Origin of the sequence: Kribbella sp. NBC_00889, from assembly GCF_045207705.1 — a bacterium.
Taxonomy (GTDB): domain Bacteria; phylum Actinomycetota; class Actinomycetes; order Propionibacteriales; family Kribbellaceae; genus Kribbella.
In genome coordinates this window covers 2557895-2615565 of sequence record NZ_CP108783.1, presented here as the reverse complement: position 1 = coordinate 2615565, position 57671 = coordinate 2557895, and the positions used below count along the sequence as shown (strand labels likewise).

The window sequence follows — 57671 nt, the reverse complement described above, 5'->3', positions numbered from 1 at the left end:
GAACCGCCCGGACCTCATCTTGACCGTCGTACCCGATGTGACTGCGTCCGCGCGGTGCGACCGGGCATCGGCGTCCGCCTCGGCGTCGATCTGCACCCGCATGCCGTCCGCGCCGGCACCAGCTATCTCGCGGAGCCGGGCGCGGACGTCCACCGGAACGACGTCGGCCGGCCATGCGGCCGTCTGCGGGCCGACGCCCGCAGCAACCGCGTCCGCTCGAGCGGCTGCCGAAGCTGCGGTGGTTCCGGCGGCTGTTGCGGTTCTGCCGGCCGTCGCCCTCTCGCTGTCCTCCCGTGCCGTCGGCCGCTCGCTCGGGAAGCGTCCGCCGGGCTCGGTCCACTCCCCCGCGCCGTCCCATCGCTCGAACCGCTGCGCCCACGACTGGTCGAGCGCATCCAACCTCTGCAGCACCTGAGCGAAACCGGGTTCCCACGAGAAGGTGGCGACATGGCGAAGGCGCAACTGCTCGGCGAACAGCGCCAGCCGTTCCCCGAGCGTCTGCGGACGCCCTGCCGGATCGGTCATCCGTCCCCTCCTAACACCCGTCGCTCAGCTCAGCTCGAGTTGAGCGGACACCTCGCGGACCCACTGGCGGCGCTGGGCATGGTCCAGGGTCAACACCTCCGTCAGGGTCCAGTGCGTGTGCCGACCGAGAAAGGCTGCCTCCTGGTGGACCCGGTCCAAGGGGTAGCCCGTTATCCCCCCAGCAGTGGCACCTCCACCTCGTGGCCCCCACCGCAGTGCGGACAGACGACGGCGACCACGTGCGGCGTCAGGCCGTTGATCCGGTTGTACAGGTCCTGCAGATGCGCCAGGTCCTCGGAGAACAGGCCTTCGACCACACCCGGGTTCACGTCCGGCAGGCTGCCGAGCTTCGTGACCACCCTGGCCAGCAGCACCACGATCAGGTACGCCGGCCAGCCCTGCACGCGCGGATCACGCAACGGGTAGATCTCGTCAGCGGCCGTCGCCAGCCGCATCCTCCCGGACCGGTGCAACGTCCCCTCGGCGTCGACGTACCCCTTCGGGAGCTCGAAGGACACCTCGGTGACCAGCTGGCCAGTCATACCCGAGCCAGACCCTCGTGCGCGAGGACCAAGGTCTCGACGAGAATTTCGCTGCCCTTCGCGTTGAACGCCGATCCCTCCCACTTGGTCGGCCAGGCGCGGTCGAAGTTCCACCGCACGACCTCGGTGCGGTTGGCCAAGTCGAAGACGACGATCGAGCCGTTCTTGCGGACGACCAGCCCCTGCACGATCTGCAGCCGCCACTCCCACAGTTCGATCGAGGTGGTCGCACCCCACTTCAGCGTGATGTCGGTGTACGTCGTCTTGCCTGGCAACTTGCGAACGGTCGTGTTGTCGCCGCCTTCGCGGTTCTCGATCACCTCCGTGGTGGAGCCGAGCCCACTGCACTCCGTGAAGCTGGCCTGCGCGATCCCGTCCAGCTCCACCAGGAAGTTGAAGCTTCGGTACGGGTCGACGCGTTGTCCTGTCTGGGGCATCCCCTTGCCTCCCAACCCCGAGTTGCCACTCCACCGGGCCGTTGGCCCGGTGCCGTCGTGGGATCAGCCCTCGCTGACCTTGGCGCCGCCGTCCCACAGGCCGATGCGCAGGATGATGTGCTCGGCGGGCCGCGTCACGGCCAGGCCGATCTCGACGATGACCTCGCCGCGCTCCCGCACCGGCGCGGGGTTCAGGGACTCGTCGATCGTCACGTAGAAGGCTTCCTTGGCGGTCCGGCCGAACAGCCCGCCCGCCTCCCACACCCGGGTGAGGAACTCGGTGATCGAGCGCTCCAGCCCTTTCCAGAGCGCCGTGGTGTTCGGCTCGAACACCGCCCAGCGCAACCCGGTCACGAGCGAGTCCTCGACGTACGACACCAGCCGCCGGACATTGACGAACTGCCACGGTACGTCGGCGGACAGCGTGCGCGCGCCCCACACCAGCGGCGGCCCACCCGGGAAGGTGCGGAGCGCGTTGATGTTCTGCTTGTTCAGCTGGCCCTGCTCGGTGTCGTTCAGCGTGAAGTCGAGGCTGACGGCGCCGCGGATCTGCTCGTTCGCAGGAGCCTTGTGTACGCCGACCGTGCTGTCGCAGCGCGCCATGATGCCGGCGATGTGCCCGGACGGCGGCACCGGGATCGTCTGCCCGGTCGTGCTGCCCGGGTCACGGATCACGATCCACGGCCAGTAGAGCGCGCCGAACCCGTTGACCGACAACAAACCGGCCCGTTGGGTGAGCAGGGGGTTCCCGGGTTTGAGCGGGTCCTTGTCCTGGACGCCGTCCAGGATCGCGAACCGGTCGCCCAGGGCCTCACAGTGCTCGATCACCTTGTCCTTCTGCAGTGCCGGGTCCACCAGCCCCGGCACACACACCAGACCGACATCGGGCAGCCGGCTGAGCTGTGCCAGCGCGCCGTCCAGACCGTCCATGTTCTTGATCGGCACCACATAGGCGAACGTGCCGCCGTTGTCGAAGAACCCGCGGACCGCATACGGGAGGTTCAGCCCGCTCTTGTACTCACCGAGTTTGTCCTTGTACGCGTTCCAGCTGGAGACTGGCACCGGCTTCCCCAGGTCGTCGCCGGTGGGGAGCGTCGCCGTGACGCCGATCAGCGCCGCAACGCTCGTCCCCGCGCCGGCGATGGGCCCCGCGGGGGTGATTTCCTCCAGGTGGATCCCGGGAGCTGCTGTCGCGTAGTCGACCATCGCTGCTCTTCCGCCTTTCCCGTTTTGCTCGCCGGTGGGTCGCGTCGTCCGGGGCCTACGGCCCCGAGAGGACCACCGTCTGCGTCTGATGGTCGGCCGCATACGTCACGGCGACTTGTTCGTCGGGCCGCCCGGCCGCCCGCACCTTCAACGTGTACGTCCCGAACTCGAGCCCAGGTACGGCGAACTTCCCGTCCGGACCGGAGGTCGCCTGGGCGCCGGTCTCGGTGACGGAGACTGTGGCGGCCGGGACCGGCACGAGCGACTGGTCGGTCACCACGCCGCGGAACAACGGGTGCTCGACCGAAGTGCTGCGCACGTCGATCTTCTGGACCGGCGGGAACTCCTCAACCTCGTCGTACGGCTCGACCGTGATCGTCACCGTGATCGGGAACGCCGGCCGCGGCGCGATCCCGAGCGCGGTCCAGAACTCACCGCTCGACCGGTTCTCCTGCACCTGCGCGACCATGGTCGGCAATGGATAGGCCTGCGGTGGGGTCGCCAGGGTGCCTCTGAGGAAGCGCTCGTCGACGACCGGGAAGCGGCTGAGCCACAGCAGAGTGAGCCCCAGCAGCCTGTGTTCCTCCGCCGCCTTGAGCCCGCCGGCCTGAGCTGACCACGCCGTGGCGAGGTAGCTGCAGTCGACGCGCAACGACGGCAGCCGAGAGGCGTAGCCGTCGTTCGTCCTGGTGAGGACCCGCGCTTCGTCACGGAGGCTGCGGTTCTCCGAGACGTCGTGCAGGAACAGGTTCACCGTCGCCTCGGCCGGTTTGTAGTTCTTGTCCGGCGTATCGAAGCTGACATCGGCCGCACGCAGGTCGGCCGGCGCCGAGGCGTCGTCCAGGATCGCCTTCAGGGTCTCGTCGAGGTCTTGGAACACGGCAGCTCACCACACCTGCTCCGCGGTGGCACCGGGTGGCACCCGGCCCATCTTCTGGAACTCACGCCAGATCGCCTGCCGGACGTGCGCAGTACCGATCGACTCGCTCCGCGCCGCAGCCAGGAACGCGGAGTGCAGCGCGGCATTCCTGATGTTGGCACCGGAGAGCCGGAAGTCGTGGGCCAGGCCAACGACGTCCAGCGTCTCCGCCAGTGGTGCGCCGGGCGGGAAGGCGATCCGCCAGATCCCCTCGCGTAGCTCGTCGTCGGGGAAGGGGAACTCGACGATGAACTGCAGCCGACGAGTGAACGCCTCGTCCAGGTTCTGCCGCAGGTTGGTGGCCAGGACGGCGATGCCGTCGTACTGCTCCATCCGCTGCAGCAGGTACGACGTCTCGATGTTGGCGTACCGGTCGTGGGCGTCGTGCACCTCGGAGCGCTTACCGAACAGCGCATCGGCCTCGTCGAACAACAAGATGGCGTCTGCGTCGGCGGCCGCCGCAAAGATCGTCTCGAGGTTCTTCTCGGTCTCGCCGATGTACTTGCTGACCACCGCGGACAGGTCGATCGCGAACAGATCCAAGCCGAGCTCACCGGCCACGACCTCCGCAGCGGTCGTCTTGCCGGTCCCCGGCGGTCCAGTGAACAGGGCAGTGGTTCCTCGGCCACGCGCCAGCTTCTGTTCGAAGCCCCACTCGGTCAGAACCGTCGAGCGCAAGCCGACCCGGGCGCACAGCTCCTTCAGCTGCGCGGTGGTATCGGGAGGCAGCACGATGTCGGCCCAGGTGCAGGTCGGCTCGATGCGGCGCGCCAAGACCGCCAACCGTTGACTTGTCTGCCGCCGGGCTCCCGCGAACACCTCTTTCGCGGTCGGTCCCCGGTCCGCGCCGGCAGCGGTGGCCGCGCTCGCGACCGCCTCGGCAATCTGCGCCGGTCCGAATGAGAACCGACCTGCGAGCGTATCCACAAGGTCGGTCGACGCTGTCGTCCCGGCCTCGTCGAGCTCGCGCGCCCACGCGGCGCGGCGGGTGGCCAGATCCGCTCGCCCTACAGCGATATTGAGAACACCGAGCGGCGGCCCACCTTCCGCCGTCCAGGGCTGCGTGCCGGCCAACACCGTGATGCCACCGTGCTCAGCCAGGCCGTCGACCAAGGCCGACCGCGCGCGCGAGCCGACTGGCAGGAAACTCTCGCCGTCGACAAACAGCACTGCCCCTTTGAGCAGTGCCTCGCGGAACGAGCGGGCCACGACGAGCGCGGCCTTCTCGTCTGCGGTCGGCAGATCGGCCGCTCGGAGCGTGAGGATGGGGGCGCGCAACTCCCCCGCCAATGCCACCGCCGCAGCCGCGCGGTCGGACCCGACTGGCCCGTGCAGGTGGATTCGCAACGGGTAGCGGCCCTGCGCGGCCCCCGCCGCACCCAGAACAGTTCGCCGCGCTGCCGGCGAGAGCGCCGTCTCTGCCCAACGCGCCGGGGGCGGGCAGGCGAGCTGGCAGTACCCGGCCAGCTGTGAGTCGAGACCGTCCACGGCCAGCAGGACGCCTGTGATCTGCTCGTCGAGGACGACCGCCTGCGCCAGTAGTGGAGGATGCGCTCGCTCCTCGCTGACAAGTTGGAGGATGTTGTTTCGCAGCAGAGGGGCGTCAGCGGCGAACAAGGTCCGCCGTACCAGCTTTTCGTCGGGTGATGTGCTGATCAGGTCAAGGATGAGATTCACCGTTGCGCGACACCGGCTGACGTCATCCTGAAGGTAGCCGTACAGCCGCTCGTAACGCAGGTCCACCTCTGGTGCCAGCGCGATGAGCACAACGTCGAGTTCGTTCTCGGTCAGGCCGTATGTACGCCGCAGCCAGGCCCACCCGTCGTCCGACGACGCCAGCTCGGCCCAGGCCGGCGGGAGCGTACTCTCCCTGCACGTGCGCAGCGGTTCGCCCAGCGGACCGCTCAGAGCGGCAGCCGCAAGCTCCTCGGTGATGTAAAGCCCCCGGAACGAGTCGCGCCCCGCCTCGGCACCGAACCGTACTCGAGCCTCGGCCACAGCCGCGGCCAGTAGGCTGTCCAGGCGCTGGAATGGGCGCCGCCAGTTCGCGGCGCAGTCGGCTGACTCGGCCGGGGCGAGCAAGGAGGACGCCGCGTCAGACATGCATCCCCCCTCAGGCGCGAAGTGTCGATCACCCAACGAGGTGAACCGGCCTGATAAAACCCCCAGCTAACGACGCTACGGAGGGTCATAGGTGATGTCAAGGCATCACGGATCTCCAACGCGACCGAGTGTGGCCAATCACGATTATTGCCTACAGCAACAACCTTACAAGCGACTGAATGCCACATCATCCACGAATACAGCGGTCGGGGAAGATCACGACGACATCGGCGCGGAGCCCGGCCAGTTCCGCGCCCGCCTAGGTGACTGCCTCGAACGTTGGCCGGACGATCACAGCCTGCTCGTCCGTGCTCAGGTCCTAGCCGGCCGCCACCTAGCGACCCGTACTTGAGATACGCCCTGACTCGTCGGACGAGACCGCGACGCAGGCCCATCTCTACCTCAGACTCAGCTAGGTAGTCGAGGATGCGATCGGACGAGCGCCGCAACAACGGCAGACGGTCGAGCTGTGCCAACTCACCCGGGGTGACATGCTTCTCGAAGGGCTGAAGCTCCAAGACATGCGCGTCGATCTCCTTGCCGCAGTCCGGCGCGATTACGCTCAGCCGCCTGAAGCCGGCGAACGCGTCTGTCGACCTCGGCCAGTCTCTCGGCCGGAGGGTCGGGCGGCGTCTCGTTCACGAACCTCCTCAGCTCCGTGTTCCGGCGGTTCTGCCGGTTGGAGAACTCCTCCGCCATCTCCTTGTTGCCGAGCCGAGCAACGACGTGTCCGACTCCGAGGATCTCGAGCTTCTCCCGGACATTGTCGACAGCCGAGTTGCCGAACGAGACCACGCCGATGGTCGCCGAGCCTTCCGCGATGACGTTGGCGATGAGGTTCAAGATCGTGTCGGTCTTGCCGGTGCCGGGTGGACCCTCGATCACGGAGATGGAGTGGCTGAGTGCTTTCTCGACCGCTTGCCGCTGGCTCAGATTGCAGCGAAAGGGATAGATCGGTGGCGTCCTCAGTTCCGTGGACTCGATCGGTGCGCCGGCCACGAATCGTCCCAGAGCGCTTTCGGGGTGAACGAAGTTCAGCGAGTCGTACACCGGCCGGAGCGGGTCGTCAGACGGTAGGCCGGACACAACGGTGCGCCAGTAGCTCAGAATGCAGGCGCCCCTCGGACTGTCGGCCGCACTTGAAACAATTCGTACCTGCCATGCCGGTCGAATGCGATTGGCCCCGCCCTGTCCATTCTGCGATCTTCGCCGAAGAGTGGGCGCATACAGTGCTCGACCACGCCGCGATGGCGCTCCGGGGCCGGACAGATGAGGACCGCCAGGATCTGCGCATGCCGGATCAGCAGCTGAGGGTTCGCCTGGTACATCGCTTCCACCGGTACCCACGCAGTCCGGACCGCGGCCGCGATCACTCGCTCGACGATGACTTCGTCCAATCTGATGCGCTTCGTCGGACGCGGCGCACCACGCTTCCGCCGTACGAGGTTGTTGTCCACACTGCGGGAACGGATGACCACGCCGGAGGTGATCAGGTACCTGATCCAGCTCAGCTTGCACACCCCGCGCGACCTGGGCGATCGCCGCGAACAGATCGCACCAGAAGTGATCCGCCGCTAATCCCATGCGCAGCGGGTTCGCCTGTCCGTCCGTCCCCGGCGGCCCGACGATCGCGTCCACTTCGATTCGGACCGCATCGGACACGAGGCCTACCAGACCCGCTCTGAGGCGCGCGACAGCGCTACGGTCCTCATCGCCTGCCCCGACAGCCGCGCGATAGTGACTGCGCATACCTACCCCCGGACATAGCCGCTGCTCGCGCATTCCCGACTACTCACTGTAGTGAGAGACTTGCTGTCGCAGAGGCCAGCGCGTGTCGCGCCCCACGTGGACGTATCGTGCGCCGAACTGGCCCTCGTCAGCGGCACGAGGTTCGAGCTCAAAGCGCCGCTCACACACCGAGATTGAGGTGTGTGGTTAAGGTGCGTGTTCCTCCTCGGAGACTGAAACGGTTGTATCAATCATGCAGGCGGCACGGGCTGTGCCGCCTGTTCTGGAGAGACCGCAGAGCGGCCGGTTGCCTTGAGCAACGGCGGCGGGTTCACATCACCTACGGTCCGGCCTCCGTGCTGGCCGCGACATCGGCCGTTGCGGGACTGGGGTTGTCCCCGATGTGTCAGCCGGTCCTGCGGCGGACGCTGACAGGTACCAGCACTAGAGCGGCGATCCCACCGCAACGGGAGGAAATCATGAACAACAGATACGCAGCCCTCGCAGCCTCTGCGCTGACGATGGGCGCTGTCACCTTCGTGGCGCTTGAAGCGTCGGCCGATGCGAAGGAGCCGACCCGCGAATACGCGGCCACTCCGATGCAGACCACCCCGCCGCCTTGGCCGGACGAGGGATCCGGCTATCCGCAGCCCGAGCCGAAGTCCCCGGAGCCCGTCGCGGCGACCAGCACAACGGAGGTGCCGGTGGACCACAACATGGACGAGGCTGTGCAGGCCGCTGCGTCCGCACTAGGTGGTGCGGGTCTCGCCCTAGGCGGGATGTGGCTATATCGGCGTCACCAGGCGCCGGCTCGCTAGGCGCGAACAGCCGTACATGCTCGCCTGCGCTGCCGATGTCCGAGGCGGTCATCACCAACCCTGTCCCCAGAACAGTCGCCGACTCTCGTCGAGAACGATTCATTCGTCCGCGCTCGGCGCAGAGCGCAGGTAGGCGAGGGTGGCCAGTACTCGGCGGTGCGACTGGGCGTCCTCGGTGATGCCGAGCTTGCTGAGGGTTTGGGTGACGTGAGCCTCGACAGTGCGGGTAGTGATGTGCAGCCGAGCCGCGATGGCGGCGTTGGACAGACCTTCGGCCACCAGCCCCAGGACCTCACGTTCCCGATCAGTGAGCCGATCGAGCGGGTTCTTGGGTCGGCGGCGTCCGATCAGCCGAGCGACGATAGTCGGATCGATCACCGTCTCCCCATCCGCGATCCGGCGTAGTGCGTCGACAAGGATCGCCCCATCGAAGAGCCGTTCCTTGAGCAGGTAGCCGACCCGCTCCGGGTGGTCGGAGATCAGGCGCAGCGCATAGCTCGGCTCGATGTACTGAGACAACACCAAGACGCCGATGTCTGGGGACTCGACCTGGATACGCCGCGCCGCGGCAAGTCCCTCATCAGTATGGGTGGGTGGCATCCGGATGTCGGCGATCACCGCGTCCGGTCTGTGCCGGCGAACGAGCGTGAGCAGATGGTCAGCGTCCGCGGCCTCACCGACTACGTCCAGGCCGGCCTGGCTGAGCAGGTGGACAATTCCCTGCCGAGTCAGCAGGTTGTCATCAGCCACGACGATTCGCATGAGCCCTCCCGTCGACCGGATCCTGTTGCCCGCAAGGGATCTCGGCCCGCAGACCGCCGGCCTGCCTGCCGAGAGTGCCGGACAGGGCGCTCAGCCGGTCGGCCAGGTCTTCAGGCAACGCACCGAAGGTCCCACCTACCTCTACGACGAGGCGGTCACCGAGACGGGTCATTGCAATCGAGAGGCTGCTGGTTGCCGCCTGGACCGTGCCGGCAACGACGAGGTACGCCGCGCGTTCCACGGCAGCAGGCAGACGTCCGGGGGGAACGGCGGTGATCTCCAGCGGGTACGTCGCCTCTTCAGCCAACGACCACAGGGCGGCGTCGAGCCCTGCCTCGTCGAGGATCGCCGGAAAGATTCCGTTGGCGAGCTCCCGCAGTTCGGCCAGCGCTGTCTGTGCCTCGGCGAGAACGGTGTTGAGCGTTGCGGCGAGCTCGGGATCTGTCGTCGCGGCGCGGGCGAGTCGGAGCTGGTAGGTGAAGGCGAGCAGGCGCTGCTGGGCTCCGTCGTGAAGGTCGCGTTCCAATTGTCGCCGGGCCAGGTCAGCCGCCTCGACAATGCGCATACGGGACGAGCGCAGATCCTCCATTCGAGCCTGTACTTCGGCCGCCAGTCGCTCGTTGTCGATCGCCAGCCGGGCTGCCGAGCCGATCTGATCCTCGAGCTCGGCAGCGTCGTACAAGCCGGCATCGTGTTCGACGAGCGCGACCGGCTGACCATGACGAACGACGGAGGTCGCCGCCCGCCCGGGGCTGGACTGCAGCGTGATCGGCCGTCCGGCCGCGTCGACATACCGCTGCGAACCCGGCAGCCAGTAGGACACTCGGAGACTCTCGTCCCCGAGAGTGCGGGCAAGCGCCGACTGCAGCGAACCGGGCGGCGGCGCGACACCGAGGTCGTCCGCGAGGCGCGCCACTGCGGAGCGCCGGCGGCGTGCGCGAACCACCGCCCAGGCCAATCCGATCGCCAGGCCGGACAGCGCGATGGCTTGCGCGATATGGATCGAACGGAAGACGACCCTGGTCGGGTCCTCCGCAGGATCACGCAACAACGCCGTCGCGTAGGCGGCGTAGCCTCCGGCAGCAGCTGCGGCCGGCACCACCACGAGCGACCATGCCGCGCGGGTCACCCGACCTGCACGAGCCAGGCGCCATCCGGCGATTCCGAGCGTCACGGCGCCCGTGACCAGTACGAATCGGAGCCAGAACTGGTCGATGACGCGCGCCAACTCCGGGTTGGGAACGATCAGGAACGCGTTGCCGGTGCAGTCGTTCCAGCAGTAAGGGTCGAGGAACGGATCCCGTGTAACGGCTCGCGTGACGCTCACGCCGCCCGCGGCCAGCCAGCCAACGCCGATCGCCACCCGGCTCCACGTGGTCGATCCTCGTCCTGACGGATACGAGATGACGAGGTGCACGAGGGCAGGCAGCACGAGCGGTGCCACGATCATGCCCAGACTCCGGACGAGCTCCGGCCCGGCGGTCCAACCGGTCCACATCGACGCGAACCACCCCAGTCCGGCGGCGATGGTGAGCTGCCCGGCGGGTCCGATCGTCCGATCCCACACCGCGAAGGTGCCCGCAGCGACCGGTCCGAGTCCCGCCGCAAGGGTTGCCGTAGCGACGCCGCGAGACACCTGCGCATAGTTGGTGACCCGTTGGTCCGAAGTACTCATCGCGGCGATCGCGGCTGCCGCGCCGGCCGCCCCGAGGACCGGCAGCAGCCATCGGATGACGATGGCGCCTGCCGGCCTGTTCATGGACTGATTGTGCCAGGGAGCCGCCTTGCTGATGCTCGGTTCCGATCCGGACCATTGTGGCTGGCCACGAGGACGGACGCGCTGACTAGTGAGACCATCCACACGTGGGCAACACGGTGCTCGTCGTTGATGATCACCCTGACTTCCGGGCCGCCGCATCGGCGTTGCTCGCGGCCGAGGGCTTCGAGGTCGTCGGCGTGGCGGCAACCGGGCATCAAGCGGTACTCCTCGCCACTTCTCTCCAGCCGGATCTGGTGCTGCTCGACATCAGACTCCCGGACCTGGACGGGTTCGCTGTTGCGGCTCGGATCGCCGAGTTGGACGGTCCGCCCGTCGTCGTTCTGGTTTCGAGCCGGGACGCACGCGCGTACGGCCCACGCCTGACGCGCGCCTCTGCCCTGGGGTTCCTGACCAAGAATGAGCTGAGCGGCGCCGCCCTACGCCGCCTGTTGGACGGTGGCCCACGTGCCCGGCCGTGACCTGGTGGTCGTGGTGACCATTGGCGGATTCGGGGTGCTCAGCGAGCGGGTCACGATCGTCGATGGGCAAACGGGGGTCTGGCTGCCCGACCTCGCGGTTGGCATGGTGTTCCTCGCTGCTGCCCTGCTGGTCAGCCGGACGGCGGCGATCGGCAGCGCCTCACCTGCGATGGGATCAGCCATCCTGCTGGGCGCAGTGGCGGTCACGTGGTTCGCAGGCAACCTCGCCGAGCCAGCGTTGTATTGGCATCGCGGCCCGCTGTTCCACCTGCTGTTGGCCTACACGGGTTGGCGGGTGAGTGGCCGGCTCGGCTGGGCCATGGTTCTCCTCGCTTATGTTGCTGCCGTCCTTCCAGCCGTATGGGGTAGCGAGTCTGCAACCATCGTGCTGTCCATCGTGCTCGTCGTGGGGGTGATTCTCCAGCACCGAACGGCCACGGGCCTTGCGCGAGGATCTCACGCAGCGGTTTGGGGTGCCGTGGCTGTCGGTGTAGTGCTGGTCGCCAGTGCCGTCACCCGGCTCGCCGTCCCCGCCGGTACTGCCGTGCAGCCTGCGCTCTGGGCGTACGAAGCGGTGTTGTGTGCCGTCGCGGTCAGCGCTGCCGCGGGCATACGTCGGTCGCGGCCAGGGAAGGTCACCGACCTCGTTGTCGAACTCGGCGAGACCCAATCGGGCACGCTGCGCGATGCGCTCGCGCGCGCCCTCGGCGACCCCACGCTGCAAGTCGGCTTCTGGTCAGCACACAGCCGCGCGTACGCCGACCCGGCAGGCGTTCCAGTCGCAGTACCGCCGCCTGGCGCGGGGCAATCGGCCACTTTCGTCAGGCGGAATGGTGATCCGTTCGCCGTTCTCGTGCACGACGCGACCGTCCTCGACGATCCTGCTCTGGAGAAGGCTGTCGCGGACACGACTCGGCTCACTGCGTCGCACGTCGCACTGCAGGCCGCAGTACGCGCGCAACTGGCCGAGCTGGCCGCATCCCGGCGGCGGCTGCTCGTCGCCGGTGACGCCGAACGGCAGCGCATCGAGCAGCGCCTCCATGACGGTGCCCGTGGGCGGCTGGAGCGGATGAGAACTGCACTACGCTCCACAGTTGCGGATGCGGATGCGGACGACTCTATGGGGCTGGCTCGCAGCCACCTGGACGGGTCCCTCGCGGACCTGAGTGAACTGGCTGGAGGTCTTCATCCTCGTGAACTCGCCAGTGGCCTGGGCGACGCGCTCGAGGCCCTGCTGGAACGCAATCCGACGCCCGCGCAGCTGACGACGACGAGCCAGCGGTTCCCAGCCGAGGTCGAGGTCACGGCGTACTACGTTTGTGCCGAGGCACTGGCCAACGTCACCAAGCACGCTGCTTCGTCACACGCCACGGTCGAGGTGGCGCAGCGACGCGGTCGGCTCTGGGTGACGATCGCCGACGACGGCACCGGTGGCGCCGACCCTGCCCGTGGAAGCGGACTGGTCGGCCTCACCGACCGCGTAGAGGCACTCGGCGGCAGATTGACCGTGCACTCACCGCACGGCGCAGGTACCCGCATCGTCGCCGAACTGCCCCTGGACAACCAATGAGTGCATTTGCGTCGCGGGTGCAATCGCTGCCGTCGACTGTGGCTGGCCACAGTCGACGGCGACAACAACCGGGTGCTCGCCGCGATGTGCGCAGGCTCTGCGTTTCCTACCGTCGATCTCGTCCATCGACTTCGGGAGGAAGCAATGGGTAAGACGACGAAACCCCTACGGTGGTTGGCGATTCTCGCCATCGCCTCAGGCTCTCTCGTGGCCTGCACCAGTGGCCCGTCCGGAAACAAGGCCGGCGGCGATGCCGGACCTGTAACCCTCCGCATTGGCACCGCCGACTACCTCGGCCGGCCGTCAGCCGACGCGATCCAGGAGTTCGCTCGTCAGGCCAAGACCCGGTCCGGTGGCCGGCTCATCATTGAGCCTGTCTGGCAGGCGGCTGGTGAAAACGCGGACGACTGGGACCAGGCCGTTGCCCGGATGGTCAAGGACGGCCGGCTCGATCTCGGCGTGATCCCGACGAGGGCTTGGGACACCGAGGGGGTGACGAGTCTGCGCGCTCTGCACGCTCCGTTCCTCGTCACCTCCGACGCCTTGGCCGACCAGATCGTCGTCGCGGACCTGGCCGACGAGATGATGGCCGGTCTGGACAAGGCCGGCGTCACCGGACTGGCATTGTTGCCGGAGAGCCTGAGACATCCGTTCGGCTACGGCCGCGCCCTCCTGTCGCCGAAGGATTACGCCGGCAAGACCTTCCGCACCCCCCGGTCTGAGCTGGGCGACGCAACAATTTCCGCACTGGGCGCGAAGCCGTCAGATGCGGAGGATCAGGTAGGCGTGGAGGCCATCCAGGCTGGAAGGGTGGGCGGCTCCGATACCGCGTTCGTCCTCGCCGAGTCTCTGCAGGCTCCCGCCATCGCAACAGGCAACGTCACCTTTACCACCAAGGTGAACTCGCTCGTCATCAACTCCAAGGTGTTGAGCGAACTGGCGCCGACAACCAAAAGGGTGTTGAAGGACGCGGCCTCGGCCACCCAGCGTTGGGTACTGGACCATCGGGTCACGGAAGCCGAGGCGGCGAGGGTGTACTGCAGCGGGGGCGGCGCAATCGTCGCCGCAAGCGACGCCGACCTCACTGCGCTCGTGCGAGCGGTGCAACCGGTGTACGACCAACTGGAGCGTGACGCCGCGACGAAACGCCTGCTCGATCGGATCCGCGAGCTCAAGCGGACCGTACGGGTCTCCGCACAAGGGGTCGCCACCCCTTGCCAGGCCCGCGCCCGAGCCACCCCGCCACCAGCCACCGGTAACCAGAGCATCCTCAACGGCGTCTATCGGTACGAGATCACGCAGCAGGAACTGCGCGGCCTCGGCGTGACCAACCCCCGTGACCTGGCCAGGAACGAGGGCATGTTCACCTGGAGACTGCACGACGGGCGGTACATCTTCGACCAGGCTGCGCCGGGCGAGACGGACCACCAAGAAGGCAAATACGCCATCGCCGGCAACCGCGTCACGTTCCAGCTGTCCTGGGTCAACGACCTGCAAGTGACCTTCACTTGGAAGATCTCGGACAAAGTGCTCACTCTCCAACTCGACGGCGAGACAGAGCTGCTCCTGAAGGCCCTCTTCACCGCACACCCGTGGACGAAGATCGCCTGACCGAGCACAGCCACGCGGCGGGCCGCCGCTCCCACGGAGGCCCGCCATGGATCAGACCGCCGCACAGGCGTGCTGCAGGACAACACTCGCGCCGATTGCGAACGCGATCCGGGGCGTTCGGTAGTGGCGTGATCACCGGGTTCGGGGGCGATGCCGAAATGAGGCTTCTTCGTTTACCGTGGCGGTGGGGGTGGTGGCGTGGGGGCGGACCAGTTGCGGATCAGTCTGCTCGGCGAGTTCACGGCGTCGTACGACGGCGCCGCGCTGGATCTGGGCGGGCGGCGGCAGCGCGCCGTACTCGCCGTGCTGGTCCTCGCACGCGGCGAGGTCGTCCCGGCCGAGCGGCTCGCGGACGCGGTCTGGGGAGAGCATTCGCCTGGCAACACAGCAGGCGCCCTGCAGTCCTATATCTCGCACTTACGCCGCAGCTTGCAGCCGGGGTCACCGGCTCGCGCCCGGTCCGCGGTAGTCGTCCGCGAGGGTCCCGGGTACGCCGTACGACTCCCGTCCGACGCAGTCGACGCCTGGCGGTTCGAGAGCCTGCTGAAGGAGGTCACAAGCTCGCCTGCGGAGGCGGCGGCCGGTCTGCAGGAGGCGCTCGCGCTGTGGCGCGGTCCGGCGCTGGTCGAGTACGCCGACGAGCCGTGGGCCGGCGCCGAGATCGCCCGCCTTACCGAGCTGCGAGCCGTCGGCCGTGAACGCCTGCTCGCCGCCCGTCTCGATCTCGGGGAGGCGGCCCTCGTCGTTGGCGAGCTCGAGGGGATGGTCGACGAGGAGCCGCTGCGGGAGGAGCGGTGGCGGCTGCTCGCGCTCGGGCTGTACCGCGCGCATCGCCAGGCCGACGCCTTGGCTGCGCTGCGGCGGGCCCGCGAGACCCTCGCCGACGAACTCGGCGTCGACCCCGGTCCGGCTCTCCGCGAGCTGGAGGCGCAGGTACTCGCGCAGTCGCCCGGACTGATTCCTGCCAAGCAACCGCGGGAGGAGACAGTGCGGGCAACGGCCACGGACGGCAACGGTCTCGTCGACCGGGACCGCGAGCTCGCCGCCCTCCGATCGAAGCTGGACGGCCTCGCGGGCGGGCAGCCTGGTCTGCTCATGTTCGAGGGCCCGGCCGGGATCGGAAAAACGCGCATGCTGGCCGAGGCGCGCAGGCTAGCGGCCGAGCGATCCGTGCGGGTGCTCTCGGCGCGCGGGAGTGCCCTGGAGAGTGCGTTCGCGTTCGGGGTCGTGCGCCAGCTGTTCGAGGCAGAACTCGGCGACCCGGCGCGTCGCGACGAGCTGCTGCGTGGTGCGGCGGCAGGAGCCGGGGCGGTGTTCGACATCGCCGACGGCAGCCGGGCCGAAGGCTTCGCCGTTCTGCACGGCTTGTACTGGCTGGCGGTCAACCTCACGACGGAGGGACCGCTGGTGCTCGCTGTCGATGATGCGCAGTGGTGTGACGGCGCCTCGCTCCGCTTCCTGGCCTATCTGGTGCGACGGCTCGCCTCGGTACCTGTACTGGTAGTCGCGACCCTGCGCACAGGCGAGCAACACGATCACGAGGACCTGCTCGCCGAGCTGGCCCTCGAACCCGAGGCGCTCGTCGTTCGGCCGGCGCCGCTGTCCACTGAAGCTACGGCGGAGCTGGTGGAGCGACGGCTCGGCGCACGACCCGCACCCTTGTTCGTCACCGCCTGCGAGCGGACAACCGCGGGGAATCCGTTCCTGCTCTGTCAGCTGCTCCAGGCTCTTGCCGCTGACGGAGTCCGGCCGGATGCCTCCCACGCCGACCGAGCCGTTGCGGTCGGGTCGCGGGCGGTGTCGAGCCGGGTCCTGCTGCAGCTCCGCAGGCTGCCACCAGACGTCGTGGTCGTCGCGAGGGCGGCCTCCGTCCTTGGAGACGGTGCCGCCCTGCCGGCGGTCGCGGCACTGGCCGGGGTCACGGAGGCTCGTACCGCGGAAGCGCTGGCCGTACTGGCGCGTGCCGAGATCGTCAGGGACGAGCAACCAGTGGCATTCGCGCACCCGCTCGTGCGGGACGCGGTGTACCAAGGGCAGCCGGCGGCCGAGCGGGAGCTCTGCCATGAGCGGGCCGCGTCAGTCCTGCGGTACGCGCGGACGAGTGACGAACTGGTTGCGGCACACCTGCTGCTGGCGCCGCCCCGGGGTGACGAGAGCGTCGTGACACTGCTACGTACGGCGGCGCGCGGGGCTGCCGAGCGGGGGGCGTCCGAGAGCGCGGTTACCTACCTGCGCCGGGCACTCGCCGAGGTGCCGATGGGTTCGGGTCGAGGAGACGTAGTGCTCGAACTCGGGATGCGAGAAGCACCAGTGGATGGCGCGGCAGCGGTTGAGCATCTGGTGCAGGCGTACCGGCTGCAGGACGATCCGCGCGTCCGCAGCGAGATCGCCATCGCGGCAGCCTCGACCCAAGTATTCGCGAGTCCGCCCGGAGTCGCGACGGCCTTCGCCCGGGAGGCTGCCGCGGCGCTCCCTGACGGACTGGCTGACCAGCGCCAGGCGCTCATCGCCATCCAGCGCATCAGTGGGTTCATGCACAGCATCGGCGACGGCTGGCGGACACCCGCTCAGGAGCCAGAAGGGCAAGGACCGGGTGCGCGGATGCTGGCCGCCACGGTCGCGCTGGAAGCGGTTCTGGCCGGCAGAGACCGGGAACGCGCCATCGCGATGGCGCGATTCGCGCTCGACGGCGACCAGCTGATCGCCGTCGACGACGGGCTGTTCTGGGTCAATGCCGCCGCGGTCCGGATCCTGTCCGACGACGACATCGGCGACTTCTGGAGCCGGGCGCGCGCGGCCAGCCACGCGCGCGGGTCGTTGTTCGCGGCGCTGTCCACCAGTCTGTGGGAGGGGTTCTGGCAGTGGCGGCGCGGCGAGCTCCATGAGGCCCTCGCGTGTCTGCGGGCCGCGCTCGACCAGGATCGCCTCTGGGGAGGTACGCGGGTGGGCGAGCCCTTCGCCCGCGCCTTCCAGATCGGCTGCCATCTCGATCGGGGCGACCTCGAGGCCGCCCGCCGGGCGGCCGACGCCTTCGCTGACAGTACGGCGTTCGGCGAGGCCGGTCGTGTCTATCAGCAGGCCGTGGCGCGCTTGCTCGTCGCCGAGGGCCGCAGCGAGGAAGCCCTTCTCGTGCTCGGCAATCCCTCGATCATCGATGGGATCGTCATCGTCAATCCGGCCTGGAACCCGTGGCGGTCCATCAAGGCCGCGGCCTTGTCCGGCCTCGGACGTACGTCGGAAGCGATCGAGACAGCCGAGGAGGAACTGGCTCTGCTCCGGGTCTGGGGCGCACCGAGCTACCTCGGTAGGGCACTGTGCATGCTGGGCGAGTTCCGTGGTCGCGCGGGCCTCGACAACCTCGTGGAGGCGGTGGATCTGCTGTCCTCGACGACCGCCGCGGTCGACCTCGCCCGAGCACAATGCGCGCTCGGCAGCCACCCAGACGTGGGCGGCGAGGATGCGATCGCGCTGCTGGAAGCTGCAGGCCGGACGGCGGAGCAGCGAGGCGCTCGCCAGGTTCGCGAGCGGGCACTGACTGAGCTCAAGCGGCGCGGGCGCCAGATCGAGCCCGGCACCGACGAAGTGCCTCGGTTGTCGCGGACCGACCGGCAGATCCTCGACCTGACCGCAGCCGGTCTGGACGTTCACGAAGTCGCGCAGCGGCTGTTCGTCACACCGGGGACCGTTCGGGACGTACTGGACGGGTCCGGCGTCACAGCTGAGCTCGGCAGCTCAAGAATCTCTCAAGTCGGACGAGCGACCATGACGCACGACCAGAACGGGAGCCTCCAGTGACGGTGCAGCAGAGTCTCCGGGCCGCGAGCCTTCGCGGGCTCTGCGGCGGCGCCGTGCAGCTTCCCGGCGACCCGGCGTACGACATGGCGCGCGCACCGTGGAACCTGGTGGTCTCCGACCATCCCGCGGCCGTCGCCTATCCCGCGTTCCCCGAGGAGGTCGCCGAGGTCGTCCGCGCCGCCCAGGCCGCCGGCCTGTCGGTCGCGCCGCAGGGCACCGGCCACGGCGCTCCGGCCTTGGGCGGCAGGCTGGCCGAGGCGGTCCTGCTGCGCACCTCCGCGATGACCGAACTGAGCATCGATGCCGAGAACCGGATCGCCCGCGTCGGCGCCGGCGTGCTGTGGGGTGATGTGGCGGCGGCGGCCGGGAGGCACGGACTGGCGACGCTGCATCCGTCGTCTCCCGACGTCGGCGTAGTCGGCTACTCGCTCGGTGGTGGGATCGGTTGGTACGCCCGGCGACTCGGTCTCCAATGCAACTCTGTCACGGCTGTCGAGGTCGTCCTTGCCGACGGCACCTTCGTACGAGCGACCGCCGACAGCGACGCTGATCTGTTCTGGGCCCTCCGGGGTGGCGGTACGCCGCTCGGCGTCGTCTGCTCGCTCGAGTTCGAACTCCAACCGATCCGGACCGTCGTCGCCGGGTTCCTCGCGTGGGACGGGACGGCTGCCGATCACGTGCTGCCCGGGTGGGTGCAGTGGTGCGCGGACGCCCCCGAGCAGGTGACGTCGTCGTTCCGCCTCGTCGACGTACCGGACCGGGACTCGGTGCCGGCCGACGTCCGGGGCCGCCGGTTGGCGATCATCGACGGTGCCGTGCTGGGCGACGACGCGTTCGCGGACGACGTACTGGCGCCATTGCGCGCACTCGCTCCGGAACTCGACACGGTCGCCCGGGTACCGGCCGCCGACCTGGTCAGGCTGCACCTCGAGCCTGAGGAGCCGACCCCCGCGTACGCGAGCAGCACGCTGGTGTCCGAGCTTCCCGAGGCGGCGATCGCCGCGGTCATCGAGAATGCCGGTCCGCGTTCCGACAGCAGCCTCACGGTGGCCGAGTTGCGCCAGCTCGGCGGCGCGCTGTCCCGGCCGGACCCGGATGGCGGCATCCTGTCGTCCCTCGACGGGGCGTTTCTGGCACTGGGTGTCGGGCTGGGATTCGAACCCGCGGACTGGCCGCGGCAGCGCGCCGACACAGAGCGGTTCCTGGCCGCGGTCGCACCCTGGTCGACCGGAAGCACTTATCTTCCGATGCTCGACGACAGCAGCGACACGCGCAAAGCCTTCCCGCCGGACGTCCACGCGCAGCTGACCGCGGTCCGGCGCAAGGTCGATCCGCACGGGCTCTTCATGGCACCGCATCAGACTTGAGCCGGCGCCTCAAGCCGGTCACAAGTCGTCGTCAAGTGCTTCGCGACACCGTCGGTCCGTCATCACGACAACGACAGACCGAACAGGAGAAGTTCGATGACGATCGCTCTCGACCGCGCCACTATCCGGCACCACGACTCCCTCCGGGAGCTTCGCAGTCGCCTGACCGGCGAGGTCTACACACCCGACGACGAGCAGTACGCCGCGCTGTCCACACCGTGGCTCCTCGCCGTCCCTATGCAGCCGGCTGCGGTTGTCGCCGTACGCACTGCCGAGGACGTGGTCGCCACCGTCCGCTTCGCTCGGCAGCACGGCTTCACCGTCGGCGTACAAGCCACCGGTCACGGGGCCGACAGCTCGTACGCCGGACACCTGCTCGTGGTGACCAAGAGCCTGGACGAGGTCACGGTGCACCCCGAGGGCTGGGCTCGCGTCGGATCCGGCGTCAAGTGGCTTCCGGTGATCGAGGCGGCCGCGCCGTACGGGCTGGCCCCGCTCAACGGGTCCACCAGCGACGTCGGCGTGGTCGGATACACGACCGGTGGCGGCGTCGGTCCGATGGCCCGCACGTACGGTCTCGCCGCGGACAAGGTGCGCGCGTTCGAGGTCGTCACGGGAGACGGCGAGTTCCGCCGCGTCACCCCGACCGAGCACCCGGATCTGTTCTTCGCCCTGCGAGGCGGCAAGGGTGCGACCGCGATCGTGACGGCGGTGGAGTTCGACCTCGTGCACCTGCCGACGTTCTACGGCGGCGCGGTGTACTTCGACGGCGCCGACGCGGAGCGTGTCATCGACCGGTGGCGGGACTGGTCGGAGAACCTTCCCGAGCAGGCGACGACGTCGTTCGTGCTCTTCCAGCTGCCCGACATGCCCGGCGTCCCGCCGGCCCTGGCGGGCCGCATGACCCTCGGTGTCCGCTTCCTCTGGACCGGCGCCGCGGACGAGGGCCGCGAGTTGCTGGATCAGATCCGCGCCGTCGCTCCGGTGATCCTCGACGATGCTGACCTGAAGCCGTACACGGCCGTCGACTCGGTCCACGCCGACCCGGTCGACCCGATGCCCGTCGTCGATCCGGCCATGCTGCTCACCGAGTTCACCGACGTGACCGCGAAGCGCCTCCTCGATGTGGCCGGCTACGACTCCGGGTCACCCCAGCTGATGGTCGAGGTCCGTCAGTTGGGTGGCGCCTACGCCCGGGAAGCCGAGCACCCGAACGCCTTCTCGCACCGCGCCGCCGGCTTCAGCGTGCTCGCCGTCGGCATCGCGGAAGACCCCCGCGTCCTACCGCACTGGGACCGCCTTTACGCGGCGTTGTCCGAATGGGACACCGGCGGTGTCTGGCCGAACTTCGGACCTCCGCATGACGCCCGGACGGCCCGTCGCGCGTACGACGAGGAGACACTTCGGCGAATCGCCGAGGTGAGCCGGAAGTACGACCCGGACGGTGTCCTGCAGATCGGTGAGTACGCCCGCTCGATCGCCGGCTGACATCTGCACAGCACGAAGCCCGCGCGGCGGCCCCCAACCACCGCGCGGGCCGAGTGGCCGCCGCCTCCTGGCACCGAGCGAGGTACTGCTGGTGTGTTAGTTCCGTGGACACGTGCCAGCGGCGTGGCGCTGTAGACCGGGCAATCCTCCTCCAGGCCATCGGCGAACCCATACACGCCAGCAGCCTTCACCGCGATGGGTTCGTTCGATCTGTGTGATGTCTCGAAGTGACCGCACGCGCAGGGTGGACTGTGACGCCGGACTCGCCGTCCCAGCAGACCTTCCAAGGAGAAGCCATGTCGGACCTCGCTGCATCAGACACGCCCGTTCTCGACCTCCTGGAGCGCATGACTGTCGATTCGGTGGCCACCTCGAGCCTCGACGTGCAATCCATCGCGCTTGTCAGACTCGCCGCCCTGGTGGCCAGCGACGCACCTGCCGCGTCGTACGCCCTGAACCTGGCCGTCGATGCCGAGGTCGGCCTCGACGCCGACGACGTACGCGGTGTCCTCGCCGCGATCGCACCCATCGTCGGAACCTCGCGAGTCGCGGCGGCCACCGGCCGCATCGCGCTGGCGCTCCGGGTCGCCATCGAAGTGGCGTCGGCAGACCTGGAAGCCGACCTAGACACGAGCGAGTAAGCGCACTCACGACGAGCGACGCTGATGACTGACCAGCCGATCCCTGCACGCGAGGCCCGCCAGACGGACCTGGGTTTGCGGCGGCTGGCCACTATCACTGTCGCGACAACGCTCATCGTGTGGTGGCCGGCGTTCACCCTCGGTGTGTACCGGGTGATCTTCTTCGAACAGATCCTTGCACTCTGGGCGGCGGCAACAGCGGCGTTCATCGTCGCCGTACTGCTGCTCGGACGACGGGCCCAACCCGCCGTCTACTCACTTCTGCTCCCGACGGCCTGGATTCTGCTGACGTTGCTGACCCCCGCCGACACCACCAACCCTGGCCACGACGTCCTGTTCTGGCTCGGCGTGGTCGTCACGCTCGCGGGGTTCCCCGCGATGGTCGCGCTCGTCCTCATCATGGTCGTTCCGGGCGTGGAGTCTGTACGTCGCCCACGCGACAATATCGTGGCGATCGGAGCGATCACGCTGGTCGTCGTACTGTCCTTCACGCTGGGCACCCAGCACCCCCGCATACTGACCTGTGAAGACTTCAAGATCAGCGGCAACGACCAGCCCGCCAACTGTACTCAAGGAATCGGCGTCAGCGTCCCCTGACCGGACAACCATGCCCGGACTGGGTCCGGGACTGGCGGGCGTCGAACAGGCGCAGACCCACCACCGGTCAGCTGCGTGAAATCGGTGGCGACACTATCCGTGTCACGTGCTCAAGTTGCCAACGGCAACCGCGCCTCCTGATCGACGCTGCTGCTCAGTCGGCGGCCACCGTCTGCGGGGAGCAAAGTACCCGTGGTGCCACGAGGCGCAGGCGCCGCATGGCATGCTGCGTCGGTGGTCCTGTATCTGCACCGTGCCGAGCGCACAGACGTGCTCGCCGACGGGCTGGGTGACTTGCTCGCCGCTCCCCTGGCCGATCCATTCGCCGAGGAGTTGGTGGTGGTGCCCGCCAAGGGTGTTGAGCGGTGGCTCTCCCAGCGACTCGCACACCGTTTGGGCGCTGCCACGGGGCGAGGCGACGGAGTGTGCGCCGGGGTCCGATTTGCGACACCGCGCTCGCTGGTGTCCGCGGTGCTGGGCCTCGCAGACGACGACCCCTGGGCCGCGGAGGCGATGGCCTGGCCGCTGCTGGCGGTGCTCGACGATTCTCTCGACGAGGTCTGGTGCGAGCCCGTCGCGCGACACCTCGGCCATTTCGACACCGGAGCCGAAGCCGAGTTGCGCCAGGGACGCAGGTACGCCGTCGCAGCGCGGTTGGCTCGGCTCTTCGCGACGTACGCCGTCCAACGGCCGATCCTCCTCGCTGACTGGAGCGAAGGTCGCGACACCGACGGTCGCGGAGTGCCGATCGACGATGACCTGAACTGGCAACCCGAACTCTGGCGGCGACTGGTCGGCCGTATCGATGCACAGCCACCGAACACTCGCCACGCGGACACGCTCGGCCGGCTCCGGGATCAGCCAGAGTCCTTCGATCTACCAGAACGCCTCTCACTGTTCGGACATACTCGACTGCCGCTCACGGAGATCGAGATGCTCTCCGCGCTGGCCGAACACCGCGACGTACACCTCTGGCTCCCCCACCCCAGCGGCGCGCTCTGGGATCGGCTGAGGACAGCGGGTTCTATCGCGGGCGACCGAACCGCCGACACAAGCCATCAGGAGGCCGACAACCCGCTGCTCGCCACCCTCGGGCGGGACAGTCGCGAGCTGCAGTTGGCCCTCGCCGCAGCGCCGGCCGTTGATCGCGACCTACCGTCACCGCCAGCGCCCGAAACACTTCTCGGCTGGCTTCAGCACGACCTGCGCGGCAACACCGTCGCCGCTAACGGCCGCCACCTCTCCCCCGACGACCGCAGCGTGCAGGTACACGCGTGCCACGGCACGGCCCGGCAGGTCGACGTACTGCGCGAGGTGCTGCTCGGGAAGCTCCAGGCAGACCCGACGCTCGAGCCGCGCGACATTCTCGTCATGTGCCCCGACATCGAGACCTACGCGCCGTTGATCAGCGCCCGCTTCGGCCTCGGAGAGGTCGACAACGACGGCCACCCGGCGCATCGGCTCCGAGTCCAACTGGCTGACCGGTCACTCACCCAGACGAATCCGCTGCTCGGCGTCGCCGCTCAACTCCTCGACCTCGCCGGCAGCAGAGCGACGGCGAACCAGGTGCTCGACCTCGCCGAGACCGAGCCGGTACGCCGCCGCTTCCGGTTCACCGACGACGACATCGACATCGCCACCGCCTGGGTCCGCGAATCAGGCGTGCGGTGGGCGTTCGACCAGGACCACCGCGACCCGTTCGGCTTGGCCGGCTATCCGCAGAACACCTGGCGCTTCGGCCTTGATCGAGTACTCGCGGGCGTCACGATGTCGGCCGACGCGCACGCGTGGATCGACACGACATTGCCGCTCGACGACGTGGGCAGCACGCGCATCGAGCTGGCCGGCCGGTTCGCCGAGTACGTGGATCGGTTGCTGGCGGCAACTGATCGGTTCAGCGGCACCCGGCCTCTCGCGGACTGGCTGGACGCGCTCCGCGAGGGGATCGACCAGCTGACCCGGGTCGGTCGCGACGACGGCTGGCAGGTCGGCCAGGTGCATCGGGAGTTCGCCGAGGTCGCGGCCGAGGCCGGTCCCCTGGCCGCGACCTCGCTGACGTTGCCGGACGTCCGAGCCCTGTTGTCGACCCATCTGGCCGGGCGGCCGACCCGCGCGAACTTCCGGACCGGCACGCTGACCGTCTGCACGATGGTGCCGATGCGCTCGGTGCCACACCGGGTGGTCTGCCTGCTGGGCCTCGACGACGGCGTGTTTCCACGCTTCGGGCTCGCTGACGGTGACGACGTACTGGCCAGGTCACCGGTCACCGGTGAGCGCGACGTCCGCAGCGAAGACCGCCAACTCATGCTCGACGCGATCCTCGCCGCGACCGAGTCGTTGGTGATCACCTACACCGGCGCCAACGAGTACTCCGGTCAGCCACGGCCGCCCGCCGTGCCGCTGGGTGAGCTGCTCGATGTCCTCGACCGCACCACCGAGTCGGAGGTTCGGCAAGCTGTCGTGGTGAAGCACCCGCTCCAGCCCTTCGATCGGAAGAACTTGGAGGCTGGTCGTCTTGGTACGCCGGGGCCCTTCACGTTCGACCCGACCGCTTTGGTCGCGGCGCGGGCCGCGGCGGGTTCCCGGCCGCCACGCCCGGAGTTCATCACAGGGCAGTTGACACTGCCGGCAGATGACGATGTCGCGTTGTCAGATCTCCTGGCGTTCTTCCGCGATCCGGTGAAGGGGTACTTCCGGGCACTCGACCTGACCCTGCCGTGGGAGGTCGACGGCGTCTCCGACGTGATGCCGGTGGAGATCGACAACCTGCAGAAGTGGTCGGTCGGCGACCGGATGCTCCGCGACATGCTCGCAGGCATCCACCCCGACGCGGCCCTCCAAGCAGAGTGGCGACGGGGCGTACTCCCACCGGGACGGCTGGGCTGGCGGACCGCGACCGAGATCCGTGACATCGCTCGAGGTCTCGCGATCAGTGCGTACCCGCATCGGCAGACGAGTCCACAGGCGTTCGATGTGGACGTCGACCTCGGCGGCGGCCGGCGCCTCACCGGGACAGTTCCAGGCGTGTATGCCTACCGGCTCGTCTCGGTCAGCTACTCGCGGCTCGACGCCAAGCAACTGTTGACCTCCTGGATTCAACTGCTCGCGCTGTCCGCCGATGACGAAGACCACAACTGGACGGGTCTGGCCATCGGCCGCCCGCGCAGCGGTCGCAACCCCGCGACTCGATTGTTCGGGCCGGTCGGGCCGCTCGGCCGCGACCTGCTCGCCGACCTGGTCGCGGTCTACGACGCCGGTCGCCGCGAACCGTTGCCGCTACCGCTCAAGACCTCGTTCGCCTGGTGCCAGGCGCGCCGAACGGACGACGACCCGATCGTCGCTGCCGGGCGTCGGTGGCGCCCCGCGAACTATGACGGCGAGAACACAGATCCCGCACACGTCCGCGTCTGGGGACCCAACACACAGCTCAAGGTTCTTCTCGAGCCGGCTCGGCCCGGTGAGGAACGGCCCGGCGAGCCGACCCGGCTCGGCGCCTACGCGAAACGGGTCTGGGAACCGATGCTGCGTTTCGAGCAAGGGGCGCCGTGATGGAACCCTTCGACCTCCTGGGTCCACTGCCGACGGGCACCACTGTGCTGGAGGCAAGCGCCGGCACCGGCAAGACCTACGCCCTCGCCGGCCTGGTCACCCGCTACGTCGCAGAGGGCGCCGCCGGTCTGGACGAGATGCTGCTGATCACCTTCGGCCGCGCCGCCAGCCAGGAGCTTCGTGAACGCGTCCGCTCCCAGTTGCTCGAAGCCGAACGTGCCCTTGCGGATCCGGACCGCTGGCGCGACGACCCCGGTCTGCTCGGTCACCTCGTCGACGGAAGCGCGGCCGACGTCGCCGTACGACACAGCCGGCTTCGGGACGCGCTGGCCAACTTCGACGCCGCCACCATCGCGACGACCCACCAGTTCTGCCAGCTCGTACTGCGTTCGCTCGGCGTTGCCGGTGACACCGACGCCGGCGTCACCTTGGTCGACGACCTCGGAGAGCTTGTCGCCGAGGTCGTCGACGACCTGTACCTCAATCGCTTCGGAGGTTCCGCGGAGCAACCGCCCATCACCCGCTCCACGGCCCTGGAGCTCGCCCTCAAGGTCGTCGGAAACCCGCACACCCGGCTGGTGCCCGAGCAGTACGACGAATCCTCGTCGGCGGGGATCCGCGTCGAGTTCGCGAAGGCCGTCGTGGCCGAGCTGGAGCGCCGCAAACGCCGCCTCGGCATCCTCGGGTACGACGACCTGCTGACCCGGTTGGCCACCGCGCTGGAGGATCCCCACGCCCCCGCCCGCCGGCGGATGCAGCGCCGCTGGTCGGTGGTGATGGTCGACGAGTTCCAGGACACCGATCCGGTGCAGTGGAGGGTGATCGACGCCGCCTTCAACGGTCACAGCACGTTGGTGCTGATCGGCGACCCCAAGCAGGCGATCTATGCGTTCCGCGGTGGCGACATCGCGACGTACCTCGCGGCGGCGGAAACCGCGGGTCAGCGGCGCACTCTCGGTATCAACTGGCGCAGCGACCAGCCGTTGGTCGATTGCCTACAAGTGGTGCTCGGCGGCGCCCGGCTCGGCCACTCGGACATCGTCGTCCACCAGGTCAGTGCCCATCACCCGGGAAGCCGGCTGACCGGCGCACCGTCCGACGCGCCAGTCCGGCTGAGGGTCGTGCGACGGGAGCAGTTCGGATCGGCGACGCGCAAGAGCATCCCCATGGACGATCTGCGCGACCACATCGCTCGCGACCTCGCCTCCGACATCGGTCAACTTCTCGCGGCCGGCGCGACGTACGACGAACGGCCACTCCGGGCCGGTGACATCGCGGTGATCGTCGAGGCGCACAAGGACGCGCGGGCCTGCCGGGAGGCACTCGCACAGGCCGGCATTCCCGCGGTCTACTCGGGCGATCTCGACATCTTCTCGTCGCAGGCCGCCCAGGACTGGCTGTGCCTGCTCGAGGCCTTCGAGCAACCGCACCGATCCGGCTTGGTCCGGGCCGCTGCGACGACGATGTTCTTCGGGGAGACCGCGGCGACTCTGCAGGCCGGTGGGGACGATCTCACCGACCGGATCGGCCAAACCCTGCGCGGGTGGGCCGACCACCTCCGCACCCGTGGTGTGGCCGCCGTGTTCGAAGCCGCCCAGGTGAAGGGGATGGCGCAACGAGTACTTGCCTGGCGCGGCGGCGAACGCGATATGACCGACCTCGCGCACCTCGCCGAACTGCTGCACGAGACCGCGCACCGCGAGGGGTTCGGACTGCCCGCGCTGCTCGACTGGCTGCGCGCGGAGTGCACCGGGAAAGGACGTACGACCGAGCGAACTCGCCGGCTCGACAGCGACGCGGCGGCGGTGCAGATCATGACGGTGTGGGTGAGCAAGGGCTTGCAGTACCCCGTCGTCTACCTGCCGTTCGGGTTCAACCGGCACATCTTCGACGATGACGACCTGCTCCTCTTCCACGAGAACGGCGTCCGCAGTCTCGATATCGGCGGCAAGAACCGCACCGGTTACCACGCCAACGAGAAACTCTGGCGGACCGAGGTCGCCGGTGACGACATCCGGCTCACGTACGTCGCGCTGACCCGCGCCCAGTCACAGGTGGTGGCCTGGTGGGCGCCGTCCTGGGACGAGGTCAACGGCGGAATCTCCCGCCTCCTGCGCGGTCGTAAGCAGGGCGAACCGGTCGTGCCCGACAGCCTGGACAGGGCATCGTCCGACGACGACGTGCTGATCTGGCTGCGCCGTTGGCAGCGGGCCGGCGGCCCGGCCGTCGAGGAGTCGGTGATCGCCGAGCATGCCGAGCCCCCGGGCGAGGACTTGCCCGGCGGGCTCGCAGTGGGGACTTTCTCCCGCGAGGTCGACCTCGCCTGGCGCCGTACGTCGTACTCCGGGCTGATCCGGGCGGCCGACCAGCAGGTGGGCGGTGTAGTCAGCGAACAGGAGGAGAGCCAACTCGAGGACGAGTCGGTGGATCCAGTACCGACACAGGAGAACCCGCCGGCCGATGCGCTGCCGTCACCGATGGACGGACTGCCGGTCGGGGCGACGTTCGGGTCGCTGGTGCATGCGGTGCTCGAGGAGGCCGACCCGCACGCGCCCGATCTGCAGGCCGAACTGGCGGCACGGGTCCGCGACCAGTTGCGGCTCTGGCGCGTCGATGTGACACCCGATGCCCTGGCGACGGCGATGCTGCCGCTGCACACCACGCCGCTCGGTCCGCTCGTTCCTGGGCTGACCCTCGGCGACCTCGGCCGCGCCGACCGGCTCCGCGAACTCGACTTCGAGATCCCCTTGGCCGGAGGCGATCACGCGGTGGCCGGCGACGTACGGCTGGCCGAGTTGGCGCCACTGCTACGCATCCATCTGCCGGCCGACGACCCGCTCCTTGCGTACGCCGACCGACTCGAACAACCGCTGCTCGGCCGGCAGAGTCTGCGTGGCTATCTCACCGGATCGATCGACGTCGTCCTGCGTGTCCCCCACGGTGACAGCCACCGATTCGTCGTGGTCGACTACAAGACCAACCGGCTCGGCGACCCCGAGCAGCCTGCTACGTCGGCGGAGTACGGACCAGCTCAGCTGAGCGCCGCGATGCTGCACTCCGACTATCCCTTGCAGGCGATGCTCTATTCGGTCGTGCTGCACCGATACCTCCGCTGGCGGCTGCCGGCGTACAGCCCCGAGGTGCATCTCGGTGGGGTCATCTATCTCTACCTGCGCGGCATGTGCGGTCCGGAGACGCCTCTCGTTGACGGGCATTCGGCCGGGGTGTTCAGCTGGCCGTTGCCGGCGGCGCTCGTACTGGCCCTGTCCGACCTGCTCGATGGGAGGACCGCATGACCGCGACCGTCGACGAGTTCGATTCGGCCTTTGCGCTCGCCGCTACCGGGATCTTGCGCGATTTCAACCAGGCCGGCGTGATCCTGGCCGCCGACGTCCATGTCGCGTCCCGTCTGACGACCATGCTGAACGAAACCAGCGAGTCAGTGGCACTCGCGTGTGCGCTGGCAGCGCGAGCCGTCCGGGCCGGATCCATCTGCCTCGACCTCACCGAGGTCCGTAACGAAGTCGGCGATGACGGCAACGATCTGGCCTGGCCCGTCCTGGACGAATGGCTCGCGGCAATCGCGGCCAGCCCCCTGCTCGCCACTCCACATCCACTGCGCCTCGAGGGCGCACGGCTGTACTTCGATCGCTACTGGCGCGAAGAGGAGCAGGTCGAGCAGGACCTTCGGCGCCGCGCCGCTCAGCCGGCGCCACCGATCGCCAATGAAGCTGCACTGGTCGCAGGGCTCGACCGGCTCTTCCCAGGTAGTTCGTACGACGAACAGCGGGCCGCTGCACAGACCGCAGCCCGGCAATGGACGACAGTTCTCACCGGTGGCCCTGGCACCGGCAAGACCACCACCGTTGCCGGCCTGCTGGCTCTGCTCGCGGAGCAGGCGGAGATCGCCGGGGAGCGCCGCCCGTGGATCGCGCTGACGGCACCAACCGGCAAGGCCGCGGCCCGGCTCGAAGAAGCGGTACGGCGGGAGATGTCCGACCGCCTTTCCGATCAGGACACCGAGAGGCTGGGCGACTTCCACGCCCGCACCCTGCACATGCTCCTCGGCCGGCGCCCCGACTCGTCCACCCGGTTCCGCCATGACCGAGACAACCGGCTGCCGCACGACATCATCGTCGTCGACGAGACCTCGATGGTCTCGCTGACGATGATGGCGCGCTTGCTGGAGGCGGTGCGACCGGAGGCCCGGCTCGTACTGGTTGGCGACCCGGACCAGCTCGCATCCATCGAAGCCGGCGCGGTCCTCGCCGACCTCGTCGACGGTCTGGTCGCCGGCGGTCACATCGAAGGAGCCGAACTACGCACCTCGCACCGCTTCGGCAGCGAGATCGGTGAGCTGGCTCTGGCCGTGCGCGAAGACCGGCCCGAGGACGTCCTTGCCGTACTCCGCAGCAGCGGCGAACAGGTCCACTTCGTCGAGGACGACGACCCACGCGAGAGCCTGCGGTCCGCGCTGCTTCCCGACGTACTCGCGATCCGGAGCGCCGCCGAAGCCGGCGACGCCGACGCCGCACTGGCCGCGCTCGACCGGCACCGCCTACTCTGCGCGCACCGCGAAGGTCCGTGGGGCGTCGACCACTGGAACCGAACCATCGAGCGATGGATCACCGAAGAAACCGAGGACCCACTCTGGGACACCTGGTACGTCGGCCGACCGGTGCTGGTGACCGCCAACGACTACGCTTTGGGCATCTACAACGGCGACGTGGGAGTGACAATCCGACGCCCCGACGGCTCCCTACGAGTCTGCATCGACAGCTCCCGCGGCCGTCTCGACTTCGCCCCCAGCAGACTCGGCAACATCGAAACGCTGCACGCGATGACCATCCACAAAGCTCAGGGCAGCCAGGCCGCCGAAGTCACCGTCCTGATGCCAGGCGAAGAGTCCCGGCTACTCACTCGCGAACTCTTCTACACAGCCATAACCCGTGCCCAAGACCGACTACGCGTCATCGGAAACGAAACCTCCGTACGTCTGGCCATGGGCCACCGAGCACTCCGCGCAACCGGCCTCCGCCAACGCCTGATCGGCGGACCTCGACCAGCGTGACCCCGCGTACCTCTTGCCCAGTGCGCCCGCTCGCACAGGGAATCAGTTGCCGTCAGCAATCGCACGATCCGCACTCGGGGCTCAGCGCGAGAGGATCAGTGCAATGCGACCGAGAGCAGTAGGACGGACGATTCCAAGGCTTCGACGTCATGGCGCTGCGGCGGCACCGCGACCAGATCACCTGGACCGAGCTCGACCTCCGCGTCACCCGCACGGACCCGGACACGGCCACGTAGGCAGAGCAGAGAGGCATCCCCGGGACTCTTGTGCTCGCCCATCACCCGACCTGCGGCAAGCGCCGTGAGCGTCTGCCGGAGACGGGCACCAGGCCTGCTGTAGACCGTGACCGAGCTGCGCCCACTCTCGGCCGACACTGCCTTGGCAAGCCGCTCGGCAGCCAAATCGTCGATCGACGAGACATCCATCCGTCGATGATCGCACGGCGAGCCTGAACGCCGGTGCACAAGGTCACGGCCGTCGAGCACAGGTCAGCAGACACTCGCCACGTGCGGGTGCAGGAGCAGAGTCATCGCCGTCGGGACAGCGGCGCACGCCGATGTGCGACACCGATGGCGATCAACGCGGTACTGGCGGTGATACCGGTCGGGCAATTCGACACAGCATGCGACTGGTACGCGTCGTTCTTCGGGCGTCCAGCCGATCAGCGACCGATGGACTCCTTGGCCGAATGGCATCTGATCGACGCCGGCATCGTTCAGGTCTTCCACGATCCAGGCAAGGCCGGCCGTACGACGGTCAATTTCCTCGTCGACGACCTGGACGAGCGAGTGGGCCGGCTGACCCCCCAGCCGGATGGGGCATCCGCCGCGGCCTGCCGAGGAGCACCATGGATCCTGCGCGACCCCGGCTCGCGACAGATCTGGCTGCCTGCATCGCGTTCTTCGCACAGAGATGAGCGGACTAAGGTGGGCCAATGGACAAGCAGACCGCTCAGGACTGGCTCGACCAGTACGTCGAGGCGTGGATGTCCTACGATCCGAGCGATATTTCAAGGCTGTTCAGCGAGAACGTCGCGTACCGCTACCACCCGTATGACGAGCCGATCGCCGGCCGGGACGCCGTCGTCGCATCCTGGCTCGGACAGAGCGTGTCGGGCGGCGCCTCCACCCGCGACGCGCCCGGCACCTACGAGGCCGAGTACTCTCCGGTCGCGGTCGACGATGACGCCGTGGTGGCCACCGGCACTTCGCGGTACCGCGAAGTGCCTGACGGACCCATCGTCCGCACCTACGAGAACTGCTTCATCATGCGCTTCGACGGCGAAGGACGCTGCCGTGAGTTCACCGAGTACTACGTCCGCCGCCCCTGAACGCTACGGGCAACGACCGCTCGGCAACTCGGTGAACAAGGTGGCGACTACCTCAGCTCCTCGGGCTCGGCGGTGTCCAGGGCTCTCGAGATGTCGTCGAGCTGGTCGACGTACGTCTCCACCTCTTCTCGCCCGGAACTCAGCGGATACCGCGTTGCGGTGGCCAGTTCCGCGCGGATAGCGTCCTCGTCGACCGACTGGCCCTTCTCGTTCTGCGTGACGATGTTCGCGAGGAACCCAACGTATCCCGGCACCATCAGTACGTCCGCGGGAGTGCTTACGGCGGGCAGGCCCAGACGGCTGCCAATGGCCTCGGCGATCTCGCGGAGCGGGATGGCCCCGTCCCCGACTGCGTGCCAATACTTGCCGGCTGACCCCTTCTCCAGCGCCAAGCGGAACAAGGAGGCGACGTCGCGGGTGTGCACGGCGTTCCACAGGTTGGCGCCGTCTCCGGGGTAGCCGACGACGCCCTTCTCCTTCGCGAGCGCGATCAGCTGCGCGAGGAAGCCCGCACGATCGGTCGTGCTGTGCGCGATGTTGGCAATCCGCATGACCGAAGACCGCACTCCCCGCTCGGCGAGGCCGACTACGGCGGTTTCCACGACGTTACGAACCCGGAGTGTGCCCTTGTACTCATCGCCGCTGGGAATGGCCGGGTCCTCCTCGGTGGCCGGCCGGCCCAGGTTCCCGGGCGAGCCAATGCTCCCCCCGCGACCAGTGGCTTTCCGGTTTCCGCGAGTGCCTCGCCGTACGCGAGCATGATCGGGAGCTCCGCGGCGGCTACGGCGTCGATCCCGCCGGACGGAAGCAGGTCTTGCCTGTGTGCGACGTGATGACCCCGTCGGAGTCCGCGGCCGCCTCCTTCAGCCCGTCGAGATCCTCGAGGTCGCCGCGACGCACCTTCGCGCCGAGCGCAGACAGCGCGCTCAGCTAAGAAGGCTGACACCGAGGGAGAAGTCGAAGTTCCCGACGCCGTGGCCTGCCAGGCCCATCATCAGCAGGCCCGCGCCTTCCAGCCAGTGCGCCATTTTCAGGCCGCCGACGTCCAGCGGGCGCCGCCCGAGACTCTCGATGAGTGCCGCCACATCAGCCTTGGCCTGCGCATCGTCGCCGGCGATGAATACGTCGGGCCGACCCTTCTCCAGGACGTTGCGGAAGATGGTGTTGAAGGCCTTCACCACGCTGGCGCTGGCCGGCGCCACCTTGGCGACTTCCTGCGCGATCGAGGTCTCCTCGCTGTGAGCCAGTCCGTCGAACGTGGCGTTGAAGGGGTTGCTGATGTCGACGATGACTTTGCCCGCGAGTGCGTCTCCGTATTCGGCGACGACCGGAACGACACCGTCGTACAACAGGGCCGTGATGACGATGTCCCCGGCCGGGACGGCGCCCCACTTGCCCGTCGTCGCGCCGCCGCCCAGAGCCATGGCCAGGTCGTCGGCCTTGGACTGATCGCGTCCCATGACCTCGACGGTGTTGCCGCCCGCCACCGCGAGCGTGCCGATGGTACGGGCCATGTTCCCCGTACCGATGAGGGTGATGCTGTTCATGAGGTGCGCTCTCTTCCTGGGGTGTTGTGGTTCAGATGGCGGTGGTGCCGCCGTCGGTGACCAGTTCCAGGCCGTTGACGTAGCTGGAGTCGTCGGAGGCGAGGAACAGGGCCACGGTGGCGATTTCTTCGGGACGGCCCATCGCTCCGCGGGGGATGAGGGACTCGAATGCGGCCTTGGTTGCCTCGTCGAACAGTTCTTCCTGTTTGGCGGTGGCAACCTGGCCGGGGGTCAGGACGTTGACCCGGATCTTGCGGTCGCGGAGTTCGTTGAGCCAGACGCGGGCCCAGGCCTGCTGGACGGCTTTGCTTCCCGCGTAGAGGCTCCAGCCGGGGAAGGCGCCGAGGGAGGCGTTGGATCCGGTCATCAAGATCGAGCCGTTGTCGTTCATCAGCGGCAGTGCCTTCTGCACGGTGAACAGGGTGCCGCGTGCGTTCAGCCAGAAGGCACGGTGGAACTGTTCCTCGGTGATCTCGCCGAGGACGGCGGGTTCGCCCATCCCGGCGCTGGCCCACAGCACGTCGATCGAGCCCTTCTCCCGCTTGACGGCGTCGTACAAGCGGTCCAGGTCGTCCAGTTCGGCCGCGTCACCCTGGACCGCGGTGACGTTGCGGCCGATCAGCTTGACGGCGTCGTCCAGTGCTTCCTGCCGCCGGGCCTGGATGAAGACGTGCGCTCCTTCCTCGACGAACAGTTTGGCGCCGGCCAGTGCCATTCCGGTGGATCCGCCGGTGATCACCGCTACCTTTCCATCGAGCTTTCCCACGATCACTCCGTAGAATTGATGGGTATCTGCAACAATTCGGTTCTTATATTCGCGTCAACCAAAAAGGTTCCATATACCGAATTCGCTCCGGCCCCATTAACGATGCCATTGGCTTGAGTGGGTGTCCAAGACCTCTTTCAGCCGTGGCGATACCCTGGAGGCATCGCCGGACCGGGAGGCTCCATGGATCTGGACCTGCGCAAGTTGCGCTACTTCGTCACCGTCGCCGACAGGCTGCACTTCGGCCGCGCCGCCGATGAGCTGCACATCGCGCAGCCGGTGCTCAGTCGGCAGATCCGGGCTCTGGAACAGGATCTCGGCGCCTCGCTGTTCATCAGGGACAGCCACGGCGTAGCGCTGACCGACGCGGGCCGACAACTGCTGGACGACGCCGGTCCGCTGCTCGCCTCCGCACACGCGGTCCGCCGCCGGGTGTCCGTGGCCGCCCGCGGCAGCCGGCGGCTGGCGGTCGGCTTCCGGACCGGCATCCCGGTCATCCCGGCGGCCCGAGTGTTCGAGGCCCGACATCCGGACGTGGTCGTGGACGTGCAGCGGATCGAATGGGACGACCAGGCCCTGATGCTGCTCGACGGCCGCATCGACATCGGCTATGTGCGGCTGCCCATCGACGAGACCGGCCTGCGCGTGACCCCGCTGTACACCGAGCCGCTCATGGTGGTGCTGCCCGCAGGCCACCGGTTGGCCGGCAAGGAGGAGGTCACCGAGGCCGACCTGGCCGGTGAACCGCTGGTATTGCATGGCGACCCGAGCACGCAGCCCACCAGGCGCCCGCACCCCGACTCCGGGCTCCGGGTGCGCGGCGTGGAGGAGAAGCTCGAGCACGTCGCAGCCGGCCGGGGCATCTCGTTCGTGGGGCGTTCGGAGACAGTGTTCTACTCACGTCCGGACATCAGCTACGTCCCCATCCCGGAACTCGCGCCCGACCAGGTGTGCCTCGCGATGGCGGCATCGCGCACCTCGCCGCTGGCCGACGACTTCTTCGCCGCGGCGCAAGCGACGGCCGAGATCACGGCAGAATGTGGGAAGTAGTCAGAGCTTCTTGCCGTGCCGGTAGGTCGTCGGCCACTGCTTGAGCACCTGGAAGAAGGCGCGGTCGCCGATCTTCAGGCGGAGCGCCTGCAACGTCATCGCGCCGCGGTTGTAGACCAGGTCGTCGAAGATGTGATCCCGCCCGGGGTCGGCCACCGCCCCACTCCAGTCCTTCTCGTCGGCGTAAGCCTCCGCAAAGCTCTGTTCCACCGGGATGCCATTGAACTTTCCTGGTAGAGCTACTCCGAGTAGCTGGCGAAGCCTTCGTTCAGCCAGATGTCCGACCACCGCACCGGAGTGAGACTGTCGCCGAACCACTGGTGTCCGAGTTCGTGGGCGAGCAGGTCACCGTCGACACGGCCGGTGCGCTGGTCGTACACCGGTCGGCTCTGCGTCTCCAGGCGTAGTCGACGCCGACGTCGGCGAGGATGCCGCCGGTCGAGTCGAACGGATAGCGCCCGTACAACGACGACTCCCACTGGACGATCCGCGCGGTGGTCTTGTTGAACACCGTGCCCTGACCGGCCACGGCGTCGATCGACTTGCCGATCGCGGTAATGTTCGGGAGGCCGTCGGCCGTCGCGCTGCGGGTGACGTTGTAGTTCCCGATCGCGATCATGGCCAATTCGCTGGCCATCGGCTGGTTCATGTGCCAACGGAAGGTGGTTCGGCCGTTGTGCTTGGTGGTCGGTCCTGCTTCGCCGTTGGCCAGCACGGTGAGTCCGGTCGGCACGGTGATGGCCTGGGTGTACGTCGCCTTGTCGTCGGTGGTGTCGTTCACCGGGTAGTAGGTCGCGGCCCAGCTTGGTTCACTGGCGAGGTTTTGGTCGCTTGGTCGGGATGGCGGTGAGTGGATCTTCCGGCCACGGATGGCGGGGGTAGCGGGCTCGCAGGTCGGCTCGGACCTGGGGATAGCCCTGCTTCCAGAAAGAGGCGAGGTCGCTCGTGATCGCGACCGGGCGCCGTGCGGGCGACAGTAGGTGCAGAACGACCGGGACACGACCGTCCGCGACGACTGGAGTCGCCGTCCAGCCGAATACCTCCTGCAGCTTCACGGCGAGGACCGGTGGCTCGGCACCGTCGTACGCGAGTCGCACCTGGGAGCCCGATGGGACCTGGAGCCGTTCCGGTGCGAGTTCGCCGAACCGGGCTGCTGCGGGCCATGGCAGTAGTCGGCGGAGCGCCGAAGCCACGTCGATGTGGGCGAGATCGCGCGAGCCTCGCACCGCGGCGAGGTCGGTACCCAGCCATGCGTCAAGATCGGCCAGCAGTGCTTCGTCGTCGACCGCGGGCCACGGGGATCCGAGGTGGGCATGGCAAAACGCGAGCCGCTCCCGCAAGGCGAGTGCGGCCTCCGACCAGCGCAGTACGGACAGACCGCTGTGCCGGACACCGTCGCGGACGGCCGCTTGGACGAGCAGCCGGTCGGGCTTTGCCAGCGGGACGTCGTTGAGCACGATCGCGCCGAGTGCCTCGACGCGCCGCGTCACGATCCGGCCGTCGTCCCAACGGATCTGGTCGGTGGTCGAGACGAGGTCGCCGGCGATGTCTCGCGCGGTCTGCTCATCGATCGGCGCCGCGGAACGGATCCTGGCGTCGGCGCGACCGGGTGCCCGGTCAGCAGCCGCGATGGCCAGCCAGGTCGTGGTCCGCAGCGGCGACTGCGGATCCAGCGCGGCGCCCGTACCACCAGACATCTGGTACGTCGCCAGGCCGGCTCGCCGGGCCCGCGCAATCCGATCCGGATACGCCAGCCCCACCACAACCCCCACCGCAAGATCATCCGGTAATACGCGAGTCGGCCGACCGACCGCCGGCCGCACTCCATCTCCACCCAACGGGTCGCCGGTCGCGCCTCGGCCGAGGCGCTTCGTTTCTTCTCGCCAGCGGGCCGTGGCTCCGCGGTCCTCGCCACGGCGGAGGGCTCGCCAGCGGGCCGGTAGATCATCGCCGAAGTCGCGGCCGGAGTCGTCCGAGAGCATCGCGACGACCTCGCGCGCCCGGTCGGCGCCGACCCGCGGCGTCCCGTCCAGCAACGCACGAGCCAACCGGGGATGCGCCCCGATCGCCGCCATCCGCCGTCCCCGTTCGGTGATCCGGCCGTTGTCGTCCACCGCATCGAGGCGGCGCAGTAATTCGGTGGCCGCGGCCATCGCCACCACCGGCGGCGCCTCGAGCAACGTGAGACCGTCACCGGCAGGCGCACCCCACGCCGCGAGGTCGAGGGCGAAGCCTGCCAGATCGGCGATCGCGATCTCCGGCGCCGGGTGATCGTCGAGATGCGAGTGGTCGGTGGCAGACCAGCACCGATAGACCCGGCCAGGCGCCTCCCGTCCGGCGCGACCCGCTCGCTGGTCGGCCGACGATCTCGAAACCCGGCAGGTGACCAACGTACCGAGGCCACGCGATTGATCGGTCCGCGGCTCCCGGGCAAGACCCGAGTCGACCACAACCCTGACTCCAGGCACCGTCAGCGAACTCTCCGCGACCGACGTCGTGACCACGATCCGACGAGTGGCGGCCGGCGTCAACGCGCGGTCCTGTTCAGCCCTGGACTGGCGACCGAACAAGGGCAGAACATTCTGACCGGCCAAGCGGCGAGTCACACCGTTGATCTCGGCCTCCCCCGGGACGAACACGAGGATGTCGCCGTCGCTCTCGGTCAGTGCACGCCGGACGACGGCCGCGATGTGATCCAGCAGTCGCGGGTCGACCCGCCCACCGGGAAGCAGCGGCACGGGGACCGGTGGTGGGACCCACTCGATCGCCACGTCGAACAGCGCCGCGGACGCGGTGATCACTGGCGCCGGAGTGTCGGTGCCCAATGCGCGACTCAGCCTGTTCGTGTCCGCCGTGGCCGAGGTCGCAACGATCGCCAGGTCTTCCCGAAGATTCGCCCGGATGTCGACGCAGAACGCGAGCAGCAGATCGGCATCGAGGTGTCGCTCGTGGCACTCGTCGATCACAATCGCGGCGACACCCGGCAACTCCGGGTTCTGCTGCAGACGACGTACCAGGAGCCCGGTCGTCACCACCTCGACACGGAGTCCTTTGCCGCCGCTGCGTTCGCCGCGCATCGCGTAGCCGATCCGCTGCCCGAGCGGTTCGCCGACCAGCGTCGCCAGCCGGGCCGCAGCCGCGCGGGTAGCCATCCTCCGCGGCTCGGCGACGATGACCGTGCCCCCGAGCGCGTCGCCCAGCGCAAGCGGCAACAGCGAGGTCTTCCCCGATCCGGGCGGCGCAACCAACACCGCAGTACCGCGCGAACGCACCGCATCGACCGTCGCAGGCAGAACCGCCCGGACAGGCAGATCCGCCCCCGGCACCGACGAGTCAGGCAGCAACACGCCCCGACGCTAACCGACGAATGCGGCAGAATCCCTCACCTACCCGCAAGCGGATTCACCGCGTCCCCGCCAAGCCCGACCTCCTCAAGCGAGGCCACACCTCGGCTTCCGAACTCAGGACCGCGTCGAGCAACCCCTGGGCGCGAGGTTCAACGGTCAGACCAGGGATGAGTGATTGATCAGTCTGCTGCGAGAGCGGTGAGGATGATGGGACGATGAGTGCATCGTCGAACGGTTGGCCTGTCGTGCTCCTTCACGGGTGGCCCGTCACAGAGACGCATTGGCAAGGTCTGCTGCCATTCCTGCGTCGGAGCGGTTTCGCGTCGGTTCCGGTCGCCCTGCCAGGGCTCGGCAGGTCGGCGGGGAGCGCACCTAGTTTCAGGAAGAGCGACCTTGCCGACTGCCTCGGCGACGATCTCAGCAAGCGCGGGCTCACCCGTTTCTCGCTGGTAGGCCATGATTGGGGTGGCACGGTCGCGTTTCTCCTGGCCGCTGCAATGCCCCGGGCGGTGAGCGCGATCGTGGTCGAAGAGGAGATCCTCCCCGGAATCGACATCGACATCCCCGCACCAGGCGCTGAGCACTACCCGTCCTGGCATGGCCCGTTCAACCGCGCACCCGGCCTCGCCGAGCAGCTCGTCCCGGGACGGGAAGACGCCTACTACGGGACCTTCCTCCGGCAGAGCGCCGGCCCGCCAGGGCTCGCCCCGGAGACAGTCCGCTCCTACATCGACGCCTACACGACGGACGATGCTCTGGCAGCCGGGCTCGGCTACTACCGATCTCGGGCCGACGACATCGCCGACGTTCAGCGACTCCGGGAGAATCCGATCCACACGCCCGTGCTCGCGATCGGAGGACGCTACGCGATGGGCTCCGCCGTCGCGGACGGCCTCCGCGGGCTCTCAACCAACGTGACCGGCCTCATCCTGGAACGATCCGGCCACTACCCCGCCGAACAAGAACCCGAACCCGCAGCCCGAGCCATCATCGAGTTCCTCAAGCGACACCGCGATCAGCCATCCCATTAGAGCCCACCCTCAGCGGACGCCGCCGCGGCAAGCCGCGAGATCGTGGATCGACGCGACATTCATCCATCCGTGATGGCACGGCAGGAATCTGAACGTCTGCCGCCGGCGCACGGAGGGTTCAGGTGCCGGCCCGTTACCGGTGTGCAAGGCCCCGCCCAGCGCGGACGGGGGTTTCCAGCATGTAGATCGCGGAGCGGATCGCCGAGGAGTGCCACACGTTGCGCCACCGTGACCATTGGCGCTTCTTGTCCACGCACACGACCTTGGTGTCGACAGCTGCCTCCGGATGGCCGAAGTGTGCGGCGACGTTGCCGAGTGTCTGGCTCCAGAACCGGTCCTCCTGGCGATGGCCACCCATCATCAGGGCCAGCTCGAAGATCGGATCCGAGGCGCGCATCAGGACCTGGGTCTGTACGACGGTGGCGTCGTCCTGCCGCGATGCGCTGAACGTGATCCAGCCGGCGAACATGTGACCCTGCGGCGTCATCAACGTGAACGACTCGTCGTCGGCGTACAGCATCATCACGCCGGTCGACAGCTTCAGGCCGGGCATCTTCATGTTGAGCAGCGCGACATCACCGGGTTCGATGCCGGTGAGCGGTGCGTAGAAGTGGTTGCCGGGCGGCCAGAACTCACCGAAGTCCTTGCGCCAGGCGGCGATGAGATCGACCGGCGCGACGCGCTCGGACGGCAGCCGCATCACGTAGGTCTTCTGCCACATCTTCCCGAAGCCCTGGATCGGGCTGGTGAGCTGCCGGCCGTCCACATTGAGGTTCGTGGCACCGTCGGGCACCTGCGAGACCTTCAGCCGCGAGACCATCTTCGCCCAGTGGGCCGCGTCGCGGTTGGCCGCGACGGGCTCTTCGTCGTTGCTGCCGGTCATGGTGTGCGCCCCTCTACGCCGCGCCGGCCGCGGCCAGCGCATCCTGCTCGGTGTCGTGAATGCCGATCGCCTCGTCGAGACGGGTCAGCTCGAAGATCTGCCGGTAGTGCTCGGACAGGCCGTACGCCAGCAGCCGCTGCGAACGACGCTTGGCGCGGACCAGCAGCGTCACCAGCAGGCCGATTCCGCCACTGTTCATGTACGACAGTCCCGCGAAGTTGAGGATCACCGCCGTCACGTCGCCGGCGCCCTCGTAGGCCTGCATGAGCACCTCCTCTGAGCCTGCTGTCACATCTCCCTGGATGTCGACGACGCCGGCCGTCCCCTTCCGGCGTACGTCGAACGTCGCTGTTGCCTCAGCCATGTCCGTCCCCTCCCACGCCCTGTACGGCGCTGTCCTCGTCGTTCTCGATCGCCATGAAGTCGGCCAACCGGGTGATCTCGAAGATCTCGCGGTAGTGGTCGGTGAGTCCGTACGCCCGGATCGGGATGCCGTGCGCCCGCGCGCGGGCGAGCAGGCCGACCACGAGGGCGATACCGGTCGAATTGATGTAGCCGCTGTTCTCGAAGCTGAGCACCACGGCATCCGGCCGTACGCCCGTCGCGGCGGTCCACGCCTGGTCCAGCGCGGACTCGGCCGCGGCGTTCAGGTCACCGACCAGTTCGATCACCGCGACGCCGTCCCGCCGGCGTACGTGTGCGAGCGCTTCACGTGTCGTCATCGCCGTCTCCTTCCTCGAGCACCGGTTCGAGGTGCATGACGAGTTCGACGATGTGGCGTTCTCCGACGCTGGTCTCCCGCGCCTCGTCGACCATGTTCTTGATCAGGAACAGTCCCCAGCCGCGCGGACGCTGGAGACCCGCGAGCTTCGCCTCCAGGTCGGGCACCTCGGTCTCGCCGGGGGCCGGGCGGGCGCCGCCGAGGTCGGCGACCTCGACGCGGACCTGGTCCGGCTCGGCGTGTACGCGGACCGTGACGGGGCGGTCGGCGCGGTAGGAGTTGCCGTGCTCCATCGCGTTCATCGTGGCCTCGGCGACCGCGGTCTCGAGGCGGCGGAGCCGGGCGGGTGCGAGGCCGAGTGAGGCGACCGTGGCGGCGACTCGTTCGAGCGCCAGCCTCTCGTTGCCCTGCACACTCGGCACCTCGAACTCGACGAGCAGCTTCCCGACGACCTTGCCGTTCGGGCTGTCGCCCTGAGCCGGCTCCCGTTGCAGGACGACCATGGTGATGTCGTCCTCCTGCTCGGCATCAGGTCCGGTGTGGGCGTGCAGGTCCGCGAGCACCAGATCGATCAGCTCGCCGCCGCCCGGGTACAGTGCGACCGCTTCCTTGAGGCGTGGGAACCCGAACATCTGCCCTTGTGGGTCGTGTGCCTCGACGATGCCGTCGGAGTGCAGGAGCAACGAGTCGCCCGGCGCGAGGAGTGTCTCGCGCTCCTCGTACTTCATCCCGGTCATCAGACCCAGCGGCATGCCGCGGGCGCGCAGCTCGACCGAGCCCAGGGCTGTCTTGACGTACGGCAGGTCGTGCCCGGCGTTGGCGAACCGGAAGTGGCCGGTCGTCGGGTCGAGAACGCCGTACAGGCAGGTGACGAACATCTTCGCGGGCATGTCCGGGCAGAGGTGCTCGTTGACCCGCTCGAGCACCGCGCCGGGTTCGATCAGTCGTTGGGCGGAGGCACGCAGCACGCTGCGAGTGGCAGCCATGACCAGCGCTGCCGGTACGCCCTTGTCGGTGACATCGCCGATGACGAAGCCGACCTGCCCGCCGGCCAGCGGGATCACGTCGTAGAAGTCGCCGCCCACCTCGCGGGCCGGCTGGTAGCAGGCCGCGACCTGCCAGCCGGACAGCTCGGGAAGCTGTTTGGGCAGGAAGTTCTGCTGGATCAGCCGGGCGACCTCGAGCTCCTGCTCGAAGCGCTGGCGGGTGCGGGCCTCGGCCTCCTGCTGGCGGACCAGCTGGCCGACCCGCAGGGCCGGCGCAGCCTGTGCGGCCAGGTTGTCGAGCAGTTTGCGATCGTCGCTGGAGTACTCCTGCTCCGACCGGCGCGGGCCGAGGTTCAGTACGCCGATCAGCTCGCCCTGGCTCACCAGTGGCACGGCGAGCTTGACACCCGCGGCCTTGAGCTCTGCCAGCGCGGGCGAGTCAAGCTTCAGCGCCTCCACGTCCACCGCGCCGCTCGCGCTCTGCAGGTAGGCCAGGAGGGGGTCGTTGGGTGCGATGTCGACCGGCGTCGCCTCGTCGCCCGGGACCGGTTGCGCGTGGTGCTCGGGCATCGGCCGACCTGCCCCGGCGGCGGTTCGCCCGCGGAGTCGGCGGAAGGTGCTGCTCAATGCGACCATCACAAGCCCTTTCTACTGATCCGTCGTCCGGGAATCGTTACGATCATCGGTTCGCAGCCACAGCGAGACCTGGGTCGGCTGCATGGTGTCGTACACAACGCCGCGCAGGTCGGTGGCCAGCGCTTCCAAGTCGAGTTCGTGGCGCAGTCGTACGCCGAACGCGGCCAGCGTCCGGGCTGCGTCGTACCTGCTCCTGAAGAACCGGCGGTCGACCGTGGCCTGGATCCGCGTGCGCACCGGGCGGAACAGGGCCGCGACCGCCAGCGTCGACACCGCCACGGCCGGTCCCGAGCCTTGTGTCACCGGGCGCAACAGCAGCTGGAGCAGCAGCACGCTGCCCAGATATCCGGCGGCCAGCGTGACGGTCAGGGCGCCGTACACGATGGTGCGGTTGATCACCACGTCGACGTCGTACAGGCGGTGGCGCAGGATGCCGATGCCCGTCGCGACCGGCAGGCCGAGGACGCTGAGCATGATCGCGGTGTTGGCCACGGCGGGAGTGAGTAGCTCGTAGCCGACTGTGCCGATCGCGATCGTCGCGGCGGCCAAGGCGCCCGCCCAGACCAGCCATTTGATCTGCTGGCGCTGCTCGTAGCCGGCTCTGCGGAACCGCAGGATCAGTGAGAGCGGCGACGCGACGAGGACAGCCAGTACCATCAGCGCGCTCACGCCCTGGCCGATCGCCCGTACCACGCTGTCGATCGCGTACGGGTTCGCCAAGGTAGGGAAGTCCTCGAGCGCACCCGGCTTCGTCAGGCTGGTAAGGAAGAACCCGGCGATACCGAGCACACCGCACCACGCCACCGGTCGCCATCGTCCGGACAGCAGCCGGCCGTCCGGGAACAGCAAAGGCAGGTACGCCGCCGGCACCAGGATCGCCGGAATCCACGACACAGTCGCGTACGCGGCCGCCGCCTCCGCCAGGGAGCCCGCCGAACCTGCCCCGGCCTCCCGGAGGTCGGCGTAGCCCCTGGCCAAGGATCCGAGGCCGTAGGCCACCGCGGACGCGCAGAAGATCCAGCCGATCGGATTACGCGGATGCCGTCGTGCGATCAGGATCCCGACGGTGCAGAACACCAGCACCATCACAACGGTCAGGTCTCCCCAGCCCAACCCGATCGTCCCGGCTGCGGCAGTCAGACCGATGGCGACCGCAGTGAGCACCACGGCCACGCCGCCGAGAGCCCAGGCAAGGAGCCGCGCGGTACGGGCGTTCATCGGCCGGCCGCCCGCAGCCAGAGGGACACGTGGTCCGGCTGCATGGTGTCGCGCACCACGGCCTGCAGGTCATCGCCGAGGGCATCGATATCCAGTTCGTCGCGCAGCCGTACGCCGAACGCCGCCAGTGTCCGGGTCGCGTCGTACTTGCGCCGGAAGAACCGCCGGTCCACCACGACCTGGATTCGCGACCGCACCGGCCGGAACAACGCCGCGACTGCAAGCGTCGACACCGCCACCGCCAGGCCCGACGTCTCGGTCAGCGGGCTCAGCACCAACTGCAGCAGGAGGACGCTACCGACGTACGCCGCGCCCAGTGAGACCGTCAGGCCGCCGTAGACGAGTGTCCGGTTGACTACGACGTCGATGTCGAACAGCCGGTGCCGCAGGATGGCGATCCCGGTCGCGACCGGCACGGTGGCAAGTGCGAAGGAGGGGATCAGTTCTCCGTAGGGAGCGGTCGCCGGCCCGCCCACCGTCTCCAATACGGCCACCGCGCAGAGGGCGGCGGCGACGAGCATCCCGGCGTACATGAGCCACTGGATCTGCTGGCGCTCCACCGTCCGCGCGGAGCGGAAGCGGACCACCAGCGACAGGATCGAGGCTGCGACGGCGATCAGAAGGGCGGCTATCCCCACCGCTCTCAGCGGATTCCACACATCGACGCCGACGTCGACGCCGAACGGGTTGTCCACCCCGACGTCCACCATCGGCCCCGGTGCGAACGCGGCGGTGACAAACTGCGCCAGGAAGCCACCGACGGCAAGCCAGGCGACCGGACGCCAGCGCCTGGACGGCAATCGGCCGGTCGGAAAGAGCAGCAGACCGAAGGTTGGCGCCAGCCACACCGGGAGCCAGGCCCACGTCGAGACCCAACCGATCACCAGGGCCGGCTGGTCCATTCCCAGCCGGATGAGCTCGTCGGCCACGTAGCCGGCGGATCCCACCAGCACCGAGCTCACTCCAGCCAACAGCAGAATCCAGCCGATCGGATGGCGGGGGCGCCGCGACACGATCAGCGCGCCGACCGAGACGAAGGCGAGGACGAACACCAACCAGCCGGCGGACGTCGGAATCCCGTCGCTGCTGGTGATCTCGTCCACCAGATCGACCGTCGGGACGCTGACCGCGAGCAGCCAGAGCAGACTGATCGGTACCCACCGCTTCATCGCGAACCCCGCAGCCACAGCGTCACCTGGGTGGGCTGCATGGTGTCGCGGACCACAACTTGCAGGTCGTTGCCCAGTGCATCGACATCCAGTTGGTCCCTCAGCCGGGAGCCGAACGCCTGCAGCGTCCGGGCCGCGTCGTACCGGTGCCGGAAGAACCGCCGGTCCACGAGCAGCTGGATCCGGCGTCTCGCCGGGCGGAACAGTGCCGCCACCGCGAGTGTGGACATCGCCACCGCCAGATCCGACCCTTGCGTCAGCGGGTTCAGCACCAGTTGGAGGAGCAGCACACTCCCGAGGTACGACCCACCGAGCGTCAGGGTCAGAGCGCCGTACACGAGGGTCCGGTTGATGACGACGTCGATGTCGTACAGCTGATGACGAAGGATCGCGATACCGATGGCCGCCGGCAAGCCGACAAGGACCAGGACGACGAGCGACCACCAGGCGATCACGCTCAGCACGTTCAGCCATGGAGGGACGTCATCACCCGCGACAATGCTGACCATCGCGAGAACGATGAACGGAACCAGCGCGAGCAGGCAGATGTAGGCGAACCACGTGACCTGCTGACGCTCACGGCCACGCGCTCGGCGCAGCCGGAGCGCCACGGAGACCCCACCGAGAACGAGCGTGCCGGCCGCGAGCACTTCGCCGATGCCAGACAGCCAGGGGATCGCCTCGCCGACGCGTCCTCCGATGCCGAGCGGGTTGCGGATCGGGCGGTCAGTGGTGATCTCGAGGAGGCCCGGCGCGAAAGCGGCCCCGGCGATATTGGCCGCGACAGCGCCCACTCCGAGCCAGACGGCTGCCCGCCACCGTCGCGACAGCAGCCGACCGGTCGGGAACAACAAGGTGAGGAAGAGCGCGGGGAGATAGAGCCACACGAACAACAACCAGCTGCTCAGCCACGCCGCCAACGCCGCGCCGGGCAACGACGCCGGGCTGGCGTAGACGGTCATGAACGTGTCGATGCCCAGGGCAACAGCGGCGACGAGCAGGAGCCATCCGACCGCGTTGGCGGGTTGCCGTGACGCGACCAGTGCACCGACGAGGGCGAAGCCGATCCCGATCGCGACCAGCGCGTCCGATGCGTTCCCGTCGCGAACCGCAACAAGCACAGGCGTTGCCGCAGCCAGTCCGACGAAGAGCCCGAACAGGCTCCAGGCCGGCCAGCGCGCGCTCATCGGTCGGCCTTTCGCAGCCACAGCGTCACGTGGGCCGGCTGCATGGTGTCGCGCACCACGGCCTGCAGATCAGTGCCTAGGGCATCGAGATCGAGTTGGTCCCGCAACCGTGCACCGAACGCCTCCAGGGTCCTGGTCGCGTCGTACCGGCGGCGGAAGAATCGCCGGTCGACCGTTGCCTGGATCCGCGACCGCACCGGGCGGAACAGCGCAGCTACCAAGAGCGTCGACACCGCCACCGCCAGGCCCGATCCCTGCGTCACCGGGCTCAACACCAACTGCAGCAACAAGACACTCCCGACGTACGCCGCGCCCAGTGTCACCGACAGAGCGCCGTACACCAGCGTCCGGTTGACGACGACGTCGATGTCGTACAGGCGATAACGCAGGATCGCCACGCCGACGGCCAGAGGTATGGCCAGCAGGAGACCCGCGAAGGCCAGCTCGGAGATCGGGATGCCGCCGACGTCAAGGTTGGTGAACGACAGCGCCGTCGTGACGGGTATGGACCCGATCAGCAGGGCTCCGAGGTAGAACATCCACGAGATCTGTTGCCGTTCCATCCCGCGCGATCGCCGGAAGCGCAGCGCCATGGCCACCAGCGCGAGGACGAGCCCGGCGGCCAGGGCGGGTGCGGCGAGACCGCCGATCTCCGCCAGGACGGGGATCGATATCGGGAACGGGTTCGAGACTGTCGGGAAGTAGTGCAGCTCCCCCGGCCTGAGGAACGTACCGGCGACGTAGGCCGCTACGTCGATCGCCACCGCCCAGACCAGCCACCGCCACCTTCGCGTCGGCACGTGCCCGGTCGGGAAGAGGAGGAACACCAGGAGCGAGGTCGCCGCGACAGAGGGCCAGATCACCGCATCGGCTACCAGGCCGGCCCAGGCGCCGCCGGGCACCGTCCCCGGCGCCCGGAGCAGGGCGTACGCGCCGTACTCGAGCAGGGCCTGCGCGAGGGTGTTGCCCAGCCCGGTGGCGAGGAACAGCCAGCCGATCGCGTTGCCCGGCTGCCGTCCGGTGATCGCCACGCCGACCGTCGGAAAGCCCAGGATCGCCACGTCGACCACGGCGTCCAAGGTGCCGTAGGACCCCGCCGGCCTGGCGTCCCCGTTGATGACGAAGAGTACGAGGGCGACTGCGGTCAGTGCGACACACAGCCCCCACACCGGCCAGGCCAGGCGGGCAGCACCGACTCGAACCCCCATGGCCTCCCCTCCCCCTTCAGGCACGGATACTCCTGATCCACCGACGCACGACATGTTCGCGCTCCACCGTGCAAGAATCGTTACGGTTTCGGTGCGCGGTCCGCCGCGCCGCCGGCGCACGGGTCGGGGGTGTGGTGATCGAGGTCAGCCTGTTGGGTCCGCCTCGGGTCCAGCGAGCGGGAAGGCGTGTCGGATTCGACACCCGCAAGGCGGTGGCGCTGCTCGCCCATCTGGCGCTGGCCGACCGGCCGCGCCCGCGTGACGCCCTGGCTGATCTGCTGTGGCCGGACACCGACATCGAGCACGCCCGCGGTGCGCTGCGGCGGACCCTGTCGACACTGCGCACCGCGATCGGGCCCGAGTGCCTGGAGACCACCCGCGATCACGTCCACCTGATCAAGAACCAGGGCCTCTACGTCGATGTCGACCGCTTCCGGGACCTGGTGACGGAAGGCGACCTGGAGACGGCTGTCGGGCTGTTCCGCGGCGAATTCCTGGAGGGTTTCGGTCTACGGGACGCCCCCGGCTTCGAGGAGTGGGCACGTAATCAGGCCGACACTCTGCGCCGCGAGCTGACCGGCGCCCTGGCCCGACTGGCTGCAGGCTTGGAGGCGGACGGCAACTATTCGGCCGCGCTTGTTCACGTACGCCGGTGGCTGTCGCTCGACCCCCTGCACGAGCCGGCCCATCGCGCACTCGTCCGGTTGTACGCACTCAGTGGAGATCGGGCCGCAGCGCTGGTCCAGTACCGCCAGTGCGTCCGTACTCTCTCCCGCGAGCTGGGTGTTTCACCGCTCCCCGAGACGACCGAGCTCTATGAGGCCGTCAACACGGGCACGCTGATCGCGTCGCCGCCTACTGCGGAGACTGTGGAGACTCCGGCGCAGGAGACCCAGACACCGTTCGTCGGAAGGAACGACGACATCCGGGCTGTCCGCGCGGTCTACGACACGATCGATCACGACGGCCGGCTGGTCGTGGTCGAGGGCGAGGCCGGTATCGGAAAGACCCGCTTGGTCGAGGAGCTTGTCCTCGACCTGCGCAAGAACGGCGCCGCCGTACTGGCCGGCCGCGCGTACGAGGACGAGGCGGCGTTGGCGTACGCGCCACTGGTCGACGCGCTGCGGGCCCGGCTGCGCGAGGACGCCCGCTGGGTCGACGACGTACCGCAGCAGACGATCGCCGAAGTGTCCCGGTTGCTGCCGGAAATTGCCGACATCCGTCCCGAACCCCAGGCCGAAGGTCCGGGAGCCGAAGCCAGGTTCCTGGCCGCCGTCTGGGACACCCTCGCGGCGGCTGTGTCCGGGCCTGTCCCCGGCGTGATCCACCTCGACAACGCGCAGTGGCTGGACGAGGCGTCCTTGGTCCTGCTCAGGTACGGCCTGCGCCGGCTCGTGGGTCGGCCGCTGCTGATCACGCTCACCTCGCGAACCCCGGCCGACCACCCGTTCGGCAGTGTCGTCGCGGAGGGCGGTGGCGTCGTCCATCGGCTCGGACGGCTCGACCTGGAAGCGATAGGTGAGCTGCTCGCCACCGCGCGGCCCTCGATGGACCACGAACTGTCGCTCCGGTTGTACGACGAGACCGAAGGCGTGCCATTGCTGGTCGTCGAATACCTCAACGCCCTCACCACCGGTGCCGATGAGAGCTGGCCGGTGCCGACCGGCGTCAACGACCTCCTGCGCGCACGCCTTGCCAGGGTCAGCGACACCGGCAGGCAAGTGCTGGCCGCCGCGGCAGTCCTCGGGCGATCCTTCGACGTCGACACGGTCCGTGCGGTCGGCGGACGCACTGACGAGGAGACCGTCGCCTCGCTGGAGGAACTGGTACGCCGCGGGCTGATCCGCGAAGGTGCCCTCGATTACGACTTCGTCCACGACCAACTGCGCAGACTCGTGTCCGACGACACCAGCCTCGCTCGGCGGCGCCTGCTGCACGCACGGGCGGCTCATGCAGTCCACGCCCCGGCAGCAGTCGTTGCCCACCACCTCCAACTCGCCGGCCAGGACCAAGAGGCCGCCCAGGCGTACGCTGCCGCCGCCGACCAAGCCCGGAAGGTCTACGCCAACGCTGAGGCCCTCGACCACCTCCACGCTGCGCTAGCTCTCGGGCACGACAGTCCGTCCACGCTGCACGCGTCGATCGGCGACCTCGAGACACTCGCCGGGGACTACGCCGCCGCAGTACGCAGCTATGAGTTGGCGGCCGCCGACGCGGCCACCGCCAACCTGCCCGGGATCGAACACCGGCTTGGGCGCCTGCGTCACCGGCGCGGGGAGTGGGCACTCGCGGAGGCACACTTCCGCGCCGCGTTGGACACCCTGCCGCCTGACCAACCCGCCGAGCACGCCCGCGTCACTGCCGACCTGAGCCTCACCCGCCACGACGCCGGCGACACGGCAGGTGCGACGGAACTCGCCCGCCAGGCACTCGCGTTCGCCGCCGAGTCAGGCGACCGACGAGCCCTCGGCCAGGCACACAACATGCTCGGCATGCTCGCGACCGCCGGCGGCCGCATCGACGACGCCTTCCAGCACCTCAGGACCGGCCGCGACCTCGCCGAACAGATCGGCGACCTGCCCGGTCGCGTCGCAGCCCTGAACAACCTCGCCCTGGCCCATCGCGCCCACGGGGAACTGGAACCCGCGCTCGAACTCGCCACCATCGCGCTCGCCCTCTGCACCGAGGAAGGCGACCGCCACCGCGAGGCCGCGCTGCACAACAACCTCGCCGACCTGCACCACGCCCTGGGCCACCCCGACGAGACGATGCGGCACCTCAAATCAGCGGTGGCGATCTTCGCCGAAGTAGGCGCCCCGCACGGCACGAACATCGACGCCGCCGACGAACCCCGACCAGAGGTGTGGAAACTCGTCCGCTGGTAACGGAAAGACACTCGGGCTACCAGTCAATTCAGCAGGCGAGAGAGACGACACCGATGGCGATCGATGCAGTACTGACAGTGCTCGCCACTACGGCTGGCACAATCGGAGCAGGCAGTGCGGGATCTGGTGCGGGCGCCGGACGGGTGTTGACATGAAACATGGACAGGCAGTTGGTGCACGCGGAGCTTGAACGGGCTCGTGCGGACTTTCGCCGGTTGGTCGAGTCGGCCGATCGAGCGGATTTGCTGAGGGCAACGAACGACACTCGCTGGAACAACCGCCAACTGCTGTTCCACATGCTGCTCGGCTACCTGATCATCCGTGCCTTGCTGCGGCTCGTGCGACTGTTCGGTCGGCTACCGCAGGGGGCCAGCCGCTCCTATGCCCGACTGCTCAACGCGGCAACCCGACCGTTCGACCAGATCAACTTCCTCGGTTCGTACGCCGCCGGGCAGACGGTGAGTCCTGAGCGTATGGCGATCATGTTCGACCATGTCGTCGCCAAACTGCATCAACGGCTCGATGCCGAGTCCGACACCGATCTCGCTCGCGGAATGCATTACCCCACCCGATGGGATCCGTTCTTCAAGGACTACATGACCTTGGCCGACATCTATCACTTCCCCACCCAGCACTACGACTTCCACCGCCGCCAGCTCACCCTGACCGGCTCGCCGAACTGACCTGGGTCACAGGCGTCCACGGGTTCCGTGCGAGCTTCTCGAGGCGACCTCGGATGTCCTCGCTCACCCGGCGTACAGCTCTTCGCCGGCACGGCTGGCGGCGGCGACGCGGTACGGATCGTCCACGACGACTGGTCCCGCGTTGCCTGGGACTTTCGACTCTGGGATCGCTTTCCACGCGAGCACATCGTGGAGGTGGACGGCGGAATCGTCGGCAGAACGAGGTGATGACGATGTTGATCCGGGACCTGATGAGCGCACCCGCAGTTACCGTGACAGCGGAGACGCCGATCACCCTCGCGCTCCGGCTTCTCGACGATCGGAAGATCACCGCCATGCCCGTCGTCGATGCGACCGGCGTACTCGTGGGGATCGTCAGCGAAGCCGACATCGTGCAGGACACAGCCCCCACTGATGGCCACGTCCCGAACGCCGCCGTCTGGACGACCACCGACACGCCACCGCGGCGGATCGCCGACGTCATGAGCCATCTGGTGGTCACCGTCGACCCGGACGACGAACTGGACGTCGCGATCGACCTGATGTGGTCGACCATGGTGAAGAGTCTGCCGGTACTTGATCACGGCCGCGTCGTCGGCATGATCAGCCGCAGCGACGTCATCCACCTGCTGGCCGGCCGTGACGACCGGATCCGCGCCGAGGTTCACGAAATCATCCGGCCCGAGAACCCGGACTGGCAGATCGAAGCCCACGACGGCATCGTCACGGTCACCGGCCCGGCCGACCCGCGCGAGCGCAACCTCGCCGGCGTCCTGGCCGGCAGCATCCGCGGCGTCATCGCCGTTCACATCCGCTGACACGACGCCCGGCCCGCCGCCTACAGCGCCGAAGGTCCCGACCGGAACCGGCCGCTCGGTCCGCGCCGCCCGGCTCGGAGAGTGGTTAGGGTTCAGGCATGGGGAGCAGCGTCTACATCGCGTCGGTGGAGGGGTCGACCGGGAAGTCCACGGTGGCCCTCGGAGTACTTCAGCAGTTGTCGCGGCGGGTCGAACGCGTGGCCGTGTTCCGCCCCATCGTTCGCCCGGACACGGCGATGCACGGTGGCCGTGACTACGTCCTGGATCTGCTCACAGCCCACGACGCAGTCCAGCTCGCGTACGACGACTGCCTCGGCGTGAGGTACGACGAGGTGCACGCGGACCCCGACGCCGCGCTGGACGAGATCGTGCAGCGCTACCACCAGATTGCCGACCGGGCCGACGCCGTACTCGTCGTCGGCAGCGACTACACCGATGTGGGTAGTCCGACGGAGTTCTCCTACAACGCCAGGATCGCCGCCAACCTGGGTACGCCGGTCCTGCTGGTCCTCAACGGGTTCCAGCACAGCCCGCATGACCTTCGAGCCATCGCCGACATGGCGGTCGGTGAGCTCAGGGAGAACCACGGTTCACTCGCGGCAGTGCTTGCCAATCGCGTCGACCCCCAGCAGCTCGACGATGCGGTCGCCGCACTGGCCGGCGTCGGCGGATCGGCCTTCGCTCTGCCAGAGGAGCCGCTGCTGAGCCAACCCACGGTCGCCGACCTGCTGCCCCCGGTCAACGGTCGCCTGCTGAGCGGTGACCCCACCCTGCTGACACGAGAGGTCACCGGCCTCGTCGTCGCCGGCATGACAATGCCGAACGTGCTCGACCGGCTGTTCGACGGAGCCGCGGTGGTGACCGCCGCGGACCGGCCGGAGGTGGTTCTCGGGGTCGTGGTCGCGCACGCCTCGCTCAACTTCCCGCAGATCTCCGCCGTCGTCCTCAACGGCGGTTTCACGCTGCCGACCCAGGTGCAGCGGCTCCTCGACGGCGTTGGCGTGACCCTGCCGATCATCGAGACCACGCTCGACACGCAGGCTACCTCGGCTGCCCTGACCGCTGTCCGCGGCCGGCTCACGAAGAACTCGCCGCGCAAGGTGGACGCGGCCTTGGCGCTGTTCGAGCAGCACGTGAACAGCGACGCCCTCCTCGACCAGCTCGAGGTCGCCCGCAGCAGCGCGGTCACACCGCTGATGTTCGAGCACCAGCTGATCGACGAAGCAGTTGCCCAACGCAAACACATCGTCCTGCCTGAAGGCGAGGAGGAGCGCATCCTGCGGGCCGCGGACGTCTTGCTCCGCCGGGGCGTGGCCGACCTGACGTTGCTCGGGAGCCCGGTCGTGATCAGCGCCAAGGCGGCTGCGCTGGGGGCCGACCTCTCCACCGCCCGGTTCGTCGACCCGGAGCGCGATCAACTCGGTGAGCGACTCGCGACGGAACTGCACCAGCTCCGGCAGCATCGTGGGGTCGACCTGGACCGCGCCCGCGAACTGGTCCGGGACGTGTCGTACTTCGGGACGATGATGGTCCAGCTCGGCCTGGCCGACGGCATGGTGTCCGGCGCGGCGCACACCACGGCCCACACCATCCGGCCGGCGCTCGAGATCGTCAAAACGGTGCCGGGTGTATCCGTCGTCTCGTCGGTGTTCTTCATGTGCCTGCAGAACCAGGTCCTCGTGTACGGCGACTGCGCCGTCAACCCCGATCCGACCGCCGAGCAGCTCGCCGACATCGCGATCTCGTCGGCCGCGACAGCAGTGGCCTTCGGCATCGAACCACGGCTCGCGATGCTGTCGTACTCGACCGGCATGTCCGGCGCGGGCACCGATGTCGAAAAGGTGTCCAAGGCAACCGCCATCATCCGCGCGCGGGCGCCGGAACTGCCGGTCGAGGGACCGATCCAGTACGACGCCGCGATCGACAGCGCCGTGGCGAGGACGAAGCTACCCGGTTCGCCGGTGGCGGGCCGGGCCACCGTGTTCGTCTTCCCCGATCTCAACACCGGCAACAACACCTACAAAGCCGTCCAGCGATCGGCGAACGCCGTCGCGGTCGGACCCGTCCTGCAGGGCCTGCGCAAACCTGTCAACGATCTCTCCCGGGGTGCGACGGTGCGAGACATCGTCAACACGGTCGCCATCACCGCCGTTCAGGCTCAGCAGGGTGCCCGATGAGAAGCCCTATGTCAAGCCGCCTCGTTCTGGGGGGCGAGGAGGCGTTGGAGTGCGCGGTGGTTGGCGGGGTTGTAGGGGACTTGGTCTTGCCAGCAGTGCCAGATGATGTGGAGCCAGGCGCGGGCGAGGATGCGGACGGCGTGGGCGTGGTCGTGGCCGCGGGCTCGGGCGCGGTTGTAGAGGTCGGCGGCCCAGGGGTTGGCGTGGCGGGAGTCGGCGGCGAAGTCGACGACGGCGTCGCGGAGTTGTTTGTCGCAGGACCAGCGGAATCCGACCGCGCGGAGTTTCCCGGATTGGCGGGTGGAGGGGGCGGCGCCGGCCAGGCAGGTCAGGGTCTCGGGGGTGGGGAACCTGGCGCGGCAGTCGCCGATCTCGGCGAGCAGCCGGGCGGCGCGGACTCGTCCGGAGCGGGGCAGGCTGGTGAAGATGTGGGCGTCGGCGTGCGTGTCGAGCTGGTGGTCGATCTGGGTCGAGAGTGCCTTGATCTGGGCGTGCAGGGTCTGCAGCAGCGTGACGTAGGCGGCGGTGATCGGGGCCTGGCTGGTGGCGTGTTCGCCGGTGGCTCCGCGGGGTGCGTCGGTGAGACGCTGGTGCAAGACGGCGGGGTCGACCTTGCCGGAGTAGCCCTGCTTGCCCAGCCACTCGCCCAGCCGCTTGGGTGTGAGCCAGTCGGCGCGGTCTTGGGTGTCGAACCGGGCCAGGAAGGCCAGGGAGATCTCGGAGTCGATCGCGGCGAACAGGCCGACGGCGCCGGGGAAGACGTTGCGCAGGTGTGCGCGGAGCTGGTTCGCGGCCGCGACACGGTGTTTGACCAGGTCTTTTCGGGCACGGCAGGTGCGACGCAGCGCGATCGTGGGCTCGGTGTCGGGGACCAGGGGCCGCAGCCGGGCCCGGTCGGTGCGCAGGGTGTCGGCCAGGACGTAGGCGTCGAAGCGGTCGTCCTTGTTGCCGGCCGAGCCGTAGCGGCCGCGCAGGTTCTTGACCTGGTTCGGGGAGATCACCACCACGGTCAGCCCGGCCGCGAGCAGGGCGTCGACGACGGGCCCGTCGGGGCGTTCGATCGCGACTTCGCTGGCGCCGTGGCGGCCCAGGAAGTTGGTCAGGTCCCGCAGACCGGCGGTGGTGTGCTCGACCGTGGTCGTGGCGATCTTGCGGCCACGGCCGTCAACGATGCAGAGCGCATGGTCGTCGCGTGCCCAGTCCACTCCCGCGGTCAGATCGTTGGGCGGGAACTCGGGCAGGCCGGTGGTGCTGGTGCTGGTGGCCGGTTCACTATTTCGGGTGTTGGTGGCAGACTTCACGTCAGCCTCCTCGCTGCTAGACCCAGTGGGGAGGCACCCTCTTTTTCGGGTGTCGTTGGTGCCGGGACGTGTCTGCCGGTTCGCTCACTGATCGGCGCTCGTAACCAGACGACCTCACGGTCGGCCCGGTCTTGGCGCGCAGCCCTATCGACGGTCCACACGTCCCGGGCAACCACCAGCTCCTGCAGATCTCATCGTGGACGTCCTCGGCGTCAAGCGAGCAGGGCAGTGACCTGGCAGCACCCGGGGTGCATCAACGCCTCGTCCAGAAGCGCTGACCCGAGGAAGGTAGACCAGTGAGCGACCACGTCCTCGTGATCAACGCCGGATCCTCGTCGCTCAAGTACAGCCTGGTCGAGGCTCGCACCGGTGAAGCAGCCGCCTCCGGCCTGGCTGAGCGCATCGGCGAAAGACAAGGCCGCCACCTCCATCGCGGCCCGGACGGTGAGACCGAGACGACGCGGTCGATTCCCGGCCATGAGGACGCGCTGCGCCTGGCGATCGGTGCGTTCGAGTCACACGGGCCGTCACTCGACGGCCTCGACCTGGCGGCGGTGGGCCACCGAGTTGTCCACGGCGGCTCCCGGTTCTCCGCTTCGGCACTGATCGACGACGCGTTGGTCGCCGAGGTGACCGAACTGGTGCCACTCGCCCCGCTACACAATCCGGCGAACCTGGAGGGAATCAGAGTCGCCCGCCGACTGTTCCCCAACCTGCCACAGGTCGCGGTGTTCGACACGGCGTTCCACCAAAGCCTTCCTCCGCAGGCCTACACCTACGCGGTGCCGTTGGCCTGGTTGGAGGATCACGGGATCCGCCGGTACGGCTTCCATGGCACCTCGCACGCGTTCGTCTCCCAGGAGACCGCTCGACTGCTCGAACGCGATCCGGCCGAGACGAACACCATCGTGCTGCACCTCGGCAACGGCTGCTCGGCCTCTGCCGTCCGGGGCGGCAGGTCGGTGGAGACGTCCATGGGCCTGACCCCGCTGGAAGGGCTCGTGATGGGGACCCGATCCGGAGACCTGGACCCCGCGATCCCGGCGTACCTGATGCGAGAGGTGGGCCTGTCCGCGGAGGACATCGACCTGGCTCTCAACTCGGCATCAGGACTCAAAGGCCTCGCCGGCGAGAACGACTTCCGTGAACTGGAACGACTGCGCGCGTCCGGTGACGAACACGCCGGTCTGGCCTTCGACGTCTACTGCCACCGGATCCGCAAGTACGTCGGCGCCTACTACGCCGTCCTGGAGACAGTCGACGCCGTCGTCTTCACCGCCGGTGTCGGTGAACATTCGGCCGAAGTCCGAGCCACCTCACTGAACGGCCTGGAACGCCTCGGGATCTGCATCGACAACGACCGCAACAACGAGCCGGCCACCGGAGCCCGCCGGATCTCCACCGATGACAGCGAGGTCGCGGTCTTCGTCGTCCCCACCAACGAGGAGTGGCAGATCGCCCGCGAGGCGCTCGGCGTCGTACTCGCCTGATGGTTGGTCAGGGGCGATTGAGTCGATCGACTCGCGGCATCTCGACATGCTGTCCGCTCACCGGGTCCATGCAAAGCAGGACTTTCGGCCCTACATCGGTCAGTCTTCCCCAGCGATCGTTGGCTCACGGACAGGTCAAGGCAGTTGTCCAGTGTTTGGAGGCCCCAAGTGACCACGCAGCGAGCATTCGATCACTCTCGCCTGGAGATTGTCAGCAACGCGGACTGTCTGCATTTGCTCCGATCCGTCCCTCTCGGGCGGCTCGTCTACA

At 68.4% G+C, this 57671-nt stretch carries 48 protein-coding genes (2 of these 48 running past the window's edge); 23 read left to right on the top strand and 25 right to left on the bottom strand.

All coding sequences use genetic code 11. The features are described 5' to 3' along the window. From OG817_RS12590 to OG817_RS12560, 7 genes are all read right to left on the bottom strand, one after another. Positions 1-525: the 5' portion of a DUF4157 domain-containing protein gene (locus OG817_RS12590; protein ID WP_406054293.1), read on the bottom strand. The gene continues 414 nt to the left of window position 1, outside the view; 525 of the gene's 939 nt are visible here — the first part of the coding sequence; its start codon is at positions 523-525; its stop codon lies beyond the left edge, outside the window. A 170-nt stretch (positions 526-695) separates the two neighbouring features. Continuing rightward, on the bottom strand, positions 696-1067 hold the full coding sequence (locus tag OG817_RS12585; RefSeq protein WP_393390426.1) for a hypothetical protein: 372 nt from the start codon (positions 1065-1067) through the stop codon (positions 696-698). After that, a complete protein-coding gene (locus OG817_RS12580; RefSeq protein ID WP_393390429.1) occupies positions 1064-1504 on the bottom strand; it encodes a phage tail protein in 441 nt (146 codons plus the stop codon). The genes OG817_RS12585 and OG817_RS12580 overlap by 4 nt, the downstream gene beginning before the upstream one ends. 63 nt (positions 1505-1567) lie before the next feature. After that, a complete protein-coding gene (locus OG817_RS12575) occupies positions 1568-2710 on the bottom strand; it encodes a phage tail sheath subtilisin-like domain-containing protein (RefSeq protein WP_360454273.1) in 1143 nt (380 codons plus the stop codon). A 55-nt stretch (positions 2711-2765) separates the two neighbouring features. Then, positions 2766-3590, bottom strand: a complete 825-nt coding sequence (locus OG817_RS12570) for a Pvc16 family protein (protein WP_406054290.1) — start codon at positions 3588-3590, stop codon at positions 2766-2768. Positions 3591-3596: 6 nt separating this feature from the next. Then, entirely contained in the window at positions 3597-5732 is a 2136-nt protein-coding gene (locus OG817_RS12565) for an ATP-binding protein (RefSeq protein WP_406054288.1), read from the bottom strand. A gap of 477 nt (positions 5733-6209) precedes the next feature. After that, the gene (locus OG817_RS12560; protein ID WP_406054286.1) at positions 6210-6731 is read right to left on the bottom strand and encodes an AAA domain-containing protein; all 522 of its coding nucleotides are present in this window, start codon (positions 6729-6731) and stop codon (positions 6210-6212) included. Between the two features lie 384 nt (positions 6732-7115). Between OG817_RS12560 and OG817_RS12555 the strand changes: the two genes are divergently transcribed. Together OG817_RS12555 and OG817_RS12550 are read left to right on the top strand one after the other, a co-directional pair. Next, positions 7116-7310 (top strand): hypothetical protein, encoded by a 195-nt coding sequence (locus tag OG817_RS12555; protein ID WP_396395984.1) that lies wholly within the window; start codon positions 7116-7118, stop codon positions 7308-7310. A 629-nt stretch (positions 7311-7939) separates the two neighbouring features. After that, positions 7940-8278 (top strand): hypothetical protein, encoded by a 339-nt coding sequence (locus OG817_RS12550; protein WP_396395990.1) that lies wholly within the window; start codon positions 7940-7942, stop codon positions 8276-8278. Between the two features lie 99 nt (positions 8279-8377). Here the strand turns inward: OG817_RS12550 and OG817_RS12545 are convergent, their stop codons facing one another. Next, entirely contained in the window at positions 8378-9040 is a 663-nt protein-coding gene (locus OG817_RS12545) for a LuxR C-terminal-related transcriptional regulator (RefSeq protein WP_406054283.1), read from the bottom strand. Next, on the bottom strand, positions 9021-10799 hold the full coding sequence (locus tag OG817_RS12540; protein ID WP_406054281.1) for a sensor histidine kinase: 1779 nt from the start codon (positions 10797-10799) through the stop codon (positions 9021-9023). The genes OG817_RS12545 and OG817_RS12540 overlap by 20 nt, the downstream gene beginning before the upstream one ends. 104 nt (positions 10800-10903) lie before the next feature. Between OG817_RS12540 and OG817_RS12535 the strand changes: the two genes are divergently transcribed. The 11 genes from OG817_RS12535 (at position 10904) to recD (ending at position 30967) form a co-directional block, all read left to right on the top strand. After that, the gene (locus OG817_RS12535) at positions 10904-11278 is read left to right on the top strand and encodes a response regulator transcription factor (RefSeq protein WP_406054279.1); all 375 of its coding nucleotides are present in this window, start codon (positions 10904-10906) and stop codon (positions 11276-11278) included. Next, the gene (locus OG817_RS12530) at positions 11265-12848 is read left to right on the top strand and encodes a sensor histidine kinase (RefSeq protein ID WP_406054277.1); all 1584 of its coding nucleotides are present in this window, start codon (positions 11265-11267) and stop codon (positions 12846-12848) included. The genes OG817_RS12535 and OG817_RS12530 overlap by 14 nt, the downstream gene beginning before the upstream one ends. A 144-nt stretch (positions 12849-12992) precedes the next feature. Next, positions 12993-14459: a TRAP transporter substrate-binding protein gene (locus OG817_RS12525; protein WP_406054275.1), complete on the top strand. Its 1467-nt coding sequence runs from the start codon at positions 12993-12995 to the stop codon at positions 14457-14459. A 198-nt stretch (positions 14460-14657) separates the two neighbouring features. After that, positions 14658-18254, top strand: a complete 3597-nt coding sequence (locus OG817_RS12520; RefSeq protein ID WP_406054273.1) for a BTAD domain-containing putative transcriptional regulator — start codon at positions 14658-14660, stop codon at positions 18252-18254. After that, complete coding sequence (locus OG817_RS12515) at positions 18251-19621, top strand: FAD-binding oxidoreductase (RefSeq protein WP_406054271.1); 1371 nt, start codon at positions 18251-18253, stop codon at positions 19619-19621. Before OG817_RS12520 ends, OG817_RS12515 begins: the two co-directional genes overlap by 4 nt. Before the next feature lie 96 nt (positions 19622-19717). Beyond that, positions 19718-21109 (top strand): FAD-binding oxidoreductase, encoded by a 1392-nt coding sequence (locus tag OG817_RS12510; RefSeq protein ID WP_406054269.1) that lies wholly within the window; start codon positions 19718-19720, stop codon positions 21107-21109. A 296-nt stretch (positions 21110-21405) separates the two neighbouring features. Further along, the gene (locus OG817_RS12505) at positions 21406-21750 is read left to right on the top strand and encodes a carboxymuconolactone decarboxylase family protein (RefSeq protein ID WP_406054267.1); all 345 of its coding nucleotides are present in this window, start codon (positions 21406-21408) and stop codon (positions 21748-21750) included. Between the two features lie 24 nt (positions 21751-21774). Further along, positions 21775-22347, top strand: coding sequence for a hypothetical protein (locus OG817_RS12500; protein ID WP_406054265.1), 573 nt, complete (start codon positions 21775-21777; stop codon positions 22345-22347). 234 nt (positions 22348-22581) lie between these two features. Further along, a complete protein-coding gene (gene recC / locus OG817_RS12495) occupies positions 22582-25896 on the top strand; it encodes an exodeoxyribonuclease V subunit gamma (protein ID WP_406054263.1) in 3315 nt (1104 codons plus the stop codon). Next, complete coding sequence (locus OG817_RS12490; protein WP_406054261.1) at positions 25896-29192, top strand: UvrD-helicase domain-containing protein; 3297 nt, start codon at positions 25896-25898, stop codon at positions 29190-29192. Before recC ends, OG817_RS12490 begins: the two co-directional genes overlap by 1 nt. Then, positions 29189-30967 carry an exodeoxyribonuclease V subunit alpha gene (gene recD, locus OG817_RS12485; RefSeq protein ID WP_406054259.1) on the top strand — a complete coding sequence of 593 codons (1779 nt, stop codon included), beginning with the start codon at positions 29189-29191 and terminating at the stop codon, positions 30965-30967. The genes OG817_RS12490 and recD overlap by 4 nt, the downstream gene beginning before the upstream one ends. A gap of 95 nt (positions 30968-31062) precedes the next feature. Here the strand turns inward: recD and OG817_RS12480 are convergent, their stop codons facing one another. Beyond that, positions 31063-31392 carry a cupin domain-containing protein gene (locus OG817_RS12480; RefSeq protein ID WP_396396012.1) on the bottom strand — a complete coding sequence of 110 codons (330 nt, stop codon included), beginning with the start codon at positions 31390-31392 and terminating at the stop codon, positions 31063-31065. Between the two features lie 509 nt (positions 31393-31901). Here OG817_RS12480 and OG817_RS12475 point away from each other — a divergent pair. Then, on the top strand, positions 31902-32297 hold the full coding sequence (locus tag OG817_RS12475) for a nuclear transport factor 2 family protein (protein WP_406054257.1): 396 nt from the start codon (positions 31902-31904) through the stop codon (positions 32295-32297). 47 nt (positions 32298-32344) lie between these two features. Here OG817_RS12475 and OG817_RS12470 read toward each other — a convergent pair whose 3' ends face one another. The 3 genes from OG817_RS12470 to OG817_RS12460 form a co-directional block, all read right to left on the bottom strand. Continuing rightward, positions 32345-32899 (bottom strand): hypothetical protein, encoded by a 555-nt coding sequence (locus OG817_RS12470; RefSeq protein ID WP_406054255.1) that lies wholly within the window; start codon positions 32897-32899, stop codon positions 32345-32347. A gap of 324 nt (positions 32900-33223) precedes the next feature. Continuing rightward, positions 33224-33844 (bottom strand): NADPH-dependent F420 reductase, encoded by a 621-nt coding sequence (locus tag OG817_RS12465; protein WP_406054253.1) that lies wholly within the window; start codon positions 33842-33844, stop codon positions 33224-33226. Positions 33845-33875: 31 nt separating this feature from the next. Continuing rightward, positions 33876-34610, bottom strand: a complete 735-nt coding sequence (locus OG817_RS12460) for an SDR family NAD(P)-dependent oxidoreductase (protein ID WP_406054251.1) — start codon at positions 34608-34610, stop codon at positions 33876-33878. A gap of 183 nt (positions 34611-34793) precedes the next feature. On the opposite strand from OG817_RS12460, the gene OG817_RS12455 reads away from it, so the two are divergent. Next, entirely contained in the window at positions 34794-35660 is an 867-nt protein-coding gene (locus OG817_RS12455; protein ID WP_406054249.1) for a LysR family transcriptional regulator, read from the top strand. On the opposite strand, the gene OG817_RS12450 is transcribed toward OG817_RS12455, so the two are convergent. Together OG817_RS12450 and OG817_RS12445 are read right to left on the bottom strand one after the other, a co-directional pair. Next, complete coding sequence (locus OG817_RS12450; protein WP_406054247.1) at positions 35661-35870, bottom strand: hypothetical protein; 210 nt, start codon at positions 35868-35870, stop codon at positions 35661-35663. It lies immediately after the preceding gene. Positions 35871-35899: 29 nt separating this feature from the next. Next, positions 35900-36040 (bottom strand): M1 family aminopeptidase, encoded by a 141-nt coding sequence (locus tag OG817_RS12445; RefSeq protein ID WP_406054245.1) that lies wholly within the window; start codon positions 36038-36040, stop codon positions 35900-35902. A gap of 237 nt (positions 36041-36277) precedes the next feature. On the opposite strand from OG817_RS12445, the gene OG817_RS12440 reads away from it, so the two are divergent. Beyond that, entirely contained in the window at positions 36278-36448 is a 171-nt protein-coding gene (locus OG817_RS12440) for a hypothetical protein (protein WP_406054243.1), read from the top strand. Positions 36449-36469: 21 nt separating this feature from the next. On the opposite strand, the gene hrpB is transcribed toward OG817_RS12440, so the two are convergent. Continuing rightward, positions 36470-39007: an ATP-dependent helicase HrpB gene (hrpB, locus tag OG817_RS12435; protein ID WP_406054241.1), complete on the bottom strand. Its 2538-nt coding sequence runs from the start codon at positions 39005-39007 to the stop codon at positions 36470-36472. A 215-nt stretch (positions 39008-39222) separates the two neighbouring features. Between hrpB and OG817_RS12430 the strand changes: the two genes are divergently transcribed. Continuing rightward, the gene (locus tag OG817_RS12430; protein WP_406054239.1) at positions 39223-40038 is read left to right on the top strand and encodes an alpha/beta fold hydrolase; all 816 of its coding nucleotides are present in this window, start codon (positions 39223-39225) and stop codon (positions 40036-40038) included. A 133-nt stretch (positions 40039-40171) separates the two neighbouring features. On the opposite strand, the gene OG817_RS12425 is transcribed toward OG817_RS12430, so the two are convergent. The 8 genes from OG817_RS12425 to OG817_RS12390 all read right to left on the bottom strand — a co-directional run bounded on the left by OG817_RS12425 (position 40172) and on the right by OG817_RS12390 (position 48046). After that, entirely contained in the window at positions 40172-40921 is a 750-nt protein-coding gene (locus OG817_RS12425; protein WP_396396029.1) for a hypothetical protein, read from the bottom strand. A 13-nt stretch (positions 40922-40934) separates the two neighbouring features. Beyond that, positions 40935-41285, bottom strand: a complete 351-nt coding sequence (locus OG817_RS12420; protein ID WP_396396031.1) for an STAS domain-containing protein — start codon at positions 41283-41285, stop codon at positions 40935-40937. Further along, the gene (locus tag OG817_RS12415) at positions 41278-41643 is read right to left on the bottom strand and encodes an STAS domain-containing protein (RefSeq protein ID WP_132195136.1); all 366 of its coding nucleotides are present in this window, start codon (positions 41641-41643) and stop codon (positions 41278-41280) included. The genes OG817_RS12420 and OG817_RS12415 overlap by 8 nt, the downstream gene beginning before the upstream one ends. Further along, complete coding sequence (locus OG817_RS12410; RefSeq protein ID WP_406054236.1) at positions 41630-43198, bottom strand: SpoIIE family protein phosphatase; 1569 nt, start codon at positions 43196-43198, stop codon at positions 41630-41632. The genes OG817_RS12415 and OG817_RS12410 overlap by 14 nt, the downstream gene beginning before the upstream one ends. A gap of 78 nt (positions 43199-43276) precedes the next feature. Further along, positions 43277-44482 carry a hypothetical protein gene (locus tag OG817_RS12405; protein ID WP_406054234.1) on the bottom strand — a complete coding sequence of 402 codons (1206 nt, stop codon included), beginning with the start codon at positions 44480-44482 and terminating at the stop codon, positions 43277-43279. Continuing rightward, positions 44479-45651 (bottom strand): hypothetical protein, encoded by a 1173-nt coding sequence (locus tag OG817_RS12400; protein WP_406054232.1) that lies wholly within the window; start codon positions 45649-45651, stop codon positions 44479-44481. Before OG817_RS12400 ends, OG817_RS12405 begins: the two co-directional genes overlap by 4 nt. Further along, complete coding sequence (locus tag OG817_RS12395) at positions 45648-46838, bottom strand: hypothetical protein (RefSeq protein WP_406054230.1); 1191 nt, start codon at positions 46836-46838, stop codon at positions 45648-45650. The genes OG817_RS12400 and OG817_RS12395 overlap by 4 nt, the downstream gene beginning before the upstream one ends. Next, a complete protein-coding gene (locus tag OG817_RS12390; RefSeq protein ID WP_406054228.1) occupies positions 46835-48046 on the bottom strand; it encodes a hypothetical protein in 1212 nt (403 codons plus the stop codon). The genes OG817_RS12395 and OG817_RS12390 overlap by 4 nt, the downstream gene beginning before the upstream one ends. A 134-nt stretch (positions 48047-48180) precedes the next feature. Here OG817_RS12390 and OG817_RS12385 point away from each other — a divergent pair, with 134 nt between their 5' ends. The 4 genes from OG817_RS12385 to pta all read left to right on the top strand — a co-directional run bounded on the left by OG817_RS12385 (position 48181) and on the right by pta (position 54609). After that, positions 48181-50931 carry an AAA family ATPase gene (locus OG817_RS12385; protein ID WP_406054226.1) on the top strand — a complete coding sequence of 917 codons (2751 nt, stop codon included), beginning with the start codon at positions 48181-48183 and terminating at the stop codon, positions 50929-50931. Positions 50932-51089: 158 nt separating this feature from the next. Further along, positions 51090-51614, top strand: coding sequence for a DinB family protein (locus tag OG817_RS12380; protein ID WP_406054224.1), 525 nt, complete (start codon positions 51090-51092; stop codon positions 51612-51614). A 227-nt stretch (positions 51615-51841) separates the two neighbouring features. Then, on the top strand, positions 51842-52432 hold the full coding sequence (locus OG817_RS12375) for a CBS domain-containing protein (RefSeq protein WP_406054222.1): 591 nt from the start codon (positions 51842-51844) through the stop codon (positions 52430-52432). Between the two features lie 98 nt (positions 52433-52530). Beyond that, the gene (gene pta, locus OG817_RS12370; RefSeq protein WP_406054220.1) at positions 52531-54609 is read left to right on the top strand and encodes a phosphate acetyltransferase; all 2079 of its coding nucleotides are present in this window, start codon (positions 52531-52533) and stop codon (positions 54607-54609) included. Between the two features lie 11 nt (positions 54610-54620). On the opposite strand, the gene OG817_RS12365 is transcribed toward pta, so the two are convergent. After that, positions 54621-55910 carry an IS110 family transposase gene (locus OG817_RS12365; RefSeq protein ID WP_406047187.1) on the bottom strand — a complete coding sequence of 430 codons (1290 nt, stop codon included), beginning with the start codon at positions 55908-55910 and terminating at the stop codon, positions 54621-54623. Between the two features lie 296 nt (positions 55911-56206). Here OG817_RS12365 and OG817_RS12360 point away from each other — a divergent pair, with 296 nt between their 5' ends. Continuing rightward, entirely contained in the window at positions 56207-57400 is a 1194-nt protein-coding gene (locus tag OG817_RS12360; RefSeq protein WP_406054219.1) for an acetate/propionate family kinase, read from the top strand. 168 nt (positions 57401-57568) lie between these two features. Further along, on the top strand, positions 57569-57671 hold the beginning of the coding sequence (locus OG817_RS12355) for a pyridoxamine 5'-phosphate oxidase family protein (protein ID WP_406054217.1). Its footprint extends 344 nt past the window's final position; the window shows 103 of its 447 coding nt (coding positions 1-103); it begins with the start codon at positions 57569-57571; its stop codon lies beyond the right edge, outside the window.

Bases quoted from the DNA above. Each gene is read 5' to 3' on its own strand.
- OG817_RS12585 (WP_393390426.1), bottom strand. From the start codon at position 1,067: ATGACTGGCCAGCTGGTCACCGAGGTGTCCTTCGAGCTCCCGAAGGGG.
- OG817_RS12580 (WP_393390429.1), bottom strand. From the start codon at position 1,504: ATGCCCCAGACAGGACAACGCGTCGACCCGTACCGAAGCTTCAACTTC.
- OG817_RS12575 (WP_360454273.1), bottom strand. From the start codon at position 2,710: ATGGTCGACTACGCGACAGCAGCTCCCGGGATCCACCTGGAGGAAATC.
- OG817_RS12565 (WP_406054288.1), bottom strand. From the start codon at position 5,732: ATGTCTGACGCGGCGTCCTCCTTGCTCGCCCCGGCCGAGTCAGCCGAC.
- OG817_RS12555 (WP_396395984.1), top strand. From the start codon at position 7,116: ATGACTTCGTCCAATCTGATGCGCTTCGTCGGACGCGGCGCACCACGC.
- OG817_RS12550 (WP_396395990.1), top strand. From the start codon at position 7,940: ATGAACAACAGATACGCAGCCCTCGCAGCCTCTGCGCTGACGATGGGC.
- OG817_RS12545 (WP_406054283.1), bottom strand. From the start codon at position 9,040: ATGCGAATCGTCGTGGCTGATGACAACCTGCTGACTCGGCAGGGAATT.
- OG817_RS12540 (WP_406054281.1), bottom strand. From the start codon at position 10,799: ATGAACAGGCCGGCAGGCGCCATCGTCATCCGATGGCTGCTGCCGGTC.
- OG817_RS12525 (WP_406054275.1), top strand. From the start codon at position 12,993: ATGGGTAAGACGACGAAACCCCTACGGTGGTTGGCGATTCTCGCCATC.
- OG817_RS12510 (WP_406054269.1), top strand. From the start codon at position 19,718: ATGACGATCGCTCTCGACCGCGCCACTATCCGGCACCACGACTCCCTC.
- OG817_RS12505 (WP_406054267.1), top strand. From the start codon at position 21,406: ATGTCGGACCTCGCTGCATCAGACACGCCCGTTCTCGACCTCCTGGAG.
- OG817_RS12500 (WP_406054265.1), top strand. From the start codon at position 21,775: ATGACTGACCAGCCGATCCCTGCACGCGAGGCCCGCCAGACGGACCTG.
- OG817_RS12490 (WP_406054261.1), top strand. From the start codon at position 25,896: ATGGAACCCTTCGACCTCCTGGGTCCACTGCCGACGGGCACCACTGTG.
- recD (WP_406054259.1), top strand. From the start codon at position 29,189: ATGACCGCGACCGTCGACGAGTTCGATTCGGCCTTTGCGCTCGCCGCT.
- OG817_RS12480 (WP_396396012.1), bottom strand. From the start codon at position 31,392: ATGGATGTCTCGTCGATCGACGATTTGGCTGCCGAGCGGCTTGCCAAG.
- OG817_RS12475 (WP_406054257.1), top strand. From the start codon at position 31,902: ATGGACAAGCAGACCGCTCAGGACTGGCTCGACCAGTACGTCGAGGCG.
- OG817_RS12465 (WP_406054253.1), bottom strand. From the start codon at position 33,844: ATGAACAGCATCACCCTCATCGGTACGGGGAACATGGCCCGTACCATC.
- OG817_RS12455 (WP_406054249.1), top strand. From the start codon at position 34,794: ATGGATCTGGACCTGCGCAAGTTGCGCTACTTCGTCACCGTCGCCGAC.
- OG817_RS12440 (WP_406054243.1), top strand. From the start codon at position 36,278: ATGGCCAATTCGCTGGCCATCGGCTGGTTCATGTGCCAACGGAAGGTG.
- OG817_RS12430 (WP_406054239.1), top strand. From the start codon at position 39,223: ATGAGTGCATCGTCGAACGGTTGGCCTGTCGTGCTCCTTCACGGGTGG.
- OG817_RS12425 (WP_396396029.1), bottom strand. From the start codon at position 40,921: ATGACCGGCAGCAACGACGAAGAGCCCGTCGCGGCCAACCGCGACGCG.
- OG817_RS12420 (WP_396396031.1), bottom strand. From the start codon at position 41,285: ATGGCTGAGGCAACAGCGACGTTCGACGTACGCCGGAAGGGGACGGCC.
- OG817_RS12415 (WP_132195136.1), bottom strand. From the start codon at position 41,643: ATGACGACACGTGAAGCGCTCGCACACGTACGCCGGCGGGACGGCGTC.
- OG817_RS12410 (WP_406054236.1), bottom strand. From the start codon at position 43,198: ATGCCCGAGCACCACGCGCAACCGGTCCCGGGCGACGAGGCGACGCCG.
- OG817_RS12405 (WP_406054234.1), bottom strand. From the start codon at position 44,482: ATGAACGCCCGTACCGCGCGGCTCCTTGCCTGGGCTCTCGGCGGCGTG.
- OG817_RS12400 (WP_406054232.1), bottom strand. From the start codon at position 45,651: ATGAAGCGGTGGGTACCGATCAGTCTGCTCTGGCTGCTCGCGGTCAGC.
- OG817_RS12395 (WP_406054230.1), bottom strand. From the start codon at position 46,838: ATGAGCGCGCGCTGGCCGGCCTGGAGCCTGTTCGGGCTCTTCGTCGGA.
- OG817_RS12390 (WP_406054228.1), bottom strand. From the start codon at position 48,046: ATGGGGGTTCGAGTCGGTGCTGCCCGCCTGGCCTGGCCGGTGTGGGGG.
- OG817_RS12380 (WP_406054224.1), top strand. From the start codon at position 51,090: ATGGACAGGCAGTTGGTGCACGCGGAGCTTGAACGGGCTCGTGCGGAC.
- OG817_RS12375 (WP_406054222.1), top strand. From the start codon at position 51,842: ATGACGATGTTGATCCGGGACCTGATGAGCGCACCCGCAGTTACCGTG.
- pta (WP_406054220.1), top strand. From the start codon at position 52,531: ATGGGGAGCAGCGTCTACATCGCGTCGGTGGAGGGGTCGACCGGGAAG.